This window comes from Helicobacter canis (assembly GCF_900451095.1).
Lineage (GTDB): Bacteria > Campylobacterota > Campylobacteria > Campylobacterales > Helicobacteraceae > Helicobacter_B > Helicobacter_B zhangjianzhongii.
The window spans coordinates 1-57,671 of sequence record NZ_UGHV01000003.1 but is presented as its reverse complement, the minus strand read 5'-3'; the positions used below and the strand labels follow the sequence as shown (position 1 = coordinate 57,671).

The window sequence follows — 57,671 nt, the reverse complement described above, 5'->3', positions numbered from 1 at the left end:
GCTTTGGGGGGGCGGCGATTGTGTCGTATTTTTTAGGAAGTGATCGTGCTGCTAGGGCTAGGCTTGTGTTTAGCTCGATTTTTTACTTTGTGGCGATTAGCTCGCTTGCCATTGGGGTGCTGGGATTTATCTTTGTCGATGAGATTTTGGGCTTCCTTACGCGTGGCAAGGATATTTCTAGCGAGATTTACGCGCTGGCTAGGATCTATCTGCAAATCACTTTCCTTGGTATGCCCTTTTTGATCTTGCACCCACTAAGCGATATTTTTGTCGTCAATGATAAACGCCCTGTGCTTGGTATGCTTGCGATGATTTTAGGATCAGCAAGCAATATCGCGCTGAACTATGTGTTTTTGTTTGTGCTTGATATGGGGATTGAGGGCAGTGCGCTTGCGACTATTCTGGCACATTTTATAGGATTTAGCGTGCTGGTGAGTCATTTTGTGCGCAAAAGGGGGGCATTATTTTTTATCCCTAGATTTTCGTTTGCTGCGATTATTTCTTCGGCGAAAAGTGGCTTGCCAGAGAGTATATCCGAGCTTTCTGCGGCTATTATGATGGTGCTCTATAATGGCGCGCTTTTAAGCATAGCTGGAGATGTGGGGCTTGCGGTATATAGTGTGGTGCTGTATTGTGGGATCGTGTTTTTTACCATTTTGCTCTCTGTCTCGCAAGCTTTGCAGCCTATCGCTAGCTTTAATTACGGGGCTGGGAATTTTGCTAGGCTGCGCTACGCGCTGTTTTTCTCTCTTTTTGTGGTGGTGGTTATAGGGCTTTTGCTGTATGGGGTGTTTTATGCTTTCGCGCCGTATTTTGTGGGGTTTTTTGTGGATTCTAGCGATGAGGTGGCGGCTTTAAGCGTGAAAGCTATGGATATTTACTATATCGGCTATGTGCTGCTAGGGGTCAATATGGCGTGCGCGATTTTCTTGCAGTCTATCCAGCGCACGATTAGCTCTATCATCATCACCATTTGCTATACATTTTTGTTTATCGCGCTGCTTTTGCCGCCTTTTAGTAAGAGCTATGGGCTAGATGGGGCGTTTGCTAGCTATCCTGTGGCGCAGGGCTGTGCGCTACTTGTAGCCGTGCTTGTTATGGGCTATGAGCTAGGCTATGGTATTTTATCTGGGAATGCCCCAAGTGGCAGGACATTGTGGAAAAGGAGAAAACATCGTGTTTAAGTGGAAAAGATCGCATAAGACACAAGGCGGTGATGAAAAGGCAGCTACACTAGAATCCACTTTTGAAAAAGTGGATTCTAGTGGGGAGTATGGGGTAAGTGAGCGTATCGAGCTAAAAGAAGAGCCCGTATATCCACGCACACAAGGCACAATCGAGCTAAAAGAAGAGAAAAAAGACTCACTAGAATCCACAAGCACCAATCGCCCTCAAGGAGGTTTTGAGCAAGAAATTTCTAGAGAGATCATTGAGCAAAAAGTCGCTGAAAAAGAAGTCTTTGAGCTAAAGCCAGAGCCTAGCCCTCAAGTGATAATGCCCACCACAAGCCCTGCTGCAAAGCTGGATTCTGGTGATCACGAGAAATATGTCTTGTTGTTTGATTTAGATGGGACTTTGCTTGATTCTATCGATGGGATTTATCATAGCTTTACGCACGCTTGTGGTGCGGCATTTTCCCCCACAATAGATGAGGTGCGATCTTTGATAGGACTGCCGCTTGTGGAGATGTTTATCAAAGTAGGGTTTGAGCCTAAAGAAGCGCAAGATAGGGCGATAGCATACAAAAATCATTATAGGAAAATCTACCTACAAGAAACGAAGCTGTTACCAAATGTAATAGAATCTCTCATTATGGCAAAGAGTTTTGCGCATCTTGGGGTGGTTACGACAAAAACGGCGTTGTATTCTAAGCATATTTTGCAGCATTTTGATATTTTGCGATTTTTTCAAGTGGTGATTGGCAGCGAAGATGTGCAGCACCCAAAGCCTAGCGCAGAGCCGATTTTAAAAGCTCTTTGCTCTTTGCCCATTGTGCCAAAGGAGCAGGTGTTTATGATTGGCGATACGATTTATGATCTAGAGGCGGCTAAAAATGCGCAGATCAATGGCGTGTGGGTGCGTAGTGGCTATGGTGTAGGGCTAGAATCTAGGGCTATGATGAGCTGTGATGGTGTGTATGAGGCTGTGTGTGCTATCCGCACGCAGGCTATGCAGTATGCGGATAATTGGCATACGCTAGAGTGATGGGGAGCAACAGGGTTATTTGCGTATGTGGAAAAGTGTAGCATAATTGCTTGATAAGTTATTGTGGTGGCGGATTGCAGGGCTTTGCAAGAAGAGAAGAGATAATGCTTGTAACAAGGAAGTATCGTTACTATTCTATACATTTTTGCCTAGCATTTTGTTATTTATCGATCTAGATTCTTAAATTTATAGTTGTTTTAATAATTAAGGTAGTAATATTTAGGGTGTTTTTGCAGTCTCTAGCACCTAAGTGTGTAAAAGATTGAAACATTATCTTGAGTCAAGGAGAATCTATGCTAGAAATACGATGGCATTCACGAGCGGGTCAAGGCGCGGTAACAGGTGCTAAAGGACTTGCTGATGTGATCGCAACAACAGGGAAAGAAGTGCAGGCATTCGCGCTCTATGGCTCGGCTAAACGCGGCGCGGCGATGAGTGCGTATGATAGGATTGATGATGAGCCTATTTTGAACCACGAGAAGTTTATGGAGCCAGATTATGTGCTAGTGATTGATCCGGGGATCGTGTTTATCACGGATATTTGTGCCAATGACAAGCCCGATACCAAATACATCATCACCACGCATTTATCAAAAGAGGAGCTAATCGCCAAAAAGCCTGATTTGCAAGGCAAGACGATTTATACACTTGATTGTATTCAAATCGCGCTTGATACTATCGGCAAGCCGATCCCCAATGCCCCTATGCTTGGTGCGTTTGTAAAAATATCTGGGATCTTAGAGCTTGAGTATTTCAAAAAGGCTTTTACCAAAGTGCTTGGCAAGAAGCTTCCACAAGCGGTGATTGATGCCAATATGGAAGCTATACAGCGCGCGTATGATAGTGTGCAATAACCATAAGGAGTGAATATGAAAGACTGGACAGAATTAGAGATTGGCTCCGTATTGTTCCCCTTTGAAAAAGACGGGGTAGAGACTTTGCGCCAGCATAATAATGAGCGAAGCTATACTAAAGAAAGCTCCTATGGCACGAGTGTGGCGCATTGGCGGATCGATAAGCCTGTGCATAATAGCGAGATTTGTATCAATTGCTTTAACTGCTGGATGTATTGCCCTGATGCGGCGATTTTGGTGCGTGATGAGAAGCTAAAGGGTGTGGATTATATGCACTGCAAGGGCTGCGGTGTGTGCGTAGATGTCTGCCCGACCAATCCCAAATCCCTGCTAATGTTTAACAACCACGAATCCAATGAAGTAGCCCTTAGCAAGTGGCCCGCCAAAGAAGAAAAGAAAAAGAGAGAGGAGTAAGCTATGCCAAAAGTTATGGAACTCGATCAAGTAGTTGTCTGGGATGGCAATATGGCGGCGTGCCAAGCGATGCGCCAAGCGCAAATTGATGTGGTAGCCGCCTATCCCATCACGCCTTCAACGCCCATTGTGCAAAACTATGGGACATTTGTGAGCAATGGCTATATCGATGGCGAGTTTTTGCTCGTAGAATCCGAACACGCGGCGATGAGTGCTTGTGTGGGTGCGGCAGCGGCTGGTGGGCGAGTCGCTACTGCGACAAGCTCGCAAGGATTTGCGCTTATGGTAGAAGTGCTTTATCAAGCTTCTGGTATGCGCTTGCCAATTGTGCTAAATCTTGTCAATCGCGCACTTGCCTCACCGCTTAATATCCACGGCGATCATTCAGATATGTATCTAGGGCGTGATGCGGGCTGGATCAATCTCTGTGCTATGAATCCCCAAGATGCCTATGACCTTAATCTCCTAGCCTTTAAAATCGCTGAAGATATGCGCGTGCGCATTCCTGTGATTGTCAATCAAGATGGCTTTCTCTGCTCCCACACAGCCCAAAATGTCCGCCCATTAAGCGATGATCAAGCCTATGCCTTTATCGGCGAGTATAAGGAGAAAAACTCTCTTTTTAACTTCGAGCATCCAGCCACCTATGGCGCGCAAGCAGAAGAAGAGTGGCATTATGAGCATAAAGCGCAGCTGCATAATGCGCTTATGCACTCGCAAGCTGTCATAGAAGAAGCATTTAGCGCGTTTAAAGCACTTACAAATAGAGAGCATAAGATCGTAGAAACCTATGATATGGACGATGCAGAAGTGGCTATTTTCGCGCTTGGCACCACAGCAGAATCCGCTCGCGTAGCAGCAAAAACCGCACGGAAAAATGGCATTAAAGCAGGGGTGGTGAGTGTCAAAGTATTCCGCCCATTCCCTTACGCGCTTGTAGGAGAGGCACTAAAACGCACTAAAGCTGTTGGCATTATGGATAAGAGCTTGCCTGCTGGTGCTATGGGAGCGTTGTTTAATGAAGTTGGAGCGGCGTTGTATCAAGTGCCAGATTCTGCGCGTCCTGTGCTTAGTAACTATATCTATGGTTTGGGCGAGCGCGACATTACACAAGTGGATTTGGTGGAGATTTTCAAAGAGCTTGATAGTAATGCAAAAGCTGGCAAGCTCACGCACGCTACACAGCAGTTCATCGGCTTGCGCGGTCCTAAGCTTAGTTTCTACTAGAATCTAGAAATCTATATAAGGAGACATTATGGTAAGAGAAGTAAAAAACTTAAAGCAATTTTCTAAAGCGGCAGAGAAGTTTGAAGGCTCGCATATTTTATGTCCGGGCTGTGCGCACGGGATCATCATTAGAGAGGTGCTAAATGCCGTAGAAGGTCCCATTGTCATAGGCAATTCTACGGGCTGTCTTGAGGTCTCTACGGCGGTGTATCCACATACTTCTTGGGATGTGCCTTGGATACATATTGGCTTTGAAAATGGCTCGACTGCGGCAGCTGGAGCAGAGACGATGTATCGCGCATTGGCAAAAAAGGGGCGATACAAAGGCGAGAAGCCGAAGTTTGTCGCCTTTGGCGGTGATGGCAGCACTTATGATATTGGATTCCAGTTTATTAGCGGCTGCTTTGAGAGAGGGCACGATATGACTTATATCTGCCTTGATAATGAAGTCTATGCCAACACCGGCGGGCAGCGATCAAGCTCCACGCCCATTGGCTCTAGCACTTCGACCACGCCTGCTGGGAGTGCAAGCTATGGCAAAAAGGAGCGCAAGAAGGATATGCTTTTTGTGATGGCAGCACACGGCAGCCCCTATGTCGCCCAAGTAGCCCCAAACAAATGGAAAGATATGAACAAAAAAATCAAGCAAGCAATCGACACAGAAGGACCGACTTTCATCAATGCGATGAGTGCTTGCACGACAGAGTGGCGGTTTGAGTCTAATAAGACAATTGATGTCTCCGATCTTGCGGTGGATTCTCTAGCGTTCCCACTTTTTGAGATCATCAATGGTAAAGAGGTGCATATCACCTATCGCCCTAAAAACATTATCCCTGTGAGAGATTATCTAGGCGCACAAGGGCGATTTAAGCATCTCTTCAAGCCAGAAAATGCGCATATCATCGAAAAATTCCAAAAAGAAGTCGATGAGCGATGGGAGCATTTGCAAAGAATGGAAGAAGCAAATAAAATTGTTGTAGGATAACGCTTCACCTAGACTTAGATTCTAGGTGAAAAATTGTAAGAAAGGATTTATGATGAATGCTATAACTCGAGTAATGTATGGACTAGGATTTGTGTGGGCTATGGCTTTGCTAGGTGGCTGTGGCGATGGTCAATCAAGTGCAAATGCCCTAGAATCTATCAAGCAAAAAGGCAGTGTTACTATTGGTGTCTTTGGTGATAAGCCGCCCTTTGGCTATGTTGATGAAAAGGGGCAAAACGCTGGCTTTGATGTCTATATCGCCAAGCAAATTGCCAAAGATCTGCTTGGCAGTGAGGATAAAGTGCGCTTCGTGCTTGTAGAAGCGGCAAATCGCATTGAGTTTTTAAAGTCTAATAAAGTGGATATTATGATGGCAAATTTCACGCAAACGCAAGAGAGAGCGCAGCAAGTGGATTTCGCACGCCCATATATGAAAGTAGCACTAGGAGTGGTGAGCAAAGATGGCGTGATCACTGATGTATCCCAGCTCAAAGACAAAACACTCATTGTCAATAAAGGCACAACAGCAGATTTTTACTTCAGCAAAAACCACCCAGAAATCAAGCTGCTAAAGTTTGAGCAAAATACCGAGACTTTCGCGGCATTGCAAGATGGCAGAGGTGATGCCTTGGCACACGATAATACTTTGCTTTTTGCGTGGGCGAAGGATAATCCAAGCTTTGCCGTTGGGATTAAAGAGCTTGGGGAGACTGATGTCATAGCTCCAGCGGTCAAAAAGGGCAATACCGAGCTGCTAGAGTGGCTTAATGAAGAAATGGCGCAATTACAAAAAGATAAATTCCTGCTCCAAGCCTATCAAGAGACACTTGCGCCAATCTATGGAGATCTTATAGAAGCGCGTGATGTAACATTTGAGTAAGATAGCTTAAACGCCTGCTTTGAAGCGGGTGTTTATCCAGTATAATGCGCACTTATTTTTTGGATTTTAAGAACTTTGAGTAGGGCTGGTGTATGAGAGTTAGTATTGTTGGTAGTGGGTATGTGGGCTTAGTGGCTGGGGCGTGCTTCGCGCAGATGGGCAATGATGTGATCTGCCTTGATATTGATAAAGACAAGATTGCAAAGCTACAAAAAGGCGTTGTGCCAATTTATGAGCCGGGCTTAGGTGAGATGATTGTAGAAAATCAAGCCAAAGGCACTTTAATCTTCACAGATTCTAAGCAAGAGGCTTTTGCACAAGCAGAGGTGATATTTATCGCTGTTGGCACGCCTATGGGTGATGATGGGAGTGCGGATTTACGCTTCGTGCGTTTAGTGGCGCAAGATATTGGCGAGCATATCAATGACTATGCGGTGATCGTGGATAAATCCACCGTGCCTGTGGGGACTGCTAGAGAGGTGAAAAAGATCATTGCCAAAGCTCTAGGATCTAGGGGAAAAGCCATAGCCTTTGATGTCGTGAGCAATCCAGAGTTTTTAAAAGAGGGTGTGGCGATCAAGGATTTTATGAGTCCGGATCGTGTGGTGATAGGGAGTGATTCACCTAGGGCATTAGAGATTATGCGCTCTTTATACGCGCCATTTTTGGTCAAATCTGATCGGCTTATCGCTATGGGGATAGAATCTGCTGAGATGACAAAATACGCAGCAAATGCAATGCTTGCGACAAAGATTAGCTTCATCAATGAGATGAGTCAAATCTGTGAGCGCGTGGGGGCAAATATCAATGATGTGCGCCAAGGCATAGGTAGCGACTCACGCATAGGTTATAGCTTCATTTACCCGGGCTGTGGCTATGGCGGGAGCTGCTTCCCAAAAGATGTAAGGGCTTTGGAGAAAACTGCCCTAGATAGTGGCTACACGCCTAAAATCCTTCAAGCAATCGATCAAGTAAATCACGCGCAAAAACGCTTGCTTGTGCAAAAGATTTGCGCAAGATTTGGGCAAGATCTAGCAGGCAAGATTGTCGCTGTGTGGGGGCTTGCCTTTAAGCCAGAGACAGATGATATGCGAGAAGCAAGTGCGATTGTGCTGATACAAGAGCTAGTGAGCAAAGGAGCTAGGATCCAGGCTTATGACCCCAAAGCCACCGAGCAAGCACGCTTCTATCTGCAAGAACATCTGGATTCTATCACTTTTGCTACAAGTAAATATGACGCGCTAAAAAATGCCGATATGCTCGTGCTTGTTACAGAGTGGCGCGAGTTTAGAAGCCCGGATTTTGATGAGATGAAAAAGCTCTTAAAATGTCCCATAATCTTTGATGGGCGCAATATCTATCACACACTCAATCTACACGCCAAGGGCTTTGAATACCACCAAATTGGCGTAAGAGATGTAAGCGGTGCCAGCGTAGCACAAGACTAGATTCTAGCTAGATGCTATGGGTTGTGCGCTATCGCGGATCTTGATAGGTTGTAGTAGCACACGAGAATCTAGATTTATAGATTGCCACAGATTGCTTGGGTGTGATAGTGGGCTAAAGTAGGCAAGCTAGAGTAGGGAGATTGCAGATAGATTGAGAGCAAGGAGAGAGTATGGAAGCCACAAGCACGCAAAATATAACGACTATCAAGCCACTATTAAGCCTTGAAGACAAGCTTCTAGCACGCCTAGAATCACTGCGCCAAAGCAAGGTAAAAAGTGCCACTCTAAGCGATGAGACTTCGCGTGCGTGGATTGCTAAAAATCTCGCACTCATTGGCGTGCCTAGCAAGCTGCTTGATTGCTGTGTGGAGATTTTGGAGTATATGGGCGATATGCGGCTTGTGTGGTTGCATTTGCAAGAATGCACCGGGTGTAGTGAGAGCTTGCTGCGCACAGAAGAGCCCGGGTTTGATACGCTTATCTTTGATATATTTAAGCTGCATTATCACGACTTGATTCTAGCTGCAAGTGGGCATAACTCGCAAAAAGTCCTAGAATCCATTTCGCAAACGCCTTATATCTTGCTTGTAGAAGGCAGTGTGAGTATGGGCGCACAAGAGCAATATATCACCCTTGCTGGCAAAAGTGGCTATGAAGAAGCCGCACATCTAATCGCCCACGCCCAAGCAGTCCTTGCGGTGGGGACTTGCTCAAGCTATGGCGGGATACAGAGTGCCCACCCTAATCCTACCAACAGCTTTGCTCTTTATGAGGTGTTCCCGCAAGAGATTATGCATATACCCGGCTGTCCCCCAAGTGATAAAAACATCATTGGGAATTTGCTCTATGTATATTTGCTAGGTGAGCTGCCGCCGCTTGATGAGCTAAAGCGACCATTATGGGCGTATGCTAAAAGTGTGCATGATCTATGCGAGCGCAGGGGGGCGTTTCTTGCTGGGGATTTTGTGCAGAGCTTTGATGATCCATCTATGGCACAGGGCTATTGCTTGTATAAAGTAGGCTGCAAGGGTCCCTACTCGTTTAATAACTGCCCAAAGGTGAAATTCAACGCCAAGACAAGCTGGCCCGTGCAAGCAGGACACGGCTGCATAGGCTGCAGTGAGCCAAACTTCTGGGATAATTTTGGGCTAATTGAAAAGCCCATAAGCAATGAGAGTATTAAGGGCTTTGTGCCAAAATTTCCGCCACGCTTAGAGCCTCGTATCACAGAAGTAGCCTATCGCGATGAGAGTGCGCTACTTGAAGAAGTGCGGATAAATGGTGGCGTGCTGCTTGATTTGGATTCTAGTGTGGTGTCTTATGCTGTGCAAAAAGTGGATTCTAGTGTAAGCCTAGAATCCACAGAGTCGCTAGAGCCTGTGCTGATGCGCTATGAGCTAGCCGCTATGGAGGCAAACCCAGCCTTAATGCTCTCCACCCTAGAGTCTAAGGGCAAGCAAGGATCGCGCTTAGCGCAAAACTACAAAACCTATCTAGAATCTAGCTTTGCGCGTGTGCGCACTCTACCTACTACAAGCCATAGCACTAATGATTTACTCGCGTGGCTTGGGGGGTGCTATGGGCTATTAGAGGGGTTAGAGTCTTTAGAAGATCTAGCGCAAGCTGGGGCAGAGCTTTTGGCTAAGGCAGAGCAGTTTGCCTACCCGCACATAAGTCCGCTTGGATTTAAATGCAAAGAATCTAGCGAGATGATCACACTAGATTCTAGCAAGGCTTTAAACAATATGCTTGCCTATCGCATAGGTGGGCTAGATAGCTATGGTGTGTGCTTTAGCATAGCAAGCGATCTAGGCAGTGCGTTTGCGGATTTGCTACTAAAGTGGCAGATACAAGGGAGCATATATGTGTGCGGGAAAATGACTACTTCTAAGCCCTTTATGCGCGCATTAGCAAAGCCACTGCACACAAAGCATACGATCATCATCGCACAAATCCAAGACGCGTAAGGAAGCTGGCGCGGTGGATCGGGCTTAGTCCATAGTGGCGCAGTGCTTCATAATGCGCCTTTGTCCCATAGCCGCAGTGCTTTGCTAGCCCATATTGTGGGAATCGCTTATCTAGCTCTAGGCTTTCTCTATCTTTGGCGCATTTAGCGATAATCGATGCGCAAGAAATAGCTGCTACAAGCATATCGCCTTGGACTAGCGTCTCTAGTCGCGCGCCATTAGGGGGCTTGGCGTTAAAGCTTGTGTTGCCATCAAAAATGAAGCGATCACACAGCGGGGCAAAATGCTCCATAATCTCTTGTAGCGCATCTCTTAGCAACGCACTTAAGCCTTGTGTATCAATTTGCGCGGCGGATTTTTGCACAATATGCGTGGCAAAATTATCGCGCAAAGTGGATTCTAGGGCAAAGCGTTTGGAGCGCGAGAGCTTTTTACTATCTTTTATGCCAAGGGCAAAGAGATCTTCATTGTCATCACACACAAAGCCCGCGACAAACAGCGACCCAGCCACACAGCCTCTCCCTGCTTCATCAATCCCACAAATTAGTGCCATAAGACTCCTTTATGCTTGGATTAGCTCTTTTGCACGGGCAAAGAGCGCGTGCTTGGTGTTTGGCAGATGAGAGCAAATCACTTCATCTAGCAGTGTGTCTAAAAGCCTGCCGATCTCTCTGCCGTGTAGCGCGATACCTAAGCACGCTGCGATTGTGGCTAAGTCCTTGCCATTTATCGCAAGGGAGGTGCGATTGTAGCAGAGATTTTGTGCTTGGATTGTTGCAATATGCGTGTATAGGGGCGCGGCATAGGGCTTGCCGTGCAGTGTGGCTAGAAATGTAGCAATGAGCGCAAGAGACTCTAGCCCGAGTGTTTTAGCTAGGATTCTAGTGGATTCTAGGCTTTGGGAGCTAGGGAGATTGGCGTGGGATAGGAGCAGCTCGGTGAGCTTAATAATGCGTGATTTATAGCGCAGGGCTTTTAGGCAGCTTGTGGCTTGCTCTAGGCTAGAATCTAGCGCGTAAAACCACAGGCTTAAACGCAGAGCAAGACCAGAATCCACTTTTTCACTAGCGGCTATTTTTCTGTCATTGCGAGCTGCTGCGGCAGTGGTGCAGCAATCCACTTTTTCCCTAGAATCCACTTTTTTACTTTGCGGCTGCTTTTGATTTGCGGTGGGGCTTTCAAAAATGGATTCTAGGTTTTGTGTCTTTGTTTGTATGGATTGCCACGAAAATCCTTGCGGATTTTCTCGCAATGACGATAAAAGGGCGTTGCCCCTAGAATCCACTTTTTCTAAAGAAGCTACGCTTTGAATGTCGGTAGTTTTTTCACACGAGGCACGCTCGTCTTCTTCAAGGATTCTAGGAGTTCTAAAGAAACCTGCTGCGGCTTCGCCTTGCACCGCTATCGCTTGTTTTGCGGTGGGGCTGTGGTAGCTTTGCTGAAAAGTGGATTCTAGGTTCTGCACTTGTTTTGTAAAGCCGCTTTGGGATTCTAGGTTTTGCGATGAGAAAGTAGGGTTGTGCAGTGGCGAGCAAGGAGATAAGACTTGAGCGTCTATCGACGCAGCGAGCCACAAACTCCCTGCTTTATCGCGCAAAGCCGAATCCCCACCAAACAAAGCCGAATCCCTGCTGCTGTTTAAAGCTTCTAGCGTAGCAAGAGCGGCGATCATCCGCTCACTTGGGCGTAAATCCAGCGTGACTAAAGGCTTAGAAAACTCCACAAACACTTCTGCCCACACCGCGCCATAGCCGATAAGGGCTTTGGCGATGTGCGGGGCATATAAGATCTTGCTCCACTCTTCTTGCTTCCGCTCCGCGCTTATGGCGGCAAGCTTTTTGGCATTAGCAAGCAAGGCGGCGCGTGTGCTAGATTCTAGGGCAAAATCTAGCGTGGCTTGGAAGCGCAACGCCCGCAATATCCGCAGCGCATCTTCACTAAATCGTGCATTCGCATCGCCTACTGCCCTTAATGTGCGCGTGGCAAGATCATCTAGCCCATTTGTATAATCACAAATCCCATCGCGGATATAGGGCAAATAGCGATGATAGAGCGCGTAAGCACTAGAATCCACTTTTTGCTCATTGGAGCTGTGCTTGTGGCGCAAATGGGGATTATAGGCTAGGGCATTGCAGGTAAAATCGCGGCGCATAAGATCTTGTAGCAAATTATCTGTATAGATAACGCTGTGTGGGCGGCGATTGTCGCTATAAGTGGATTCTAGGCGAAAGGTCGTGATCTCTATGGTGGGGGGATTTGGCGTGGGGCTTGTGTGGGCGGGCTTTGTGGTAGGCTGTGCAAGGGGCTTTGTGGTGCTATGGGGCAGGAGTATGATCGTCCCAAATCGCTCGCCTAGTGTGATGATCGTGTGCGTTTTAGCAAAGATTGCTTGCATTTGCTGTGGCGTGGCATTGGTGGCGATGTCCCAATCTTTAGGCGTGAGACCTAGCAGGCTATCGCGCACGCAGCCGCCTATGACAAAGGCTTGGAAGCTATGTGTGTGCAGAGTATCGATGATGTCTAGCACATTTGCAGGGATTGCGATAGGGGGTGTAGCGATGCGCATAGAAGCCTTTATAATTTATAATAGCAATGTAGAGTTTAAGGAGATTTATTATACAATGAAAGTTTTATAAACTTTAAAGTAGCAAGGATAAAGTATGAGGACAGAACAAATCGCAGCAAAAGCTTTGGAGCGAGTCAATAATGATCGCTATGTGCTTGCAAATATGATTTTTAAGCGTGTGAAGCAGCTTAATAATGGCGCACCAAATCTCGTTGGAGCAAATATCAAGCTTGAAAAGCTGGCAGATGTCGCTATGCGTGAAATCGCTGAAGGGAAGCTTGTTTTAGAGCGGATTGATAATTTAGACTAGTGATAGCGCGATGGGTGTGTAGGAGTGGCATTTGGAAATTTTCACACAAGTCCAAGAGCTAAAGACTTTTTCCCAAGCAAAGGCACTGCTCTCTAGTCTGTGTGAGATCACACAGGGTATCCAAAGCGCGATTGTCTGTGCGCAAAAGAGCCACGAAGGGCAGTTTCGCCAAACAGGCGAGCCTTATATTGTGCATCCGCTGTGTGTGGCGTGCTTGGTGGCATTCTATGGTGGCGATGAGGCGATGGTATGCGCCGCGCTTTTGCACGATGTGGTAGAAGATACGGATATTGATCTTGATAGCGTGAGAGTGGATTTTGGTGAGTCTGTCGCCCAGCTTGTAGATGGGCTTACCAAAATCGATGAAATCCAAGCCGAAGAGCTTGATGATAAGATCGCAAATCAACGCCTAGCCGTAGCGGCACTTACTTTTAGAAAAATGCTTATTGCCGCAGTCAATGACCCACGCGTGCTTGTGATAAAAATCTGTGATCGCTTGCATAATATGCTAACACTTGGGGCATTGAGCGTGGAAAAGCAGCAGCGCAAGGCAAAGGAAACGCTTGTCGTCTATGCGCCAATCGCCCACCGCTTAGGGATCTCTAGTATTAAAAATGAGCTAGAAGATAAAAGCTTTTTATATATCTTTCCCCAAGAGTATGCCAAAATCCAAGATTTTTTGAAAAACAACAATCAGCCCTTGTTTTTGCAGCTCAATGAGTTTGAAAACAAAATCCAGCAGCTACTTTTGCAGCACGGCTTTGACCAAGGGCAGTTTGTGCTAGAGAGCAGGATCAAGCGACCATATTCTATCTATCTAAAAATGCAGCGCAAGGGCGTTGGGATCGATGAGATTCTGGACTTGCTAGCAGTTAGGATTCTCGTAAAGACTACGATTGATTGCTATAAGATTCTAGGGCTGGTGCATTTGGCGTTTAAGCCTATCATCTCGCGCTTTAAGGACTATATCGCCCTACCTAAAGAAAATGCCTACCAAACGATCCATACGACTATCTTTGATAAATCGCGTGTCTTTGAGGTGCAAATCCGCACCTTTGATATGCATAAAAACGCAGAATTTGGTGTAGCAGCGCACTGGAAATATAAAAGCGATGGTGTGATCGCCCCAAGCCTTGAGTGGCTACAAAATCTCCAATACCAAAACAACGATATTGAAGAGTTTTACGAGCTTGCCAAAAATGACTTATATCGAGAAGATATTGTTGTCTTCTCCCCTAGCGGCGATACCTTTAGCCTCCCGGCTGGAGCGGTGGTGCTGGATTTTGCCTATCTAATCCATAGTGAGCTTGGCGATCAGGCTAAGAGTGCGTATATCAACAATCAGCAAGTATCACTGCTACAAACGCTAAAATCTGGTGATATTGTCAAAATCGTTAGCGATCCTAGTGAAATGCCCAAATACACTTGGATCGATATGGTCAAAACCTCTAAAGCCAAAAACCACCTAAAAACCCAAGCGCAAAACCGCCTAAAAGAGATAGAGAAAAAGGCTGGGGTGAATATTTTAGCCACGATTTTTAGCAAAGATCCTGCTGTGTTTGCACGCTATTTGTCTATGCGCAATTTGGATTCTAATCTTGCAAGATGTGTGTATGATGAAGAGTATTTGCAGGAGCAATACACTGCGATCACGCAGAGCTTTGGGAATTGGTTTGCAAAAATGCGCTTCAATGTCCTAGCTCCAAAGCGTATCCAGCTAGAAAACTTTATCTTTGTGAGCAATCGCACGATCAATGGCGTGGCGTTTGACTACTGCTGTCGCCCAAAATATGGCGATGCGATGATGGCAGTGCTTAGTAATCAAAAGGCTATTATCCACCACAAGCTTTGTGATAAGCTAGGGCAGGCAATCAGCAATGGCGAGCCGATGGTCTTTGCTAAATGGGTGCAGGTGAGTAAAAAGGCATATAAAGTCATCGTATCTTTGGAGGATAGGGCAGGTGCATTGGTGGCGTTTTTATCCGTGCTGGCAAAAGAGCATTGCAATGTGATAGGGATCAGTTATTGTGGCTATGATAGGCAGGCTCCATCGCTTTATTGTGAGATTGTCTTTGATGTGGCAGATAAGAGCCATAAACGCATAAAAGAGCTATTATCAAGCAAGTTTGCTATTATAGATTTTGCGAATTTTAACGATGCGTATCAAAATTGAAAGGGAAAGTGATGTTGTCGCCACAAGAGATTAAAGCTAATACCCAGCAAGCTATGCAAGAAGTCGCGCGTGGGGCTAGTGAGTTTATCGGGCAGGAGTATATCGCAAGTCTTGTGGAGCGGTTTTATACCACAGGAGAGCGGTTTATTGTAAAGGCTGGGTTTGATCCTACTGCGCCGGACTTGCATTTGGGACATACGGTGCTTTTATCAAAGCTTGCGACTTTTCAACGCTATGGCGGTGATGTGAAGTTTCTTATCGGGGATTTTACAGCGACTATTGGCGATCCAAGTGGCAAAACACAAACGCGCAAGCAACTCTCTCGCCAAGAAGTAGAGCAAAATGCTACAACCTACAAGGAGCAGGTGTTTAAGGTGCTAGATCCTAAATATACAGAAGTGTGCTTTAACTCTGCGTGGATTAGCGAGCTTGGGACTGCTGGGCTAGTGCAGCTTACAGCGCAGTTTTCTGTGGCAAGAATGCTTGAGCGCGATGATTTTACTAAGCGATATAGAGAGAATCTCCCTATTAGTATTATTGAGTTTATCTACCCGCTTTTGCAGGGCTATGATTCTGTCGCGCTTAATTGTGATATTGAGCTAGGGGGCAATGACCAGAAGTTTAATTTGCTCGTGGGGCGTAGCTTGCAACGAGCCTATGGACTTGCTAAAGAGCAGTCTGTTTTAACAGTGCCTTTGTTAGAAGGGCTAGATGGTGTGCAGAAAATGAGCAAGTCTCTGGGGAATTACATTGGTGTTACAGAAAATCCTAATACAATGTATGCTAAGATAATGAGCGTTTCTGATGTGCTTATGTGGAAATATTATGAGCTTTTGAGTAGTAAATCGCTAGATGAGTTGCAATCTTTGCGCGAGGGCGTAGAGCTAGGAAGCTTGCACCCAAAGGCTGTGAAGCAGGCATTGGCTTTTGAGATTACTGCTAGATTCTATGATGAGAGTATCGCAGAATCTGCACAGATAGAGTTTGAAAAGGTCTTTGCTCAAAGGGAGATGCCAAGTGAGATTGCGACAAAAGAGTTTGACTCTGGTGTGTGGATCTGCAAGGTGCTACAAGATGGTGGGCTTTGCTCTTCTACCTCTCAAGCTAGGCGAGATATACAAGCAGGCGCACTTAAGATTGATCAGCAAAAGATCGTTGATGAAAATCTCAAGCTTACAAGCGGAGAATACATCATTCAAATCGGTAAGCGTAGGTTTTTAAAAGCTATTATACGATAAGGAACAAAGATGAGAAAACCTTTGCAACCATTAAAAATAGGCAAACACACGATAAAAATCCCCATTTTTCAAGGTGGTATGGGTGTGGGGATAAGCTGGGATGAGCTAGCTGGCAATGTCGCCAAAGAAGGTGCGCTTGGCATTATCTCTGCTGTTGGCACGGGATATTATAAGAAAATGCACTTTGTCGAAAAGCTTGTGCATAATAAGCCCTTTGAGACGATAAATTTCTACTCCAAAACCGCTTTGAATGAGATCTTTGCCAATGCGCGTAAGATTTGTGGTAGCAATCCACTTGGTGCAAATATCTTGCACGCGATCAATGACTATGGGCGCGTGGTGCGCGATGCGTGCGAGGCTGGGGCAAATATCATTGTAACAGGAGCTGGGCTGCCTACAAATATGCCAGAATTTACCAAAAATTTCCCCGATGTAGCTCTCGTGCCTATTGTCTCTTCTGTCAAGGCATTAAAGATTATTTGCAAGCGTTGGGAGGAGCGGTATAAGCGTGTCCCAGATGCAGTCGTGGTGGAGGGACCTCTAAGTGGAGGGCATCAGGGCTTTAAGTATGAAGACTGCTTTAAGCCGGAGTTTCAGCTAGAATCCATTGTCCCACAAATCGTCCAAGAAGCGAAAAATTGGGGCAATATCCCTGTCATAGCAGCAGGTGGCGTGTGGGATAGAGATGATATTGATAAGTTTCTCTCACTTGGGGCAAGCGGCGTGCAGATGGGGACACGCTTTTTAGGCACGAAGGAGTGCGATGCTAAGGCGTATCAAGAGATTATGCCCCATATCCAAGAAGCAGATATTGAGCTTGTGAAATCCCCTGTGGGCTATCCTGCTAGGGCGTTGCGCATAGGCGTGTTAAAGCGACTAGAAGAGGGCAATGCCCCAAAGGTGCAGTGTGTGAGTAATTGTGTCGCGCCTTGCCATAGAGGTGTAGAGGCAAAAAAAGTGGGCTATTGTATCGCCGATAGCTTGGGTAAGGGGCATTTGGGTGATAAGGCAGAAGGGCTGTATTTTAGCGGCGCGAATGGATATAGAATCCAAAAAATCATCAGTGTAAAAGAGCTTATAGAAGAACTCACGCAGGGGTAGTAGTGGGTGTGGCGAGTTTTTGTCTTTGTGTTAGGCATTTGTATCGCCAAGGCTCAAGCACTCCATATCACAAACTCTATCCCATTTGGCGCAAGTAGCCTAAAGGTCATATTTTCTTCAAGCGTTGAGGATCTTGCTTTAACGCCTGTTGCAATCTCTAGCAATGCTGTGTATATTGATATAAAAGCCGTGCTAGATAATGGCAAAAAGGTGTATTTCTTCCCCCGTAATGCCCAAGTAACCATCGCACAAAACACCCCGCAAATCACGCGTTTTGTCATCACTAATGGCAATGGCTTAGTCTATCAAATCAAACTTATGCAAAACAATCTCTATCTATCCTTTGTTGATAAAATTCCAGAATCCCCCAAGCCCCAGCCTAAGCCAAATCCACCCAAGCAAGAATCTAAGCAAGAATCACCCAAAGCCCCCCCTGCACCCCAAAAGCCAGTAGAATCCACCCCGCCAAAGCCAGCTTCATCAAACCCCACCCCGCCAAAATCTACTCCGCCAGCACCTTCGCCAAAGCCCACAACAAGCCCCGTGGTAAAGCCTAAAAAAGGCTACAAAGTCGTGATTGATCCCGGGCACGGGGGTAAGGATTGCGGCACGCTTGGGGTTACAAAAGTATGCGAGAAGCATATCGTGCTAAAGGTTGCTACACATTTGAACAAGGAGCTAAAAAAGCGCGGCTATATCACCTATATGACACGCGATAAAGATGTTTATCTTAATCTCAAAGAGCGCACCGATTTTGCGAATGCCAAAAATGCGGATTTGTTTGTCTCAATCCACGCTAACTCTGTCCCCAAAACAACCAAAAAATCCCCCAAAGGCGTGGAGACCTACTTCCTATCAACGGCTAGAAGCGATCGCGCCCGCGATGTCGCCGAGCAAGAAAACAAAGATGATATTGATGTGATGAATTATTTTTCTAAGCAGACTTTCTTAAACTCGCTTAACTCTCATCGCCTGCTTGCCTCAAATAAGCTTGCTATCGACATACAATATGGGATTTTAAAAAAGCTGCGCCAGAATTATCAAGGCATCACAGATGGCGGTGTGAGAGAGGGTCCATTTTGGGTGTTGGCTGGGGCGTTAATGCCATCGGTGTTGATAGAAATAGGGTATAATTCTAGCCCGATTGAAGCCCCACGACTAAATAATGATGCCTATCAAAAAGATCTAGCCAAGGGGATTGCTGATGGGATAGATGGATTTGTCGCAAAAAATTTTTAAGCTATGCTAGGATTGTGAATGAAGGGTGTTGAGAGTAAAATTATCTTTTCTTCGGTGTTTTTCTTTTTTGTCGTGTTTGTATTGCTTTCGTTGATTGTATCAAGCCTTAGCTCGACATTTTCGCAGCTTTTTTTGGTGTTTTCTTATCCACATAGGGCGTATGACTTTACAAGTGATTTACTGCTTGTGTGCTTTGTGGCGATGTGCGTGGTGTTTATCGTGTATTCTATCCGTCGCAAAAAGCACAATACAACAGAAAAGGTCGCGGCATCTATCATCGGCTTGGTGGCTTTGCTTGTGCTGGTATTTCGTATTGCTCAAAGCATTATGCAAAATCAGCCCGATGAGATCGCTTATGCCTTTAGCGATACGCTTGGCGGGGTGGTTTTGTGGAAGATTGCTGATATTAGCGTGTATGTGTTTGTGTATGTGTGCTTTATCTTGCTCCCGCTTGCTCTGCCTGCGTGCAAGATCCGCTTAAATATCTTTAACAAATGGGGCGAGTGGCTTAGTGCCTATATGCCAAGTATCAATACGACATTATTTGTGCTTTTTGCCTATGCGATACAGCCCTATTATGGCAAGTCTAATCCACTTTTATATATTGATTTATGGCTATTTTACTTTGGGTTTTTGTGTGTGGTGGTAGTGCTATATCGTAATAAAGAGCTATTTGGATTCTATGAGTATGCCAATTTGCTCTGGCTTGTGGTGGGGGTGGTGGTGTTTTGTTTATGCTCTAAAATCATCGCACAAGCTGATTATACCAACACGCGCACGATGTTTCTTCTCATCGGGCTTATGGCGTGGTGTGGCGAGTGGATGTATGCCTCACTGCACGGAAATATCAAGCCTAGCAGCTTAAAAAGCTTATTAAAAAAGGGGCGATAATGAAGCTAGAATCCACTTTTGCGCATTTAAGAGAGCAAGAAAGGGTGAAGATCGTCTTTGTGTGCTTGGGGAATATCTGCCGCTCGCCGCTAGCAGAGGGCATTGCCAATGCCTTGTATAAGCCCCACGCTAACGCCCCAAAGCTAGAGTTTTCATCAGCTGGGACTTCTGGCTTTCATAATGGCGATCCCATCGACCCTCGCTCCATTGCTATTGCGCGAGAAAATGGCATTGATATAGCGCATTACACAAGCAAGCAAGTAAGCCTCTATGCCCATAGCGATGTGGATTTGCTAGTGGCTATGGATAGGAGCAATTATGCTACGCTTATAGCTATGGGATTTGAGAGTGATAAAATCGCCTTGCTGGGGGATTTTGGACTAGATGGCGCAGAAGTGCCAGACCCCTACTATGGTGGGGCAGATGGCTTTGCGAAAGTATTTGCAATGCTGCAAAGTGGTATAAGTAATTTGCTAGCTAGCTTGTCTTATTCAAGGAGTGGTGTATGGAAGAGATTGTAGTGTATGGGATCAAGGCTTGTGGCAGTGTGCAAAAGGCACGCAAATATTTGGATTCTAGGGGGATTGCGTATGAGTTTATTGATGTAAAGACCACGCCGCTAGAATCCACTTTTTTAGCGTGGCTTGCGGAGCAAGTAGGGACAGAAGTGCTGCTAAACACCAAAGGCACGACTTATAAAAAGCTTGGGCTAAAGGCGCAGGATTTATCGCAAGAGCAAAAGCTCCACGCAATGCTAGAGTATCCGCTGCTTATCAAACGCCCTGTGATTGTCTATACACATTCAGGCAAGAAGCAAGTGCTTGTGGGCTTTGATGAAAGTCGCTTGGCAGAGGTATTTGGCTAATGGCTAGAATCCACTTTTTGATCCTATGTGTGCTTGCTAGCCTTATGCTAGGCTGTGCCAAAAAGCAGGTAACCACCATAGCAAAAGATGTGAGTGCATATCCGCAAGATGCACGATTTTATGTTTTGCCTAGCAATGATAGCGTATCAAAGCACCCTAGCAATGCAAAAGCGATAAAAGAAGCCTATCTACAAGCGCATTTCTCCCCCTGGTCTGCCAAGCCAAACCCTGATGTCAAAAGCGTGTTTTGGGTGCAAGGCTCTTTACGCAGTAAGCCCGGATTTGGCGAGAATCGCCTGCCTAATACCAAGGAATTTACGCAAAGCATTTTAGAATCTATGGATATTGCGCGCTATCCTAGTGTTGCGCAAAAGGCGATTATCACGCAAGCTACCAATGTCCGTGTCGTGCCTAGTGAAAAAATGCGCTTTGATACAGAAGATGACTTCCCCTTTGATCAATGGCAGAATTCGTGGATTTTTGCTGGCACGCCTGTGCTGATTACACACTATGATACGACCAAGCGTTGGGCGCATATAGAGAGCGGCTTTGTGGCTGGGTGGATTCTAGTAAATAGTGTGGGGCTAATTGATGAGAAGCAAATCGCGCGGCTAAAAAAGTCTTCTTATATCCTGCCAGAGCGCGATAATATCCCCCTCTATCATAAGGGCAAGTTTCTTGCCAATGCGCGAGTAGGGCAGATCCTCCCCGTGGTAAAAAGCCTAAAAGAGCGCGATATAGTGCTAGTGCCAATGCGCGATATGCAGGGCAAGGCGCAATTAGTAGAATCTAGTATCGCCGCAAGAGATATAGCAAGCTTCCCTAGGGACTTTAGCCAAGCTCGCAGCGCAGATCTTATCAACACAATGCTAGGAGACAAATATGGCTGGGGCGGCTACCTAGCAAGCAGAGATTGCTCGGCGTTTATCCGCGATATTTTTGCTAATTATGGGCTATATCTTCCTAGAAATTCTCTTGCCCAAGCGCAGGTAAAAAAGAGTATGCAAGATCTCTCGCATTTATCTCGCAAGCAAAAGGAGCGTTACATCATAGAGCACGGCGTGCCTTTTGGCAGTGTGCTTTATCTAAAGGGGCATATTATGCTCTATATTGGCGAGTATGAAGGGCGGGCTATGGTAGCACACAGCGCGTGGAGTGTGAAGACCTCTACACTCTTTAGGAGGTATAAAAATATGCTAGGAGGCGTGGTGATCACAAGTCTTTATGCTGGCAAGGAGCATAATGGTGCATTTTCTAAAAAACTTTTGATTGATAGGGTTACAGGTATTACTAATTTTTATGACTTATTGGAGAATCCACAATGATGATTATTAGATATTGCGTGTTTGCGCTGTTTATGGGGCTTAGTGGCATTGGAGCAGAGCCTAGCACAGAGCAAAAGCCGCTTGTGCTAGTGAGTGTGCCGCCGCAAGCGTATTTTGTGCGTGCGATTGCAGGCGATAGCGTGGAGGTAAGAAGTGTGGTGCCAGCTGATGTATCGCCTGAGACTTATGAGCCTAAGCCCAGCCAAGCGCGAGCATTTATGCAAGCAGCAGTATTTTTTGGCGTGGGTATGAGCTATGAGGCTAGTTTGCAAGCGCGTCTAGCAAGCACTAATCGCGCCTTGCTTTATGTCGATCTTGCGCATATAGTTTTAGATCACGATAGGCACGATGAGCACACACATACAAAAGTGGATTCTAGCACTCACGCCCACGATCCGCATATTTGGCTTTCACTAAAGCTCGCCAAGCCTAAGGCGCAAGCTATGTATGAGCGTCTTTGTGCCATTAACCCTGCTTATAAAGATAGCTATGCAAAGAATCTCGCCGCGTTATTCGCTAGAATCGATAGAATCCAGCGTGATCTAGGGGCAATTTTAAAAGAGCAAAAGGGTAGGGCATTTTTGGTGATACATCCGGCATTTGGGTATTTGGCACAAGAATTTGGGCTTGAAGAAATTGCCCTAGAAGAAGATGGCAAGGAGATTAAGCTAAAGGCATTAAACCGCTTGCCAAAAATTGTAGAGCAAAAGCGTATCCGCACACTCTTTATCCAGCCGCAGTTTGACAAAGAGCGCGCAGAATCCATCGCTAAAACACTTGGCTTAAATGTGGAGATTCTAGACTCCCTAAATGAGAATTGGGAAGAGAGCCTCTATGCCTTTGCGCACAAGATTAAGGAGCAGTAATGCGCGAGATTCTGCGCTGTGAGGATCTGCATTTTGCCTATGATGGTATGCAACACAATGCTTTAGAAAATGTGAGCTTTAGCGTGTATGAAAATGATTTTTTAGCAGTGATTGGTCCAAATGGAGGGGGCAAAAGCACGCTTGTCAAGCTGCTTATCGGGCTGCTTATGCCCTGCTCTGGGGAGATTATCTACCCAAATCCAAGCATATACCACGCAAAAAGTCTTATCGGCTATGTGCCACAAGACACAAGTATCAATGTAGATTTTCCCATTAGCGTGCTTGATGTGGTGCTAATGGGCTTTATGGAGCCTAGAATCTTTGGCTTCCGTGCGACAAAGGCGCAAAAGCACAAAGCCCTAGAAGCACTAGAGAAGCTAGAGATAGCGCATTTAGCGCGTAATGCTATCGCAGAGCTAAGCGGAGGGCAAAGGCAGAGAGTGCTGATCGCTAGGGCATTATGCGGAGAGCCAAGGCTACTTGTCTTAGATGAGCCTACTTCAAGTATCGATACAAAAATGCAAATACAAATTTACAAAAGTTTAAAAAAAATTAACAATTTTCATACTATAATCCTTATCAGTCATCACATATCGGTCTTGTTAGGTTACGCCAATCGTGCGCTATTTGTGGATAAAAAGGTCATTGAACACACGATTCCTAGAATGCAAAGTGCCCTAGATACACAAGGTGATATTTGGGGGCATATTTGCGAAGTCGATTTATTTGACAAACTTTGTGCCAAGTCTAAGGAGAAGTGAGAATGGAAAATAATTTTGATGTTGTGATTATTGGAGCTGGTGTGTCTGGGTGTGCGTTGTTTTGGACGCTAAGTGAATACACAGATATAAAGAGTGTCGCTGTGGTGGATAAATGCCCAGATATTGCTATGGTGAGTTCTAATGTGCGTGCCAATTCCCAAACGATCCACGATGGCTCAATTGAGACAAACTACACCGCCCAAAAGGCAAAGAAAGTCAAGCTTGCTGCGCAAAAGGTTACCAACTACGCGCTAAAGCACGATTTACAAAATAAAGTCATCTTTAAAACACAAAAAATGGCAATAGGTGTAGGCGATGCAGAATGTGAGTTTATGCACAAACGACATCAAGAGTTTTTGTCTGTGTTTCCTGATTTGCAGTGGTTTGATAAGCAGATGATTAAAGAGATCGAGCCAAGCGTTATCCTAGGAAGTGATGGCAAGAGTGATCGCCCTGAAAATGTCGTAGGATCTGGATATAGAGAAGCGTGGTGTGCTATGGACTTTGAAGGACTAAGTAAAGATTTCGCCACACGCGCACAAGAGAAGAATCCAAACAATAAGGTGTTTTTGAATTTTTGGGTTAAAGATATTAAGCGCAATGATGAAGGGTATTATCTTATCTCCAAAAGCGGCGAGGTGATCACTGCGAAGTTTGTGCTTGTCAATGCTGGGTCATACTCACTTGTTTTAGCGCAGTCTATGGGCTATGGCACTGATCTTGGGTGCTTACCTATTGCTGGGAGCTTTTACTTTGTGCCTGATTTGCTAAAGGGCAAAGTCTATATGGTCCAAAATCCAAAGCTACCATTTGCTGCAGTGCATGGGGACCCTGATATTAGCATATCGGGCAAGACACGGATTGGACCAACGGCTATTGCTATGCCTAAACTTGAGCGATCAAAGCATTGGTATAGCGGTATTAGCTTTGAGCTAGGGAAAGTTGATTTTCATAGAGAAGTATTTGGGGTGTTGTTTAATCTACTCAAAGATGCAGAGATCCGCTCTTATGTGTTTAAGAATATCGTGTTTGAGTTGCCGTATTTTGGCAAGAGATTGTTCCTAAAAGATGCGCAGAAGCTGATCCCATCGCTAAAGCTTGATGATATAGAATATGCTGAAGGTTATGGTGAGGTGCGTCCTCAAGTGGTGGATAGGACACAAAAACAGCTAGAGCTTGGAGAGAAAAAGATCATCACCAATAAAGGCATCACATTTAATATGACACCATCGCCCGGTGCGACAAGCTGCTTGCAAAATGCCTTTGTCGATACACAAGAAATCGTCAGTTACTTGCAGGCAAATTTTGATAAAGAACGCTTTTTGCGCGATTTATCTCCAGAAGAGCTAGACTCATAGATTCTAGGTAGTATTTAGGGCGTGGGTGTGCTTGAGATTCTAGGTAGTGGCGGATTTTTTCAAAATATTATTATCACATCTGTGCTGCTAAGTATATGTGCTGGGCTGATTGGCTCGCTTATTGTGGCAAATAAAAGTGTGTTTCTTGCCGGAGGGGTGGCACACGCGGCATTTGGTGGGGTAGGTGTGGCGGTGTTTTTGGGCTGCAGTGTGCTACTAGGCGCGCTAGGTGCGGCATTGATTATGGCTTTGATTTTGCTCTATGCGACTTTGTGGCACAAGGGTAGGCTTGATACTTTTATCGCTATTGCGTGGGCATTTGGTATGGCTCTTGGTGTGGTGCTTATAGAACTAGCTCCGGGCTATAAGATCAATATGGAGAGTTATTTGTTTGGCTCGCTTGCATTTAGCACTAAAGAAGATATATATATGCTCTTTGGATTTGATGTGGTGCTTATCGCATTTGTGGTTGTGTTTTATAGGGAGATTCTAGCGGTTTTGTATGATATGGAGTTTAGCCGATTAAAGCGAGTGCCTACTAAGCTTTTTGTTAGCGTGATTTTTGTGCTAACGGCATTTGGCGTGGTGCTTGGTATGCGTGCAGGGGGGCTTATCTTGGTGATTTCTATGCTCTCTATCCCAGCATATATAGCTATGATGTTTGCTAGAAATCTTGCTATGCAGTTTTGTTTATCTCTTGGTGTGTGTTTGCTGTGTATGTGTGGGGGGATTTGGTTTTCATTTGTGTATGATGTGGCACTTGGGGCGTGTATAGTGCTTGTATCAGTGGGAGTGTTTGTCTGTGCGCTTGGTCTGCGCTATATAATGGGTATATATCAAAACAAAGGAGCTATATGAGCGAAGAGACAAATAAGGATCTGGCATTAAGCGTGGCAAAAAAGTCGATGAAAATAGTGATTTTCATAGGAATGTTTGCTGTGGTGTTGCTTATGATCAATATTTATGTGATGATGACACAAATCACTGCAAGTGCGCAGCTAAGTCGCAAGCTACATACCATAGAGCGTTCTTTGGGGCTTGATGTGGATTCTAGTGTAGCGCAGGGGTCTCACAAAGAGCGTGAGAAATAAGGGGCTAATATGGCAATGCAAACGATCGTGCATACGGATAGAGATTTTAGAGAGCTTTTGCATAAGCATAGCCTAAAATCTACGCCGCAAAGACTAGCGATTTTGCGGCTAATCCAAAAAAATGGGCATATAGGTGTAAAAGAGATTTATGCGCATATTAGGAAGTTGCACCCAAGTATTTCTCTAGCGACTGTGTATGAAAATATCGCCACGCTTAGTGAAGCGGATATTTTGCGAGAGATTAAGCCCCCAAATCAAAAGCAAAAATACGAGCTAGCAAGCGATAAGCATATTCATGTGAGCTGTGAGAAGTGTGGCAAGTTGCAAGATGTGTATGTCGATGCAAAAGATTTGCTAGATAAATGTATGGATAAGAGTGGGTATAGGCTTTTTGATGTATCAGCTGTTTGTATTGGTGTGTGCGATACTTGTGCTACGGAAGCGGATCAATGACAATTACTGATGTGTCCTTGGTGTTTGGGAATCTCTATGTAGCGGTATTTATCGTTGGATTTATAGGGGCGATCACGCCCGGACCAGATATTTTACTCATCTTGCGTAATACCATTAGCTTTGGAGCTAAACCCGCCTTTATCGCTCTTGGTGGGATTATTTGCGGGTGGTTGGTGTATCTTGGGTGCGTGTATTTTGGATTTGCGCATATAATGAGCACTCCCATAGCACAGGGCTTGCTTAGTGTGTTTGGTGCGCTCTATCTAGGCTATATTAGCTATAAGATTTTGCGCGCTCCGGCTATGTCTAATAGCGAGTTCGCACAGATTTTAGGAGCAAATACACAGGCAAAGCCAGCGGGGTTTTTTCAGGCTCTAGGGGTCAATCTCTCTAATCCCAAGGCGATTTTGTTTTTTGTCGTGGTGGTGGCTCCCTTTGCAGGGAGTGGGTTTGAGCTAGGGCTTTTTGTGCTGTTTTGTTCGCTTGTGTGTGGGTTTGTGGGGGTGATTTTAGTCGGGCTATATGTGCGCAAATGGCTTAATGCTCGCGTGTTTTTGTGGATTGATCGCATAAGTGCGGTGCTGTTTATTATCTTTGCTTGCGCGCTTTTTTATAGAGGGGTGGATATTTTCTTGCAATTATAGCTCTAGGAAATTTTGCAAGATTTGCAAGCCTGTATTATGGCTTTTTTCTGGGTGGGGCTGGATACCTAGGATATTGTCTTTTGCGATTATGGCGGGGAATCTATCGCCATAATCACACACACCAAGCGCGACACTCTCATCGCGCAAGCACGCGTGGTAAGAATGCACGAAATATAAAAATGCCCCATTATCAATACCGCGCAAAAGTGTGTGTGCAGTGCCGCTTTGTGTGAAAAAGCACTGATTCCAGCCGATGTGTGGAAGCCTAGGCGCATTGGCAAAGCGCACAATCTCGCCTGCTATAAGCCCAAGCCCTTGATGCTCTCCAAACTCATAGCTTGTATCAAAAAGTAGCTGCATACCCAAGCATACACCTAGGATATAGCGACCGCGTTTTGCATATTGTGTGATTGCTTCATCAAAGCCTTTTTGCCTAATGACCGCACACACATCGCCAAATGCCCCGACTCCGGGCAAAATCAGCTTGTCATATAGGTGTAGCTCATCGGGATTTTTGACACATACAGCTTCTTGATGCAAGCTTGCAAAGGCATTGCGCAAGCTGCCTAGATTCCCCGCGCCATAGTCGATGATCCCAAGCTTCATCGCGCTAAAACTTCCTGACATCGCGCACACAATCCCCCTTCGCGTGCTGCCATATATCGCCAGCAACGCTCGCAGCGATAGCCCGCGCTTGTAGAAAGCCTAAAAGTCTTGCCATTTAGCGTAAAGCTACTTATCTGCTCTTTTGGGGCATATTCACTTAGGATAAGCCATTGTGCCACTTCTGTAAAGTCCCCAAAATCCCCTTCTATACATAGCTCAAGCCCGGATTTAATGCGCTTATCCTTTTTTAGCGTGTCAAGTAGCTCGCTGCATTTATCGCGTAGCTGGATAGCAAAGTCAAAGTCAGCTTCTGGCTCCACATCATAGAGTGCGATTATGCGCAAATCAAACACATCGCGTGATCCTTGTCGCACAATCTCTGGGGCGTGCTGCAAGACTTCATTGATCGTGTAGGTAAGGATTGGCGCAAGCAAGGCACATAGATTGCTAGCGATTGCTGCCATTACGCTTTGCTTCGCCCTGCGCCCCTTGTCATCGGCACTATCGCAGTATAGGCTGTCTTTACACAAATCAAGGTAGATCCCGCTTAGATCATTGGTGATAAAGTGCATAAGTGTTTGCAAGCCGCTTGCAAAGTTATAATTAGCAAACTCCTCTTGCACGCGCAAAAAGTGGATTCTAGCAAGCTTTATGATAAAGCGATCAATTTGGCTTAGGTCCTTAGGGTCGCTTAGGGTTTGCAAGTCATTGCAGTTTGCTAGCAAGAATCGCAGCGTATTGCGGAGCTTTTTATACTGCTCGCCTACTTGTTGCAAGATATTTTTAGAGATTTTTTGATCGTTTTGGTAGTCGCTTAGTGCGACCCACAGGCGCAAGATCTCGCTACCAGAGCTTTTTAGCACCTCTTGTGGGAGGATTACATTGCCTTTAGATTTACTCATTTTTTCACCGCGCTCATCCATTGTAAAGCCGTGCGTCAGCACTGATTTATATGGTGCTATGCCTTGAAGTGCGCAGCTTAGCAGCAAAGAGCTTTGAAACCACCCTCTATGCTGATCGCTACCTTCTAAATACATATCTGCTGGGAAATTACCTGCATCGTAGAATCCACTTTTTAGCACGCCAAACCAAGTGCTGCCGCTATCAAACCACACATCAAGGATATGTTGGCATTTTTCTAGCTCACTTGCTCTGTGCTTGTGGGATTCTGGGAGCAGCTTGGCATTATCTAGCTCCCACCATACATCACAGCCCTTTTTGCTAAATATCTCGCCAATATGCGCTAGCACACTAGAATCCAATATCGCTTTGCCGCTAGATTTTTCGACAAAAAATGCAATAGGCACGCCCCACGCCCGCTGCCTAGAGATACACCAATCAGGGCGGTTTTCTATCATTGTGCGGATTCTGTTGCGTCCGGATTCTGGGTAGAATTTCGTTTTTTCAATGGCTTCTAGGGCGACTTGTCGCAGAGTTTTGCCATTATGATAGGGCTTGTCCATAAGGATAAACCACTGCTTTGTCGCGCGGTAGATCACAGGCTCGTGTGTGCGCCAGCAGTGTGGGTAGGAGTGGATAAACTTCGCGCTTTTTAGCAAATGCTCCCCAAGCAATGGCAGGATTTTTTCATTGGCGTCAAATACACGCATACCGATGAACTGCCCCACATCTTCTGCCCTAAAGAGCCCCTTTTCGCGCAAGCTCTCATCATAGCAGCCTCTATCATCAACAGGCATAAGCACTTCTAGCTCATATTTCAAGCAAGCAAAGTAGTCTTCCTCCCCGTGTCCGGGCGCACTATGCACAAGCCCACTTCCACCGCTCATTAGCACATGCTCACCTACAATGAGTAGCGACTCTCTGCCATTTAGCGGATTTATGGCGCGATAGTTTTCAAAGCTGCTGCCTTGCAGCTCCGCTAGAATCTTGCCCTTGCTTATGCCCTCTTGCACAATGGATTCTAGCAAGGCTTTGGCGATGATATAGCCTTCTTGTGTGATGATATAGCTCTCATTTGGGTGCAAGCAGATGGCTTGATTTGCCGGAAGTGTCCAAGGTGTAGTTGTCCAAATCACTGCTTGGATAGGTTTATGCGTGGCAAGAGTGTCAAGCTTTAGGGCTTGTAGGCTCTCTTTGGTGAGTGGGAATCCCACAAAGATTGAATGATCTTCTTTGTCTTTATACTCTACCTCTGCTTCTGCGAGAGCAGATCTAGCCGCCCAGCTCCAAAAAATTGGCTTTGATCGCTCAGCTAGCAAGCCTTTTTGCGCGACTTGTGCTAGCACTTGATAAATGCTAGCTTCAAAGCCAAAATCCATTGTTTTATATGGATTAGCAAAGTCCCCAAGCACGCCTAAGTCTTTAAACTCTTGCATTTGGATTGAGAGAAACTTTTGCGCGTGCTTCCTGCATAGTGCGCGGAAAGCACTTGTAGAGAGAGAAGATTTGCTCTGCTCTTTTTCTACTTGCTGCTCTATGGGCAGTCCGTGGCAGTCCCAGCCCGGCGTGTATCGCACGCTTTGTCCCTTGAAGTAATGTAACTTTATGATGATGTCTTTTAGGATCTTATTGAGTGCGTGTCCTATGTGTAAATGCCCATTGGCATAGGGCGGACCATCGTGCAGGGTGAAAGAGTCTTTGCTATTTTGGCGATTAGCACACATTGTGTTGTAGGCATATTGATTGGCGTTCCAAGTTTGGTAGGTTTGTGGCTCGTTTTGTGGGAGATTACCGCGCATTGGGAAAGTGGTGCTTGGGAGCAATAATGTGTCTTTATAATCCATACCCTATGTCCTTTGATGTGTTTGGTGTGGGAATTTAGCCGCGCATTGTAACAAAACTTAGCTTAAAGGCATAAGCCCTAGTCTCGCGCATTGCACAAGCATAAGCAGAAATGCACCCTCGCACCAGAATCCACGCACACAGATATGGCTTCGCTAAAGCTTGTGCCTGTGGTGATGATGTCATCGACTATGATGAGATCCTTTGCCTTAGCAGTGTAGGAGAGCCCTCGCTTGTTGGCTTGGCGGTAGGCAAGAGATTTGCCGGCATAAGAGACTTGATTATCTGCTTTAAGCTGCCCATAGAGAGCTTTCATCGCTGTGCGCTTGGCAAAGGAGCGCATAATCACGCCTGTATGGGAGTAATAGCTCCTTACAAAATCATCGATCCCTATGAGCGTGAGTGTGTGCAGGGCTTGTGTATCGCTGAAAGTGTGCGCGAAATAGTGCGCGGCTTTGTCGCTTAGGCACGCTAGGATTCTAGAGCCTATAGTGTAGTATTTGGCATTAAGCAAGTAGCTCACATCATCATAGCCATAAAAGCAATAGACCTTAATGCCCATCACCTCTCGCACGCTAGGGCGTAAAGGGATAGAATCTAAACAGCCTTGGCATAGCACGCTTAGGCAAAATCTCCCGCAAGTTAGGCATTTCATCAAAAGTGGATTCTAGCGCGATCCCATAGCGTGCGTGATATGCGCACAAAGCTCTTGCGTGATTGTGGCTATGTCGTTTGCAGCATTGATGTGTATGGTGTGCTTAGCGGTGTTGCAAGCAGCGCGGATAATGCGATCTTGAATATCTAGGAGATACTCTATACCGCGTGTTTCTATGGCATCTTTAGTCTTTGTGCTTAGGCGATCTTGCAAAGTAGCTTTATCAATCACAAACACAAAGCACAGATCCGGCACGATCCCTTGTGTGCTAAGGAGATTGATCGCTTGAGATTCTGGCAGGTCTTTGGCATAGGCGATCCCAGAGATGAGTGAGCGATCGGCTATGATTAAGCGATCAAGATTTGGCTTAATGACTTTGGCGATATGCTCGGCGCGATCCGCTAGGAATAAGAAAAATTCCGCTTCTTTGCTAATGGGGCTGTGGCTAATGGAATCACCGCTTGTATGATGTGCGTGTAAAATGATGTCCCTAAGTGTCGCACCAAGTGCGCTGCCACCGGGCTCTTTGGTGAAAATCGCTTGCGGGAAATGCTCGCGCAGGGCTGCTATTTGCGTGCTTTTGCCGCAAGTGTCTATGCCTTCTAGTGCTACATACATTGTGTGCGCTCCAAAATGTAGTGAAATACGGATTCTGGGATTAGGTGGGAGATTTTGCCATTATGCTCTAGGATATTGCGCACGATAGAGGAGCTGATGAAAGCGTGCTGCAAGGTCGGCATAAGATAAATGGTATCAAGCTGTGGGTTTAGCGAGGTGTTGGTATAGCCCATTTGCAATTCGTATTCAAAATCACTCACCACACGCAAGCCACGGATTAGGAATCTAGCATTGTGCGCTTTGGCAAGATCAGCAAGCAGCCCACCAAAGGATATGCACGCAACATTGCTAAAATCTTTTGTAGCAAGCTGTGCCATCTCAAGCCGCTCTTGGACACTAAAGCGTGGATTTTTACTCGCAGAGTGTGCGATGGCTACAAGCACAGAGTCAAAAAGCTCGCTACTGCGCTTGATGATGTCTAGGTGTCCATTTGTAAGGGGATCAAAAGTGCCCGGATATATGCCAATTGGGTGCTTCATCGCTTGTCTTTTTTGGAGCTTTTTGTGCCGCTTTTTTGGGGGGCGGATTGTTTGGCAGGGTGCTTATCTCCTTGCTCGCCCCAGCGGGTGTAGAGAGTATTTGGGATATGCAAAATATCTAGCCATTTGCCATAGAGAAAACGCTCCATTTCTTGGAGATTTTTAGGATAAGAGTAGTAGGCGATGATGGGTGGGGCGATGATTACTTGTAGCATTGCTAGCTTGTGGAGATGCTCGCAGGCAATGGCATTGAGCGGCATTTCCCTAGGGGCTAGCAAGAGAGTTTTGCGCTCTTTTATCATCACGCTTGCTGTGCGTGTAAGCAGCGTATCGCTAATGCCGCAAGCAATTTTAGCAAGTGCGTCCATACTTGTAGGGATAATCGCCATAATCTTTGCGCCAAAGCTCCCAGAAGCCACCGGCGCACCGATGTCATCATCACTCCAAATCCGCACATCTTCGCGCACAGCTTGCAAAGTGGATTCTAGCTGCTTGGCATTAAGCCCTAGCTCGTATTTGGCGCATTCTATCACGCCCCTTGAGATGATGATATGCACGCTAAAATCCTTTGGCAAATGCGCCAAAAAGCCTTGAGCTAGCTGCACGCCACTCGCCCCACTAATGCCTAAAATAAATTTCTTTCCCACTAGAATCCTTTTTTAGCTTTAGCCTGTGTTGCGCAAGCCCTGTGCGATGCCGATGATTGTGGAGTGGATTTGCTCCATTAGGCGTGCGCGCTTGGCTTCATAGGGGGTGCTTAGATATTGCTTGATAAGCTCAATTTGCAAGAGATTTAGCGTCATCACAGAATCATTGCGCAAGAAAATGGACTTTTGCAAAGTAGGCTCATTATCAAGCAAATTGCTCTCTTGGCGGATAGCAAGGAGCATTTGGGCGGTTTTGTCGTATTCTTGTGTGATTTGACTCCAAATCGCTTGGGCTATGGCAGGGTCTTGCACGAAGTCATTATACTGCTTGGCGATACATAGATCCACTTTCAAAAAGGCTTGCGAGATATTGCTAATAGTCGCGGCGAAAAATTCGGATTCTGCGTAGCATTCTTGTAGGGCTACTAGATCCACGGCACTAAGCGCACTGCCTAGTCCATACCACGCGGGGATTATGGAGCGATTTTGCGTCCAAGCAAACACCCAAGGGATCGCGCGTAAATCCTCCACTCTTGTGGTGTCTTTGCGCTTGCTGGGGCGAGAGCCTAGGTTTAGCTGCTGGATAAAAGCTAGCGGCGTGGCGGCTTTGAAGTAGTCGATAAAGCCTTGTGTCTCATACACGAGCTTGCGATAGGTTTTGTAGGAAATATGTGAGAGCTGCTCCATAAGCTGTTTGTGCTGGGCATTGATAGAGCATTTTGCAGCGATTGTGGGCGTTGTAGCGAGATTTTCTTGTGCGCAAAACACATCATAGCTTGTCTTTTTCAGCAGGGCTGCCATTGTGGTAGAGAGAAAAAACTGCGCTGAAGAGCTATTTAGGTATTTAGAGCTAATGACCTCGCCTTGCTCTGTTGTCTTTAAAAACCCTTGCACGCTTCTAGGTGGAGAGGCTAGCAGGGCGGATTCTAGTGTGCCTCCGCCGCGACTCACACTCCCGCCTCTGCCGTGGAATAGCACAAATCCTACGCCAAGCTCGCTCTCTAGTGCCTTTAGCTCTTGGATCGCGCCATAGAGACTATAATTGCTCGCAAAGATCCCGCCATCTTTACTAGAATCCGAATATCCCACCATAATTTCTTGCTGCATACCAAGATCGCGCAAATAGTGCGAGTAGTGTGGGTTTGCCACAAGTGTGCGCATAATCCCACCCGCCCGGTTTAGATCATCAATCGTCTCAAAAAGCGGCGTGATAGCAATGCGTGCGCGTAGCTTGTCTTCTTGTGTGCTATCCATACTAGAATCCACTTTTGTAGAATCCGCCTTTGCCCCTATCATCTCTTGCGACGCTCTTTTGCTTGGCTTCCAAAGCCCGGTCTGCTTGGCAAACCACAGCACACAAAGCAAATCGCTCGCATCAGTGGTCATTGATAGGATAAAGGTTTTTAGGATATTTTCGTTAATGTATTTTTTCCCCCAAGCTATGCGCATAAAAATTTCAATAACATTTTGCGTGCTTTCACTTAGCTGCTCTTGAATCGTGCCTAGCTCCATTTTAGGGCGTGCTAGCGCGGCATTTAGCACCTCTATCTTGCGCTCTTCTTTATAGCGCATAAAGTCATTATCACATAGTCCAAGCAAGCACAGAATCTCACTAAGTGCTTGGGCGAAAATATCCTTATGCTCTCTAAAATCTAAGCGCATAAGGTGAAATCCACCCAAAAGCACAAAGCGTCTAAATTGGCGCAAATATTTACTAGAGATGTTATCAAGGCTTTCTATGAGCATATCTGCATCATTGATCAGCTCTTGTGGGCAGGAGTAGGTGTGCATAATCGCGCTAGGAGCATTGACATAGACAAGGCGATTTTGGAGCTTTTTTATCATTACATAGAGTTTGGCTCGGATCGGCTCGCTAGCGCAGCCTTGCGCGGTTTTTTCATCAAGGATTGCAATGTCTTTTTGAATGGATTTGCTAAGTCTTGGGGAGAGCTGCACGCAGTCATTATGGATAGATAGCTCACGCACAAGTCGCTCTAGCTTTTTGATATAGAATTTGATGATGAGTTTATGCTGGATTTTCATCACTTCAATCATCAAATCATTTGTAACAAATGGATTCCCATCTCTATCGCCGCCTATCCAGCTTCCTAGGCGTATGGGGGAGTGCTTGAGCGGGTGATCTAGCATAGTTTCGATGTATTCAAGCACCTTTTGGCTTGAAGGTAAGATAGAGTTCTCTACGATGAAAAGTAAATTATCTAGCTCAAAAAGCACTTCGATTTTTTGCGTGCGCACGAGATTGGTCTGCCAAAGTAGGTGGAGTCGGTATAGGATATGGTCTTTTGCCTTTGTGTCCCCTAGCTCAAAGATCTTGCGTAAATCTTGCGTGATCTCAGAATGCGCTTCTAAAAATGTCCTACGCCTAGATTCTGTGGGGTGGGCGGTAAAGACGGGGTAGAAGCAGATGGATTCTAGGATTGTATCAAGATCTTGCCTATCAAATCCCTTGTGCAAGAGATCATCATAGGCATCTTGCATACGATCTAGAGGCTTTTCTCGATTGATATTAAATCGCTCTTCTACAATGTTGATTAGGATATTGTAGAGTGATAGGGCTTTGATGATTTCTAGTGTTTTACCAGCGCGATTGATGATGTGCAGCTCTTCGCGGATAGCTTGGAAGTTGGATTGATCTTTGGTGGTGTTGGTGCTAGCTTGGAGCTTAGAGTGTAATGATAGAAAAAAGTCGCACACTTCTTTATCAACTTGCTCTAGCATTTCTATCATAATTTCACGGATAAATTGGATTTCTTTATCAAGTGATTGCTTATCTAGGGTTTTAGCATAGCTCATATCTCCTCCTTTGTAGCGTTTAGGATAGCAAGATTAAGAGCCTCTAAGCTGCTCTAATCGCTCGCGCTTTGTGCCTATATCTGTGATTTGTATGCCGAAGTTTCCATCGACAATCACCACTTCACCTTTGGCTATGACTTTATCATCAATAAGCACCTCTAAAGGATCATTTGCTAGCTGATTAAGCTCTACAACGCTGCCTATATCCATAGAGATGACATCTTTTAAAAGCATCTTTTTTTGCCCTATGCGGACTTTAACGGTTAGTTTAACATCAAGCAGCATACCGATATTGCGGATTTCATCGGGGTGGAGCATTGAGCGTGATTGACCATCGCCCATAGTATCTGCTTGACCCTCGCTCGCATCTGCCTTGAAGAGCTGCAAAAATGACGGAGACACAAGGAAAAATGTATTAGAGTTGATAGAATTAAGCGAGAAAGAAAACTCATAGGCTTCTGTAAAACCGCCAAGTGAGTTAGCGTTTTGTATGATTTCTATTTTTTGTGGGGCGAAGCTGATTTTAGGAAGATCTTTTTGCGATCCCATAGCCGTAGATACCGCGCCTAGAATGTTGGAGTTGATTTCTTTTAGCGCGTCTAGATCATCATTAGTCGCTTCTGGCTGGCTCTGTCCATCGCCCCCTAGCATAAGGTCTGATAAGGCGGTGGTAAGATCGATTGGATTGATTATGGCTATGGTGCCGATAGTATCACCTGTGAAGCTGATGGTTGTTATCGCGCAAGGAAAATTCTTCACCAAATCAGCCACAGCCCCGCTCTTGACATTTGCGATAGTAGGTGTGCTGCCTGTGAGCCCTTCTATGGTTTGTGTCGCTTCTTGGGCAAGAAGTTTGATGAATTGTTCCATTTATAATCCTTTAGCGTGCGTTACAAAAGTGGATTCTAGCATTTCTACTCTATCATTCTTCTTCATCATCGTCTTCTTCATCATCGATTTTGTTTTTACGCTGGGTTTCTAGCATTTCTAGAATCTCTTTGACCTTGTCTTTTTCTGTCAGGATTTCTTCTTGGATCTTTATGCTCTTGCGGAAGCGTTGCAAGCCAATAGTGGCAAGGTATTTATCTCTGCCATCAATGCTTACAATCACATCATTGCTCGCAGTTTCATTAAGCCGTATGACATCGCCACTTTGGAGATCTAGCACTTCTTTTAGGCTTAGATTTGTCCCACCGATAAATGCTTCGACATTGACATCAGCCCCACCGATTAGAGCTTGCAGCTCTTTGTTGCGAGACTTTTTACTGCTAGTTTCACCTAGCATTAAGTCCCTGCTGCCAAGGCGTGGTAGCACGGTTTCAAGCGAGATAACAGGATAGCAAATATTGATCATACCGCTACTATGCCCGATGATAAGCTCCATAACCACCATAATGACAATTTCATTTTGCGCCACGATTTGCACGACATTGGGGCTTGACTCTTTGGCATCAATGCTGGGGAACATATCTGTTACAGAGCTCCACGCGTCCTTTAGCGTCTGCATAATCTGGCGCAAAATCGTATCAAGCAAATTGATCTCAATATCGCTAAACTCTCGTGAATTATCATAGGGATCGCCCTTACCACCTAGAAGCCTATCAATCATAGGGAAGACAATGCTAGGATTTATCTCTAAAACCCCTGTGCCATCAAGAGGCTTCATAGAAAAGACATTGAAGCTCGTGGGGCTTGGCAGACTCATTAGAAACTCACCATAAGTCATTTGATCGACACTATGGAGCTGGATTTCTACAATGGAGCGCATAATCGCTGAGATTTGGCTAGAGAGTGCGCGAGCCATTTTGTCGTGGATCGAGCGGAAAGCACGCAACTGCTCCTTGCTAACGCGATTTGGTCGCTTGAAGTCATAGAGCGTTACGGACTTTTGCGGGAGGATATCTTGCTTTTGGAGTGCCTCATCGCTCTCGCCATCATCGACAGCTTCAAGTAGCGCATCAATTTCTTCTTGACTTAGTATATCAGCCATTATCTTTCTCCCAAGCTATTGCGGATTTTTTTAATCACTTCTTTGGTGATTTGTGAGATTCTGGATTCTGTGATGTTTAGGATCTCTTTGATTTCGCTCAAATTTAGCTCCTCTAAGAAGTAAAGCTGGATAATGAGCTGCTCGCGCTTTGAAAAGCTTTTTAGGACATTGTGGATTTTTTCTATCAATTCTTCTTTTTCTAGTTTGTCGATGATATTGGTAGGCTCCATTAGGTTGTATTGCTCATCGATTGGCACTAGCATATAAATATCTGAAGCGATTTTTGCTTCTTTGATCTTTTCCACGCTCTCGCCAAGCACACTAGAGAGATACTCATCGCTTGGCTCTTCTTCGTGCTCATTGAAGTATTTACTCACCTCTATATCAATTGCCTTAATAAGCTTGCGATTGGCGCGTGAGATGACATCAAGCGAGCGCAAGTAATCAAGCATAGCCCCATACACGCGCGATTTAGCATAGCCCCAAAAGGAGTCATTCAAGCCTTCATCATATCGCCTAGCAAGCTTGATAAGCTCCTCTGTGCCAATAGAGATAAGCTCGCTTACTTCAAGATGAGATGGTAGCCGCTCTTTCATACGATATGCCATAGCCTTGACAGCCGGGAGATATTGTATCGCTAGCTGATCTTGAGAGAATTGCTTCTCATTTGCATAGCCGTTGCTTCTCACTTTTGCGCCTTTTTCTTGGAGACTTCTTTGTCTTCTGTGAAGTCAAAGTTACTGATAAACTGCCTAATGGCACGCGCCTGCCGCTCTGTTTGATCAAACTCACTATCAAAATACTCTAGCTGTCGCTCGATAAGCTCTTTATTAGCAAGCATAGAACGCTTAGGCTCTATGATATAGATATATATCGCTGCCATTGTGAGTGAGATCAAATACATAGAGATCGTTACGACAATAGTCATAAAGAGCATATGCTCTGGCTCTTCAAATTTCATAATCCCAATGGCAAGCCCTATGAAAAAGCCCGAGACAACAGAGAGATTGATAAAATTTGATACACGCATAGTAGTCCTTTACAAATATCCTAGCAAACGCTTAAAAAAGCTTCCAATGCTTTTCTTAGGTGTGTTAAGCATATTATGTTCCACTTTGTTGATGAGATTTTGCGCGACCTCTTGCATTGTGAGTGAGAAGATATTGTGTGGCTCGCTCTGGCAGATGAGCTTTCTGTGTAAAATCGCCTTTTTTACCGCGGCATTATGCTCAAAGCCTCCAAGAAGTGTGAGCGAGAGATTGGGGATATTTGCCTTAGCGACATTAGCGATTGTGGTGAAAACTTGATTGATTTGATTGCTTGAAGAAGCCATATTTACAAGCATCATACATTCATTAGTAAATTTTGAACTCACCTTTAGCATAGCATAGGCATCGGCTTTGGCACTTGGCTCTGGGGTAGTGATGACAATGATATGATCGCTTGCTTGCAAAAATGCCTGCGTCAGCGTGCTAATCCCAGCTCCCGTATCGACTATCACATAATCAAAGAGATCCCAAATCGCCGCCTCACTAGCAAAATCTGCTAGCATACTTGAAGCAGAATATTTAAGGATCTCCTCCCCACTATCGCCCGGGATTAGATATAGCCCTTTGCTAATCTCATAGACCACTTCTTTAAAATCCGCCTGCCCTTTAAGCGCGTGCAAGATATTTTTCTCTGTTTTTACGCCAAAGATTAGATCAAGATTTGCTAGCCCAATGTCTGCATCAAAGACCCCGACTTTGTATCCTAGCTTATTAAGCGAGTAGGCGAGATTTGCCGAGATATTGGACTTGCCTACACCGCCCTTGCCTGAAGTTATGGCGATGAATTTTGCGGTGCTTTTTTTGCTATTTTGCATCATAGATTCTAGGTTGGCGGCTTGATTTCTCTGCATATTAGCTCCTTATTGGGCTTTGTTAGGGTAGAAAAACCCACCAATAAGACAATCGGCTAAATACATATTATCTGCTATTACAACATCGCTTGGCACCTCCTGCCCTATGGTTAGGTAGCTTATGGGCTTTTTGGTCTCATACACAAGGGAAAAGATATTGCCAAGCCCACGCGCTTCATCAAGCTTGCTAAAGATGAAAGTATCTATCCCAAGCTCGCCAAAGGCAGTGTAAGCGTCCTTTAGATCTTCGTATTTGGTGCTAGCAGATAGCACAAGTGTTACATCAATTTTATAGTCATCATTGCGGATAAATCGCTTTAGCTCATTGATTTTCTCTCTATCGTGCTGGGAGTGTCCAGCAGTATCGATCAAGATATAATCACAATAGCTTAGGGCTTCGATTTTGTTGATAAAATCATCACTCTCACTCACAGAATCTATGCTAATGCGCATTTTTCTCGCATACCACGCGAGCTGCTCCATAGCCCCGATACGATAGTCATCAAGCGTGATAATGCCTACCTTTTTCTTCTCTGGGAGGATCTGGGAATAGCGTGCTGCAAGCTTTGCTAGGGTAGTCGTTTTGCCAACCCCTGTGGGACCTACTAGCATAATGATCTTTTTGCCCACGCTATTTTCCTTGCGGCAGTAGATCATCTTGCGCAGCACTTCGCGGAAGTAGCGGCGTATGGTTTGGCTCTGCTCGCGCATTTTTAGCGGCATAAACTCTAGGCTTAGTCGCATAATCTCTTCTAAATGCGCCTTATTCATACCGCTATTTTTAGCGATACGATAGATTTCGGCAAATTCTTTGGGGATTTCTATGCCCATATTTTTGGGGGATTTCTCGTCCCACAGGGTGTTTTGTATGAGCTTGACTTTGTCATTAAGCTTTTTTAGCTCATTTTGAATATCTTTGATACTGCTTGTATCATCAATGGGCGTGAAAGTGGTTTTGGCAGGGGGGGTGCTTGCCTCTTTTGTCTCTAAAGTGGATTCTAGCTCTGGGGTTTGCTGTGTGGATTCTGGTGCTGGGGCTTTGGATTCTAGGCTTTGTGTTTGGGCTTTTTGGGGGGTTGTGTTTGCATAGCCTTTGGGGATTTTGGGGGTGGATTCTAGCTCGGCTAGCTCGATAGGCTCGCTTGCTTGGCTCTTTGCCTTTTGGGCTTCTTGGGCTTTTGCTAGAAGCGCGGAGGCATCTGGCATAGAGGTAGGCAGCCCTGCTAGCTTGCTGATCTCGCGCACAGTGTTTGATAGCTCGATGGTTACATCATCATCAAAGATATGGCTAAGGCTGCGCTGCTTTTTTTTCGCGGCGATTTCTTTCTCTGCTATGGCTTCAAGGCGTTTTTGGATACTATTGTTTGGCAGGGGCTTGGCAGTCTCTTCCGGGGTGTCTTTAGGCTGTGGCGCGATAGCATCTTCTACCCCTACCACTAGCTCATAGAGCGCGCTTTGATTTAAGCTCTTTTTGCGCACTTCTTGGGTCTTTAAAATCATCGCATCATCGCCTAGCTCATCGCGCGCCTTTTTGAGAGCTTCTGCTGGTGTCTCTCCTGTGAAAGTAAAGGTCTGCACAGCTTACTCCTTGTAGATTGGTGGATTTGGATTCTAGCATTGCCATAGCACAAAGCCTAGTGGAAGCAGCACAGAATCCCGCGTGTGAAATTGCTTATGTGGGATTGTAAGATACGCTCGCTTTATTATCACTTTATCATAGAAAATTATATCAATATCAAGCGTTCTAGGCGCGTTTTTAAACGCTCTTTTTCTCCCCCTGCCATATCGCCGCTCTAGGTAAAACACAAGCCCAAAAAGCTCGACTATGCTTAGGCTTGTGCGTAGCGTGATAATGGCATTGTAGAAATGGGGCTGATTGGCGTAGCCAAAGGGCGGATTACGCAAAATCGGGCTTGTAGCAAGCAAGCTGCAATGCCTATTGCGCGTGAGAGAATCTAGCAAATGGGCAAATCGCTGGCAGATCGCCTGCTTTGTGCCGAGATTTGCGCCTATGCCTAGGGTGATGATGTGGCGGTGCGTGGCAGGGATCTTGCGGTGTTTGTGTGGCGAGATTCTAGGGCTTTTGGTGGGGGGGAGGTGGATTGCTGGCGTGGTGTTGTGAAGGGCGTGTTTTGTGAGCTTGTGCGCTGCGTGGGCGTGGCTTTTGCGTGGGGTAGGGCTGTGGGCAGTGCAGGGAGCTTTGCTAGCGGCGATTGTGTGGCTTGCTTGATAGCGCAAGGTGGCAGAGTGCTTGAGATAGCGTGAGCTTGTGCGTGGGGTGTGCGCAGGGAAGCTAGGAGCTAGGATCCAGCCCACACTAGAATCCGCGTTTATATCATCATTGCGAGCCTTTCCCTGCAAGGCGTGGCAAAGCGTAGCTTCTTTAGAAAACAAGGGATACCGCTCGGCGATGTGCGCTTGTTTCTTTAGAATCCATAGTCAAAATCCTAGAATCCACTTTTGCTCCTTTTATCCCTAGAATCCACTTTTTATATTAACGCCTTTTTCTTGTCATTGCGAGACTTCTGCTAGGAAGTCGTGGCAAAGCGTAGCTTCTTTAGTAATCCATAGTAAAAAAGTGGATTCTAGTGTGGATCGCCACGCGGTGCAAGCACCGCTCGCGATGACAGAAAGGGCGTTATCCCTAGAATCCATTTTTGAAAGCACCACCGCAACTCCTAGAATCCTAGAAGAAGATAATCGTGTCTCGTGTGAAAAATCCGCCCCCTTGTCATTGCGAGAGAGCAAAGCGACCGAAGCAATCCATTGCTTTTTTTGTCATTGCGAGCCTTGCCCTGCAAGGCGTGGTAATCCATAGTTAAAATCCTAGAGTCCACTTTTTGCTTTTGTTCATATTTTCTAGGATTCTAGGAATTGCAGTGGGGCTGTGGTTGTTTTGCACGATTTTTGGGGCAGAGCTAGACTAGAGGTCTGCGGTTGCCCAAAAAATCGTGCAATCAATCGCATTGCCTACCCAAAGCCGAATCCCCCCAGCACAAAGCCAACGCGTAGCACCGCCTACCATACCGGGAGCAAAAATCCCACCCCCACATTAAACGCCCCGATACTCGCCCAGCTTTTATCATCTTTGCCATTCAACAAATGCCGATAGCTTGTCTCTAGCGATACATATTTAAAGCTTAGCATAAGCCCTATCTCCCAAAATGGGAAGAGATTATCAAGCTTTTGGTTGATGACATAGCCCCCGACACTTTTCATACTAGAGCCTACATCTTTGAGCGCGCCTCCACCCACAAAGCCAACTAATGCCAAGCTATTATCACTACTTGAGATCGCATAGCCCACACGCGCCCCACCACCAAAAAGCTTATGATCAAACTTTAGCCCTGTAATATCCACGCCCTCCCAGCTGCAATACCCATAGCTATTGCCCGTGCAGGTAAATTGATAGGGCGAGTCATAAGTTTTAGCCTGAAAGCCGCCATAGAGCACATCGGCACTGAGATATATGCCATTTTTCTGCCGATACCATAGCCCAGCTTTAAGCATATACACTGATGAAATATCTTTGGAGTATTCCCCATCAGTATAGTGGATAAATCCCTTGCCACTACTGCCGCCGCTGCTAGTAGTTGGCTTAGAGCTATAAGGCGTAGGAGCCATATTCGCACTCCCCCCGCCAAAGCCAATGTCCGCGCCCACACTTAGCCCAAATCGCCCGTCTCTCGCCTGCGCTTTTGCCTTTTTCTCTTGCTTTTTTTGCTCTTTTAGTGTGCGCTTGATATAGGCGGCGTTTTCACAGGCTTGGCGATTGCCTAAATCACACGCTTGCTTAAAAAGCTCTTGCGCACTCTCATAATCGCTAGAATCTAGCGCGGCTTGCGCCTCTCTCTCACACGCGATCGCATCGCCGCCCTCACAAGTCCCAGCCCCTAGCTTGCTAAATCGCGCGACTTGGGATTTATCAATGGCTTTGGCGATGTTTTCTTCATCGTCCCATACTACTCGCCCGCTTTTTAGGTCTGTTAGCACGAAAAGGAAGTCATAATCCACTCGCACCTTATCGCCTACACTTTTTCTACGCTCGATGATCTTGCCACTAAGGGAAAAGTTTGGGGCTAGGAGTGTGCCATCTTCTTGGGTGGTGTATTGGTTGAAGCGTTTGTCTTTGGTAAGCTTCCTAGAATCTGTGATTAAGCTATCGGTGCTAGAGCCGCTGCCGGCTATGGCGTTTGTAAGGGTAAATTTCTTGCCCTTGCGCAATGTGCGTGTGATCTTGCGGCTTAAAAACTCTACATCAATATCTTCTTGCGTTAAGTTGCGCAAATCAGCTATGGCTAGGATCTTCTGCCCTTGTAGCTCACGCACGAAGCTAGATTCTAGGAGCTTGGTTGAGACTTTTTCTACTACGGATTCTATATCGTGGCGATCGATACCTATGGAGCTAAAGTCTTTAGAGTCTGTGATGTATTGTGGGGACTTTTTAGCGTGGGCTAGGGCTAGCACAAGTAGCACACCTACACAGATCCTAAATGTGTGCTTTAGCATAAAAGCTCTTTTGCGACTCTAGTGATATTTTCTGCACTAAGCCCAAAATGTGTGAAAAGCTGCTCGCCCTTAGCCGACTTGCCAAAGCTTTTTAGCCCTAGCACAAAATCTGCGAAGCGATACAGCTCATCACCCCTAGCGGCTTCTACGGCTAGCACTTTGCCAGCAAAAAGCTCTTTGTGGTAGCTAGGATCCTGCTCGCACAAAAGCTCAAAGCAGGGCATACTCACCACGCGCGTAGGCACACCGCTAGATTCTAGTAGCTCTTGGGCTTGTAGGCAGAGTGATACTTCACTGCCGCTTGCAAGTAGGGTGATTTGCGCTTGATCGCTTAGGCTAGAATCCTGCTTGATATACGCTCCCCTTTGGGCTTGAGCTTTTGCCACAGGGGAGAGCACAGGGAGATTTTGGCGTGAAAGCACAAAGGCACTAGGCGCGTTAGATTCTAGGGCTACTTGCCAGCAAGCGATGTTTTCTTGCGCATCGGCTGGGCGGAAGAGAAGGAGATTGGGCATAGCGCGGAAGTGGCTTAGCTGCTCGATTGGCTGATGTGTCGCGCCATCTTCACCCACGCCGATAGAATCGTGCGTGAAGATATAAAACACCTTTGCCCTCATAATGCTAGCGATCCGCACGCTCGCACTCATATAATCGCTAAAGACAAAAAATGTCGCGCAAAATGGCAGGAAAAGCCCGTAGTTGGCAAAGGCATTGCAAATCGCGCCCATAGAATGCTCTCTAATGCCAAAGTGGAGATTATTGCCACTAGGGAAATCGCTAGAATCCAGCAAGGCAGTGTTGTTGCTAGGGGCGAGATCCGCGCTGCCGCCGATGAAGTTTGGCAGGGCTTTGGCGATGGCATTTAGGATCTTGCCATTGCTTACGCGCGTGGCTAGGGAGTCGCCTTGCGTGAAAGTGGGGTAGGAGATAGAATCCACTTTTTGCTCTAATGGCGCGGTGAGTGTCGCTAGCATAGCCTTTGCCTGTGGGCTTAGAGCCTGCTCCCACAAGGCTTCTAGGCTCGCACCCTTTTCCATACAAGCGCGGAAGACAAAGCCCACTTCATCACTGATAGCAAAGCTTTGCTCACTTATGCCCGCTTGCTTCTTGGCTTTGGCGATAAGCTCTGTGCCTAGCGGTGCGCCGTGGGTTTTATGGCTGCCTTCTAGCTCTAGCGCGCCTTTGCCTATGGTGGTCTGCGCGATGATAAGGCTTGGCTTAGGAGAGGCTTTGGCGGATTCTAGGGCAGAATCTATGGCTAAAAGATTATGCCCATCGCACTCAAACACGCTAAAGCCCTGTGCCTCAAATCTCGCGCGGATATTTTCGCTAAAGGCGATTTGCGTGCTGCCCTCTATGGTTATGCCGTTGCTATCATAGATGATGATAAGTCTCTCTAGCTGGTGTAAGCCAGCAAGCGAGCAAGCCTCATAGCTAATGCCCTCTTGCAAATCCCCATCGCCACACAGGCAATATACATAATGATCCAAAATAGGCTTAGATATGGGCTTGCTAGAATCCACATCGCTAGAATCCATTTTTTCACACGCCCTATTTTCACGCACTCCATTTTCACGCACCGCACTAGAATCCACTTTTTCTAGCATAGCATTAGCACGCTTTTGTGCCATAGCAAATCCCACGGCGTTGGCGATCCCTTGCCCTAGTGGTCCTGTGGTGATCTCTACTCCGGGCGTGTGGGCAAACTCTGGGTGTCCGGGCGTGAGAGAATCAAGCTGGCGGAAAGAGCGTAAATCCTGCATACTCACTTCAAAGCCCCATAAATGCAGCAGGCTATACACAAGCGCACTTGCGTGCCCACCGCTAAAGACTAGGCGATCGCGATTGAGATAGCGCGGATTTTTGGGGTTTAGGCGTAGGTGGTGGGATAGCACGACTGCTACTTCAGCAAGCCCCATAGGCGCGCCGGGGTGTCCGCTATTAGCCTGCTGGACAATATCAGCACAGAGATAGCGCAGCTCATTTGCGGCTTGGGTGAGTAGGGGGAGATTATCCTTGGTGATAGCAGACATATAAGATCCTTGCAGTGAAATAGCCTCTAGAATACAGCTAGAATCTAGCTGTAAGCAACTATATGGATTCTAGGGTGGCTTTGGGTAGGCACGCATTGTGCCGAAAAATCCTTATGATATTTCTTAAAATTCTATTGCTTAATGGGGGTGCGTTGGCGTATCGGCGTGCGTGTAGTGCGCATACGCCTAGTGTGAGTCTAGGGAGAATCGCGCTATATTGATTCTGTATAGTAAAGAATAGTTAGCCTTTTATGCTAATAAAAGTTTATACTACTAGACTAATATTTGCCATTTTTTAGCAATCTTTTTAGATAAATGCTAATTTCATTTACTTTTGTGGGTTAGAATTTCGCCCGTTGTAGTAACAAGGCATAAGGTTTCAAGGATTGTGCTATGCAGAAGAAAGAATTCTTGCTTAATCATTTAATCAAGCAATATGTCAAATGCCACGAGCCTATTGGATCAGAATCGCTAAAGAGCTGCTTGCAGGGGAAGATCTCTTCTGCGACTATTCGCAACTACTTTAAGATTCTAGGACAAGAGGGCGTGATCGTACAGACGCATATTAGCTCTGGGCGTGTGCCTACGCGCGCTGCTTTGCGGAATTATTGGCGAGAAGTGCTGCAGCCCACACGCCTTGAACCTGTGATTGATACTACACGACTCCACTCCCTATGTGATGAGTTTGGGCTCACTTGTGCCTTGCGTGTCGCAACGCCTCAAAAGCTCTTGCGCGTGCTGGAGGTGGAGGCGGGTGAAAATGGCGCGATTGTGCTGGTGTTTGAGCGCGATTGTGTCGCTATACCCTTTGTGGCTTCTATGGCGCGATTTTGTCAAGAGCTTGTGGGTGTTGGTATCAATGATATACAAAGGATCGCCCAAGATGTATGCGCCAATAGCCTAGCCCAAGCGTTAAAAGCACTGCAAAGTGTGGAGAAAACGCGCTTTTTTGGTCTAGGGTTTTTGGGCGAGGTATTTGCCAATGCACCTCAAAGTGCGCTTGAGATGATTAGCGGGGATTTGTTTATCAAGCTTGATAGCTGTGTGTATTTCCCAGATTCTAGCGATTATCTTATCATCGCGCATTCTGCGTGGGTGCAGGGGCAAGAGGCAAAAATGCTTTGCATTGGGCGACTTGACCAAGACTATGAGAGCTTTTATGAAGCCCTAGAGTCGCAAGCTTCATAGGGATAATTTACTTTATAAGGAGTGTGTATGCAAGATGAATCAAAAGATGAGCTACTACAAGAGTCGCACGCTGGAATGCACGATAGCCAAGAGCAAGATCCTAGCCAAGATCCTAGCGAAGCTACTCAAGAGATAGCAGAAGACTCACTAGGATCTAATGTGGATTCTAGTGTGGAGCAAGAATCTAGCGCGCCGATTATGCAGCAAGCTTACAAAGAGCTTGAAGAAAAGTATATGCGAGCGTATGCGGATTTTGAAAATGTCAAGAAACGCCTAGAGCGCGAGAAAAATCAAGCCCTAGAATATGCGTATGAAAAAATCGCCAAAGACTTGCTGCCTATCTTAGACGCGCTAGATAATGCCAAAGCCGCCGCCAAAGATCATAGCGCGATTTTAGAGGGCATTGTGCTTGTGCAGGAGAACTTCCTAAAAATCCTTAGTCGCCACGGCGTAGAGGCGATTGATACAAGCGGGGAGTTTGACCCGAACTTGCACGAGTGTATTATGCAAGTGGCAAAGCCAGAGGCACAAGATGGGCAAATCGCCCAAGTAATGCAGCAAGGCTATGTGTATAAACAACGCACCCTGCGCCCAGCGATGGTAGCAGTGGTGAAAAACAACTAATCTCAACATAAAGGACACAAAATGGCAAAAGTAATTGGAATCGACCTAGGGACGACAAACTCTGCAATGGCAGTATATGAAGGCAATGAGGCAAAAATCATCGCCAACAAAGAGGGCAAAAATACAACGCCTTCTATCGTGGCATTTACCGATAAAGGCGAGATTCTCGTAGGCGAGCCGGCAAAAAGACAGGCAATCACCAATCCTCAAAAGACAATCTACTCTATCAAGCGTATTATGGGACTAATGCTTAATGAAGATAAGGCAAAGCAAGCCCAAGAGCGACTGCCCTATAAAATCGTGGATAGAAATGGTGCTTGCGCGGTAGAAATCGCGGATAAAACCTATACGCCTCAAGAAATCTCGGCAAAGATTTTGATGAAAATCAAAGAAGATGCCGAGAGCTACTTGGGTGAAGGCGTTACAGAAGCAGTCATCACTGTGCCAGCTTACTTCAACGACTCTCAACGAAAAGCCACCAAAGAAGCTGGCACCATCGCTGGGCTTAATGTGCTACGGATCATCAATGAGCCTACTTCTGCCGCGCTTGCTTATGGGCTAGATAAAAAAGAAGCTGAAAAAATTATGGTCTATGACCTAGGCGGGGGGACATTTGATGTAACCGTGCTAGAAACAGGCGATAATGTCGTAGAAGTGCTTGCCACAGGGGGCGATGCGTTCCTAGGAGGCGATGACTTTGATAATCGCATTATCGATTGGGCAGCGAGTGAGTTCAAAGATGAAAGTGGCATTGATATTAAGCAGGATATTATGGCGTTGCAACGGCTCAAAGACGCCGCAGAAAATGCTAAAAAGGAGCTTAGTAGCGCGCAGGAGACAGAAATTAACCTGCCTTTTATCACCGCAGATAGCAGCGGACCAAAGCACTTTGTCAAAAAGCTCACGCGAGCGAAGTTTGAGAGCTTGATTGATGATCTAGTGGAAGAGACGATCAAAAAAATCGGCGCAGTGATTGAAGATGCGGGACTTAGCAAGAGCGATATTAGCGAAGTGGTGATGGTAGGCGGAAGCACCAGAATCCCAAAAGTGCAAGAGAGGGTCAAAGACTTCATCGGTAAAGATTTGAACAAATCCGTAAATCCCGATGAGGTCGTAGCAGTGGGCGCGGCGATCCAAGGCGGTGTTTTGAAAGGCGATGTCAAAGATGTGCTGCTGCTTGATGTTACGCCTTTGAGCCTCGGGATTGAGACACTTGGCGGCGTGATGACACGCGTGATTGATCGCGGCACCACGATCCCTGCCAAAAAGGCGCAGACTTTCTCCACAGCTGAAGATAATCAGCCAGCCGTTACAATCCGCGTGCTACAAGGCGAGAGAGAGCTAGCTAGGGATAATAAACTGCTAGGGAATTTTGATTTGCAGGGTATCCCGCCAGCCCCACGCGGTGTGCCGCAGATTGAAGTAACCTTTGACATTGATGCCAATGGGATTCTAACGGTATCGGCAAAAGATAAGGTAAGTGGCAAATCCCAAGAGATCAAAATCACCGGCTCTAGCGGGCTTTCAGATTCTGAAATTGAAAAAATGGTCAAAGACGCCGAGCTGCATAAAGAAGAAGACGCCAAGCGCAAAGGCGCGATAGAAGCGCGCAATATGGCAGATTCTATGGTGTATCAAACAGAAAAGACCCTAGGCGAGATGAAAGATAAGCTAGAATCTAGCGAAGTAGAGAAAATCAACACCGCCCTAGAAGAGCTAAAGGCAGTGCTCAAAGATGAAAACGCCACAAAAGAGCAAATCGATGAGAAGCTAAAAGCATTGACAGAAGTGAGCCACAAGCTCACAGAAGCGATGTATGCCAAAGAAAATCCGCAAGGAGCGCAGGCACAAGGAGAGCAGAAGAAAAAAGGCAAAGATGATGATGTGATTGACGCGGAAGTGGAGTAAGATTGATGACCCACTGCCCCAAGCGCGTAGATACGCGCTTACTAGGCTTGTGAGTGTCTTTGGCTAGATCGCTCACAATGCTAGATACTACATTATCCCCAAAGCAAGAGATTTAAGAGATTTAAATAAGCTAAAGCAATGCTACTACCTTGCAATCTCTAGCACACTAGATCTAGCTCCACCCTAGCTCCATAAACCCACTAGAATCCACTTTTACTCTATTGTTTTACTCATTGCAAACACCACAAAGCTAGGCGCGGTAGCGATTGTGGAAATTTATAGGGCAACTCCAGAGCCTAGAATCCACTTTTGACAAAACGCAAATGGATCGCCACGCCGTATTGGCACACGACTCACGATGACAGAAAAAAGCTTGCTTACTAGAATCCACTTTTACTATGGATTACTAAAGAAGCTACGCTTTGCCGCGCGGACAAGTCCGCTCGCAATGACGATAAAAAAGCTTGAAAATTAAAAAGTGGTAGGTGACAGGATTACAAAACGAGGATTCTAATGGCACCGCCCCCATAGTCATCGCGAGCAAGCGCGGTAGCGATTGCGTGGCGATCCATAATTTTGCGCTAGCAAAATAACCTTTACTAGAATCCACTTTTGGAAAATGTAAAAAATGGATTCTAGGATTAAGTAAGAATTGTAAAACGCCAAAAGTGTAAAAAGTGGATTCTAGGGACAAAGGGAGCAAAAGTGGATTCTAGTGCCTAGATTTCAAAGCGACTTTCATCAGCATAGCTTTGGTCAAGCAGGTTGTTAAAATGCAGAATCTTGCAGCTATTTTCTACCACAGCCATAAGCTTGACAAGCGCGGAGAGATCGCGTCCATAGCCATAGATCCCGCAGCCTTTGAGTAGGACAAAGTTTGCGGGATTGGTCTTAAAGTAGCGCACGATGTCCGTATCTGCTCGCTCATAGAGTGTCTCATACTCTTTAGAATCCAAAATTTTGCTTTTGCTCCCAAGAATCCTATGCCCTAGATAATCAATGGGCTTTATTGTGTCGTGATTGAGTGAGTATGAAGTCGCATAGGGTGCGTGGGAGTATAGCACAAAGCGTGCTTCTAGAAAATTGCGATAAATATTTGCGTGGATAAAGCTATCTAGGCTTGCTTCTTGCCAGCGATAGTCTTCTTTGTCGTGAAGTGTGATAAAGGAGTCATTGGTCATTTTATCTAGCAAGGCATCTTTGCGATTGATAAGAAAGCTATTGGCACTAAGTCGCGCGGAAATCGAGCCATAAAACACACCAAGCAAGCCACTTTGGCATAGAGAATGCGCCACATTAGCAAGGTGGCTAATCACAGGGGAGTTGATGTTTTTTGTATGGATATTCATAAGTGTCCTTTAGTAGTTTGGCAAGACTTTTTGGCGTCTTTTTGCCGCGGTATTGGGGAATGCCTCATCAAAAATCATATCTTGATTGGTATGGGGAAAAGAGTAGATGACTCTGCCATTTTTGTCATAAAGTGCGCCTTGGATCATTGTGTCTTCTATATAGTGGTGCTCAAACTGCAAGCTACCATCTGGGAAAAAGCCCTTTTGTATCGTGCGCTCTTCACTCTCTAGCACGACAACCTCACTCTCTAGTGCGCCATCTCTGTAGCTTTGCGTGATGGTTTTGGCGGGAGACTCTTGGCTTTTTGTCAATAGCTGTCCTTGTGGAGTGTAGTGCCAAGTCGTTTTTACAGGAGAGCTGGCATTGTAAAGGACTTTAGATTCTAGGAGCGCATCTTGTGTGTAGTAGGAGATACTTGCTTGTGTGGCAGTGATTATGCTATCACTTGCTAATACGCCATTTTTATAGAAGATTTGCACGCGCTTTTGATGAGGGTCTTTTGTGATTTGCAAGGCTACTTGCTGGCTATTTGCATAGTGCCATAGCTCTTGTGTGTCGGTGTGCTGGGATTGAGTGATGGTGCTGGATTTGTCTTTAGGTGCTATGGAGTAGTAAATCACTCCATTGGCTTCATAATTTTCATAAGGAGAGATAAGCACGCCAAATTCATAATGGGATTTATACATAGGGGTTTCTTCTGGGTAGTTATATACAATTTCTTCGCCGTGTAAAAGCCCATTGTGATAATGCCGAGAGATTTTGATAATGGCATTTTCGCCATAGGTTTGGGTTTGCCCTTGTAAGACATCGTTGCGATAGTATTGTTTAAAGACAATATTGCCATTGGCATAGCCTATGGACTCGCCTTGCTTCTTGCCATAGTGGTAATGCGTGAGAGAGTTGGTGTTTTTGTAAGTGGCACTATCTGTGAGATCCAGAGCAGTCTCTAGCGTGCCGTGTAAAATGCCATTGTAATAGGTCTTAGAGCTAATGGGCGTGTCTTGGTAGTATAGGATTGTTTTGCCGTGCTTTTTGCCATTTTTATAGCTGCTTTCAAGCCGTTTATCTGGCGGGATATGGGTGATGACTATGCCATCTATTTGCCCATCTTTGTAGGGGATTTCGCGTGCGACTTGCCCGTTTTGATAAGCGGTGCTAATCCCATCTAAAACCTCTCCTTTAAAGCTCAATCGTGCGCGTAAATCACCTGTGGGTCCGTAGAGCTCCACAAAGGTAAAGCCAGAATCAAGTGATTTTTTAGCCGTGATATTTTGATGACTATCTTTGATTGTTGGGGTGTTTAAAATGTCTTTTGCTTTGATATTGAGTGGCAGTGGAGTAGAATCCACTTCTGTTAAATCTGCCTGATCTGCTATGGGCTGGGAGAAGTCTGTGGAGGTGGATTCTAGGGCTTGTGTGGCTTGTGTGGATTGTGTGGATTGTGTGGATTGTGTGGATTGTGTGGATTGTGGCGCGCGCGGATTTGGTGTGCTGGGCTTTTGTGTGGTTGTGGTGCTTTGGGTGTGCTGACTAGCTTGTGTAGTGTGTATTGGCTGGCTTTTGACTTTTGGCTTGGCTGTGGGGAGAATTGGCTTTTGACTTTTGACTTGGCTGTGGGAGCGAATTTGGCTGGGGGTTTTAGGTGCCTTGATGGTGGGGGCAGGGATAGTGGAGCGAGAGGCTTGATTTTGTTTAGCTGGCTTGGTCTGCACGCAAGCTTGCAAAAGCCAGCCCATAATCACCACAAAGCCAAGTGCAATAATCAGCGTGGATATGGGATAGGGATTGCTAGGTGTGTTTTTGTGGCTCATTGCATACTCCAGTCTAAAAGCGTGATATGAAAGTGTCTGTGGCTACATTATAACAAATTTATTTATCGACTAGGCGCACGCTTGGGTGGTCTTTGCATAAGATATAAGGATCTTGTGGCTTATGATATATGGGTAGTTATCTTTATTTTGGGGTGGCGTTTATGTCTATAATTATATTTGCTTTGGTGGTGCCAAGTAAATATTGCGGACAAAAGCTTTATTTTACTATATTTTTACTTACTCTCTCTCCCCCCATCTCTCCCACATATTTTTCCACTCGCTTCAGTTATATTTAAGTAATGAATTTGTAATATTCTGCTTCCCAAAATTCATAGCATTTAGCTTTCTTATCTCAGCCTTTATCATATGATTATCGTATGGTTTAGATCGTGATATTGTTTAGGTCTTTGTTTTTGGATCTGGGTGTTCTTTTGCTTGGTTTTTATCTTACCTTAGATAAGAATTGGCAGTGATCTTTGACATCTAAGCAAGAAGATTTAAGGAATCTGCAAAGGCATTTTTGCTTTTTTTAGATTTAGACTTAAATCTCTTTTGACTAAACATTGTTTATGTTATACAACTTCGACTATGTCTTGTTTCTAGACTATTTATTATGTTTAGAAGCTAGAGTAAGTCTTTGTGATTTATAAAGAGATTGGGACAAATTTTTCCATATCTGCTAGCGTTTGGGTGGCTATTAAGCGATCTAATGCAGTGCGGATATTTTTATGGAGAGTTTGCTATTATTGATTTGATAGATACAAACTTCCATAATTTTTATGGAGAGTTTGCAGTCATCATTTATTGTTGGCTCAAACTCCCCATTTTTATGGAGAGTTTGCTACTATTGATTTGATAGATACAAACTTCCATAATTCTTATGGAGAGTTTGATCCTGGCTCAGAGTGAACGCTGGCGGCGTGCCTAATACATGCAAGTCGAACGATGAAGCTTCTAGCTTGCTAGAAGTGGATTAGTGGCGCACGGGTGAGTAATGCATAGGTTATGTGCCCTTTAGTCTGGGATAGCCACTGGAAACGGTGATTAATACTGGATACTCCCTACGGGGGAAAGTAGCACTCAATAAAGAATTCTCTTGTAATCTAACTAGAATCCACTTTTGCCATAGAGGTCTGTAATGGATTGAAATCTATGAGAAAGTGTAAATTCTAAGATTTTGAGAGTATTTTTGTAGTTTTCAAGCACAATGCGAAGGAGTTGCCTTAAGCGGTAATGACTGAAGCATTGTTTGTAGAATCCGCAAAAATACTCCAAAAGCTGAATTTAAGATGAATTTTTTATTGAGTGCTCTCGCTAAAGGATCAGCCTATGTCCTATCAGCTTGTTGGTGAGGTAATGGCTCACCAAGGCTATGACGGGTATCCGGCCTGAGAGGGTGATCGGACACACTGGAACTGAGACACGGTCCAGACTCCTACGGGAGGCAGCAGTAGGGAATATTGCTCAATGGGGGAAACCCTGAAGCAGCAACGCCGCGTGGAGGATGAAGGTTTTAGGATTGTAAACTCCTTTTGTAAGAGAAGATTATGACGGTATCTTACGAATAAGCACCGGCTAACTCCGTGCCAGCAGCCGCGGTAATACGGAGGGTGCAAGCGTTACTCGGAATCACTGGGCGTAAAGAGCGCGTAGGCGGGAAAGTAAGTCAGATGTGAAATCCTGTAGCTTAACTACAGAACTGCATTTGAAACTACTTTTCTAGAGTATGGGAGAGGTAGGTGGAATTCTTGGTGTAGGGGTAAAATCCGTAGAGATCAAGAGGAATACTCATTGCGAAGGCGACCTGCTGGAACATTACTGACGCTGATGCGCGAAAGCGTGGGGAGCAAACAGGATTAGATACCCTGGTAGTCCACGCCCTAAACGATGAATGCTAGTTGTTGCCCTGCTTGTCAGGGCAGTAATGCAGCTAACGCATTAAGCATTCCGCCTGGGGAGTACGGTCGCAAGATTAAAACTCAAAGGAATAGACGGGGACCCGCACAAGCGGTGGAGCATGTGGTTTAATTCGAAGATACGCGAAGAACCTTACCTAGGCTTGACATTGATAGAATCCGCTAGAGATAGTGGAGTGTCTAGCTTGCTAGACCTTGAAAACAGGTGCTGCACGGCTGTCGTCAGCTCGTGTCGTGAGATGTTGGGTTAAGTCCCGCAACGAGCGCAACCCTCGTCCTTAGTTGCTAGCAGTTCGGCTGAGCACTCTAAGGAGACTGCCTTCGTAAGGAGGAGGAAGGTGAGGACGACGTCAAGTCATCATGGCCCTTACGCCTAGGGCTACACACGTGCTACAATGGGGCATACAATGAGACGCAATACCGCGAGGTGGAGCAAATCTCTAAAATGTCTCTCAGTTCGGATTGTAGTCTGCAACTCGACTACATAAAGCTGGAATCGCTAGTAATCGTGAATCAGCAATGTCACGGTGAATACGTTCCCGGGTCTTGTACTCACCGCCCGTCACACCATGGGAGTTGTATTCGCCTTAAGTCGGGATACTAAATTGGTTACCGCCCACGGCGGATGCAGCGACTGGGGTGAAGTCGTAACAAGGTAACCGTAGGTGAACCTGCGGTTGGATCACCTCCTTTCTAGAGATATGATAGGTAGATTTGTTTCTATCCTATCCACGCTTTTGCAGTAGTATGTAAAGATTCTTGCTTAGTTGTCAGAGATTATGCCACTAAGGTTTATGGGCTTATAGCTCAGGTGGTTAGAGCGCACCCCTGATAAGGGTGAGGTCAGAGGTTCAAGTCCTCTTAAGCCCACCATTGTGGGGAATTAGCTCAGCTGGGAGAGCGCCTGCTTTGCACGCAGGAGGTCAGCGGTTCGATCCCGCTATTCTCCACCACCAAGATAGACTAACTTTGCATTTTTAGTATAAAGTTTAATAAGAGTTCTAGCTTAGGATTCTTATTAGACTTTTGTCTAAATGTTATTTAACAATTCATTGTCAATAGCCTAGATAGTAAATACTACGATACATTCGTCTTAGAGAATGATGGCAACATACATTCAATAAGGCAGTGTCTTTAGAATACATATGCACTACCAAAAGCTGAAACTAAGAGCAAAGGCTTAGTTTCTATACATAAGCTTTTAAGGGCAAATGGTGGATGCCTTGGAAGAGAGAGGCGATGAAGGACGCGCTAGACTGCGATAAGCTACGGGGAGCTGTCAAGAGGCTTTGATCCGTAGATTTCCGAATGGGGCAACCCAATGCGTAGCGATGCGCATTACCTATATGGAGCGAACCTAGCGAAGTGAAACATCTCAGTAGCTAGAGGAAAAGAAATCAACAGAGATTCTCCTAGTAGCGGCGAGCGAACGGGGAACAGGGCAAACCAGTAGCTTGCTACTGGGGTTTAGGACTGCAATATCCACTACAACAATCTAGCAGAAGTATTTGGAAAAATACATCATAGAGGGTGATAGTCCCGTATGCGAAAGGTTGTTGTTAGGTAGCAGGATCCAGAGTAGGTCAGGACACGAGAAATCCGGACTGAAGATGGGGAGACCACTCTCCAACCCTAAATACTACTCTCTTACCGATAGCGAACAAGTACCGTGAGGGAAAGGTGAAAAGAACCGCAGTGAGCGGAGTGAAATAGAACCTGAAACCATTTGCCTACAATCATTCAGAGCCCTATTGTGGGTCTCATTAAGGAATTAAAGGGAATACCAAGAAATTCTAGCATTGTGAGCAAGATTTGTGGGTTGTGCAGAAAAAATCGCGGAGACTAGACTTAAGGTCTGTCGCACAAGATTTTTTCAAACTCCCGCAAATCTTGCCACAAGGCGAATTTAGCCTAATTTCTTAGTGAGGCTCACAAGGGTGATGGACTGCCTTTTGCATAATGATCCTGCGAGTTGTGGTATCTGGCAAGGTTAAGCAAACGCGTAGCCGTAGCGAAAGCGAGTCTGAAAGGGCGATTTAGTCAGATGCTGCAGACCCGAAGCCAAGTGATCTATCCATGGCCAAGTTGAAGTAAGTGTAACAACTTATGGAGGACTGAACTCGTACCCATTGAAACGGGTTGGGATGAGCTGTGGATAGGGGTGAAAGGCCAAACAAACTTGGTGATAGCTGGTTCTCTTCGAAATATATTTAGGTATAGCCTCAAGTAATAGCAATAGGGGTAGAGCTCTGATTGGCTAGGGCTGCTCACCGCGGTACCAACCCCTGTCAAACTTCGAATACCTATTGCCGTATCTTGGGAGTCAGGCGGTGGGTGATAAAATCAATCGTCTAAAGGGGAACAACCCAGACTACCAACTAAGGTCCCAAAGTTCTATTCTAAGTGGAAAATGATGTGGAGTTACTCAGACAACCAGGAGGTTGGCTTAGAAGCAGCCATCCTTTAAAGAAAGCGTAACAGCTCACTGGTCTAGTGATTCTGCGCAGAAAATATAACGGGGCTAAGATAGACACCGAAGTTGTAGATTGCACTTTGTGCAGTGGTAGAAGAGCGTTCGTATCAGCGTGAAGGTATACCGGTAAGGAGTGCTGGGCGATGCGAAGTGAGCATGCAGGAATGAGTAGCGATAAAAGTGGTGAGAATCCACTTCGCCGAAAGTCTAAGGTTTCCTACGCGATGCTCGTCATCGTAGGGTTAGTCGGGTCCTAAGACAAGTCAGAAATGGGTAGTCGATGGAAAATAGGTTAATATTCCTATACCAATATAAGTGGCGATGGAAGGACGCATAGGGTTAGGTGAGCCAACGGATGGAAGTGTTGGTCGAAGAGCGTAGATTGGGGGATAGGCAAATCCGCCCCTGTATTCGAAACTTGACAGGCTCTTTGAAGTCTTCGGATGGAAGAGAGAATCACTGATACCGTCGTGCCAAGAAAAGTTTCTAAGTTTAGCTTATATTGCCCGTACCGCAAACCGACACAGGTAGATGAGATGAGTATTCT

Annotated in this window: 52 protein-coding genes, 2 tRNA genes and 2 rRNA genes (1 of these 56 running past the window's edge); 34 read left to right on the top strand and 22 right to left on the bottom strand. The window is 45.7% G+C overall.

Annotated elements, in window-relative coordinates:
• The 9 genes from DX060_RS10065 to DX060_RS10025 all read left to right on the top strand — a co-directional run.
• Window positions 1-1,184, top strand: the 3' portion of a protein-coding gene (locus DX060_RS10065; protein ID WP_115012424.1) for an MATE family efflux transporter. It extends 217 nt beyond the left edge of the window; 1,184 of the gene's 1,401 nt are visible here — the last part of the coding sequence; its start codon lies beyond the left edge, outside the window; its stop codon occupies window positions 1,182-1,184.
• Window positions 1,177-2,205, top strand: a complete 1,029-nt coding sequence (locus DX060_RS10060) for an HAD family hydrolase (RefSeq protein ID WP_181814309.1) — start codon at window positions 1,177-1,179, stop codon at window positions 2,203-2,205. Before DX060_RS10065 ends, DX060_RS10060 begins: the two co-directional genes overlap by 8 nt.
• A 293-nt stretch (window positions 2,206-2,498) precedes the next feature.
• Complete coding sequence (locus DX060_RS10055) at window positions 2,499-3,059, top strand: pyruvate flavodoxin oxidoreductase subunit gamma (RefSeq protein WP_115012422.1); 561 nt, start codon at window positions 2,499-2,501, stop codon at window positions 3,057-3,059.
• A 15-nt stretch (window positions 3,060-3,074) separates the two neighbouring features.
• Window positions 3,075-3,473, top strand: a complete 399-nt coding sequence (locus DX060_RS10050) for a 4Fe-4S dicluster-binding protein (RefSeq protein WP_115012421.1) — start codon at window positions 3,075-3,077, stop codon at window positions 3,471-3,473.
• Between the two features lie 3 nt (window positions 3,474-3,476).
• Entirely contained in the window at window positions 3,477-4,700 is a 1,224-nt protein-coding gene (locus DX060_RS10045) for a 2-oxoacid:ferredoxin oxidoreductase subunit alpha (RefSeq protein ID WP_115012420.1), read from the top strand.
• Between the two features lie 28 nt (window positions 4,701-4,728).
• On the top strand, window positions 4,729-5,685 hold the full coding sequence (locus DX060_RS10040) for a thiamine pyrophosphate-dependent enzyme (protein WP_023930047.1): 957 nt from the start codon (window positions 4,729-4,731) through the stop codon (window positions 5,683-5,685).
• A gap of 52 nt (window positions 5,686-5,737) precedes the next feature.
• Window positions 5,738-6,565 (top strand): cysteine ABC transporter substrate-binding protein, encoded by an 828-nt coding sequence (locus DX060_RS10035; protein ID WP_115012419.1) that lies wholly within the window; start codon window positions 5,738-5,740, stop codon window positions 6,563-6,565.
• A 92-nt stretch (window positions 6,566-6,657) separates the two neighbouring features.
• A complete protein-coding gene (locus DX060_RS10030) occupies window positions 6,658-8,013 on the top strand; it encodes a UDP-glucose dehydrogenase family protein (RefSeq protein ID WP_115012418.1) in 1,356 nt (451 codons plus the stop codon).
• Window positions 8,014-8,183: 170 nt separating this feature from the next.
• Complete coding sequence (locus DX060_RS10025; protein ID WP_115012417.1) at window positions 8,184-9,980, top strand: hydrogenase small subunit; 1,797 nt, start codon at window positions 8,184-8,186, stop codon at window positions 9,978-9,980.
• Here the strand turns inward: DX060_RS10025 and DX060_RS10020 are convergent.
• A complete protein-coding gene (locus DX060_RS10020) occupies window positions 9,955-10,533 on the bottom strand; it encodes a ribonuclease HII (RefSeq protein WP_115012416.1) in 579 nt (192 codons plus the stop codon). The genes DX060_RS10025 and DX060_RS10020 overlap by 26 nt on opposite strands.
• A gap of 9 nt (window positions 10,534-10,542) precedes the next feature.
• Entirely contained in the window at window positions 10,543-12,546 is a 2,004-nt protein-coding gene (locus tag DX060_RS11590; protein WP_181814308.1) for a CCA tRNA nucleotidyltransferase, read from the bottom strand.
• Between the two features lie 94 nt (window positions 12,547-12,640).
• Here DX060_RS11590 and DX060_RS10005 point away from each other — a divergent pair, with 94 nt between their 5' ends.
• The 16 genes from DX060_RS10005 to DX060_RS09930 are packed head-to-tail and all read left to right on the top strand — an operon-like array spanning window position 12,641 to window position 26,861.
• Window positions 12,641-12,856: a DNA-directed RNA polymerase subunit omega gene (locus tag DX060_RS10005; protein WP_115012415.1), complete on the top strand. Its 216-nt coding sequence runs from the start codon at window positions 12,641-12,643 to the stop codon at window positions 12,854-12,856.
• 31 nt (window positions 12,857-12,887) lie between these two features.
• Window positions 12,888-15,029 (top strand): RelA/SpoT family protein, encoded by a 2,142-nt coding sequence (locus tag DX060_RS10000; protein ID WP_115012414.1) that lies wholly within the window; start codon window positions 12,888-12,890, stop codon window positions 15,027-15,029.
• An 11-nt stretch (window positions 15,030-15,040) separates the two neighbouring features.
• Entirely contained in the window at window positions 15,041-16,267 is a 1,227-nt protein-coding gene (gene tyrS / locus DX060_RS09995; protein WP_115012413.1) for a tyrosine--tRNA ligase, read from the top strand.
• Window positions 16,268-16,276: 9 nt separating this feature from the next.
• Window positions 16,277-17,368: a nitronate monooxygenase gene (locus DX060_RS09990; RefSeq protein ID WP_115012412.1), complete on the top strand. Its 1,092-nt coding sequence runs from the start codon at window positions 16,277-16,279 to the stop codon at window positions 17,366-17,368.
• A gap of 6 nt (window positions 17,369-17,374) precedes the next feature.
• On the top strand, window positions 17,375-18,607 hold the full coding sequence (locus DX060_RS09985; protein WP_115012411.1) for an N-acetylmuramoyl-L-alanine amidase family protein: 1,233 nt from the start codon (window positions 17,375-17,377) through the stop codon (window positions 18,605-18,607).
• An 18-nt stretch (window positions 18,608-18,625) separates the two neighbouring features.
• Entirely contained in the window at window positions 18,626-19,498 is an 873-nt protein-coding gene (locus DX060_RS09980; RefSeq protein ID WP_115012410.1) for a hypothetical protein, read from the top strand.
• The gene (locus DX060_RS09975) at window positions 19,498-20,019 is read left to right on the top strand and encodes a low molecular weight protein-tyrosine-phosphatase (RefSeq protein WP_115012409.1); all 522 of its coding nucleotides are present in this window, start codon (window positions 19,498-19,500) and stop codon (window positions 20,017-20,019) included. Before DX060_RS09980 ends, DX060_RS09975 begins: the two co-directional genes overlap by 1 nt.
• Window positions 20,004-20,363, top strand: a complete 360-nt coding sequence (locus DX060_RS09970; protein WP_115012408.1) for an arsenate reductase family protein — start codon at window positions 20,004-20,006, stop codon at window positions 20,361-20,363. The genes DX060_RS09975 and DX060_RS09970 overlap by 16 nt, the downstream gene beginning before the upstream one ends.
• On the top strand, window positions 20,363-21,688 hold the full coding sequence (locus DX060_RS09965) for an SH3 domain-containing C40 family peptidase (protein WP_115012407.1): 1,326 nt from the start codon (window positions 20,363-20,365) through the stop codon (window positions 21,686-21,688). The genes DX060_RS09970 and DX060_RS09965 overlap by 1 nt, the downstream gene beginning before the upstream one ends.
• On the top strand, window positions 21,685-22,554 hold the full coding sequence (locus tag DX060_RS09960; RefSeq protein ID WP_115012406.1) for a metal ABC transporter solute-binding protein, Zn/Mn family: 870 nt from the start codon (window positions 21,685-21,687) through the stop codon (window positions 22,552-22,554). The genes DX060_RS09965 and DX060_RS09960 overlap by 4 nt, the downstream gene beginning before the upstream one ends.
• Window positions 22,554-23,315, top strand: coding sequence for a metal ABC transporter ATP-binding protein (locus DX060_RS09955; RefSeq protein ID WP_115012405.1), 762 nt, complete (start codon window positions 22,554-22,556; stop codon window positions 23,313-23,315). The genes DX060_RS09960 and DX060_RS09955 overlap by 1 nt, the downstream gene beginning before the upstream one ends.
• Before the next feature lie 2 nt (window positions 23,316-23,317).
• Entirely contained in the window at window positions 23,318-24,673 is a 1,356-nt protein-coding gene (locus DX060_RS09950) for an FAD-dependent oxidoreductase (RefSeq protein ID WP_115012404.1), read from the top strand.
• Window positions 24,674-24,700: 27 nt separating this feature from the next.
• On the top strand, window positions 24,701-25,531 hold the full coding sequence (locus tag DX060_RS09945) for a metal ABC transporter permease (RefSeq protein ID WP_181814307.1): 831 nt from the start codon (window positions 24,701-24,703) through the stop codon (window positions 25,529-25,531).
• On the top strand, window positions 25,528-25,764 hold the full coding sequence (locus tag DX060_RS09940; protein ID WP_115012402.1) for a DUF5408 family protein: 237 nt from the start codon (window positions 25,528-25,530) through the stop codon (window positions 25,762-25,764). The genes DX060_RS09945 and DX060_RS09940 overlap by 4 nt, the downstream gene beginning before the upstream one ends.
• Before the next feature lie 9 nt (window positions 25,765-25,773).
• Complete coding sequence (locus DX060_RS09935; protein WP_258552334.1) at window positions 25,774-26,217, top strand: Fur family transcriptional regulator; 444 nt, start codon at window positions 25,774-25,776, stop codon at window positions 26,215-26,217.
• A complete protein-coding gene (locus DX060_RS09930) occupies window positions 26,214-26,861 on the top strand; it encodes a LysE family translocator (protein WP_115012401.1) in 648 nt (215 codons plus the stop codon). The genes DX060_RS09935 and DX060_RS09930 overlap by 4 nt, the downstream gene beginning before the upstream one ends.
• Here the strand turns inward: DX060_RS09930 and hisH are convergent.
• The 18 genes from hisH to DX060_RS09850 form a co-directional block, all read right to left on the bottom strand.
• Window positions 26,856-27,488 carry an imidazole glycerol phosphate synthase subunit HisH gene (gene hisH / locus DX060_RS09925; RefSeq protein WP_258552337.1) on the bottom strand — a complete coding sequence of 211 codons (633 nt, stop codon included), beginning with the start codon at window positions 27,486-27,488 and terminating at the stop codon, window positions 26,856-26,858. The genes DX060_RS09930 and hisH overlap by 6 nt on opposite strands.
• Window positions 27,464-30,211, bottom strand: coding sequence for an isoleucine--tRNA ligase (gene ileS / locus DX060_RS09920; RefSeq protein WP_115012399.1), 2,748 nt, complete (start codon window positions 30,209-30,211; stop codon window positions 27,464-27,466). Before ileS ends, hisH begins: the two co-directional genes overlap by 25 nt.
• Before the next feature lie 77 nt (window positions 30,212-30,288).
• Window positions 30,289-30,867, bottom strand: a complete 579-nt coding sequence (locus DX060_RS09915) for a hypothetical protein (protein ID WP_181814306.1) — start codon at window positions 30,865-30,867, stop codon at window positions 30,289-30,291.
• Window positions 30,868-30,876: 9 nt separating this feature from the next.
• Entirely contained in the window at window positions 30,877-31,482 is a 606-nt protein-coding gene (gene tmk, locus DX060_RS09910) for a dTMP kinase (protein WP_115012397.1), read from the bottom strand.
• Window positions 31,473-31,961: a pantetheine-phosphate adenylyltransferase gene (gene coaD / locus DX060_RS09905; RefSeq protein ID WP_115012396.1), complete on the bottom strand. Its 489-nt coding sequence runs from the start codon at window positions 31,959-31,961 to the stop codon at window positions 31,473-31,475. The genes tmk and coaD overlap by 10 nt, the downstream gene beginning before the upstream one ends.
• Complete coding sequence (locus DX060_RS09900) at window positions 31,958-32,608, bottom strand: UbiX family flavin prenyltransferase (RefSeq protein WP_115012395.1); 651 nt, start codon at window positions 32,606-32,608, stop codon at window positions 31,958-31,960. Before DX060_RS09900 ends, coaD begins: the two co-directional genes overlap by 4 nt.
• A gap of 18 nt (window positions 32,609-32,626) precedes the next feature.
• The gene (locus tag DX060_RS09895) at window positions 32,627-35,422 is read right to left on the bottom strand and encodes a phosphoenolpyruvate carboxylase (protein ID WP_115012394.1); all 2,796 of its coding nucleotides are present in this window, start codon (window positions 35,420-35,422) and stop codon (window positions 32,627-32,629) included.
• 33 nt (window positions 35,423-35,455) lie between these two features.
• Window positions 35,456-36,292: a flagellar motor switch protein FliY gene (gene fliY, locus DX060_RS09890; protein WP_115012393.1), complete on the bottom strand. Its 837-nt coding sequence runs from the start codon at window positions 36,290-36,292 to the stop codon at window positions 35,456-35,458.
• Between the two features lie 52 nt (window positions 36,293-36,344).
• Window positions 36,345-37,412 carry a flagellar motor switch protein FliM gene (gene fliM, locus DX060_RS09885; protein WP_115012392.1) on the bottom strand — a complete coding sequence of 356 codons (1,068 nt, stop codon included), beginning with the start codon at window positions 37,410-37,412 and terminating at the stop codon, window positions 36,345-36,347.
• Window positions 37,412-38,101 carry an RNA polymerase sigma factor FliA gene (locus tag DX060_RS09880; protein ID WP_115012391.1) on the bottom strand — a complete coding sequence of 230 codons (690 nt, stop codon included), beginning with the start codon at window positions 38,099-38,101 and terminating at the stop codon, window positions 37,412-37,414. Before DX060_RS09880 ends, fliM begins: the two co-directional genes overlap by 1 nt.
• Window positions 38,098-38,442 carry a hypothetical protein gene (locus DX060_RS09875; RefSeq protein ID WP_115012390.1) on the bottom strand — a complete coding sequence of 115 codons (345 nt, stop codon included), beginning with the start codon at window positions 38,440-38,442 and terminating at the stop codon, window positions 38,098-38,100. Before DX060_RS09875 ends, DX060_RS09880 begins: the two co-directional genes overlap by 4 nt.
• A gap of 9 nt (window positions 38,443-38,451) precedes the next feature.
• Window positions 38,452-39,312 carry a P-loop NTPase gene (locus DX060_RS09870; RefSeq protein WP_115012389.1) on the bottom strand — a complete coding sequence of 287 codons (861 nt, stop codon included), beginning with the start codon at window positions 39,310-39,312 and terminating at the stop codon, window positions 38,452-38,454.
• Between the two features lie 9 nt (window positions 39,313-39,321).
• Window positions 39,322-40,890: a flagellar biosynthesis GTPase FlhF gene (gene flhF / locus DX060_RS09865; RefSeq protein ID WP_115012388.1), complete on the bottom strand. Its 1,569-nt coding sequence runs from the start codon at window positions 40,888-40,890 to the stop codon at window positions 39,322-39,324.
• Window positions 40,891-40,923: 33 nt separating this feature from the next.
• A complete protein-coding gene (folK, locus tag DX060_RS12230; RefSeq protein ID WP_258552333.1) occupies window positions 40,924-41,706 on the bottom strand; it encodes a 2-amino-4-hydroxy-6-hydroxymethyldihydropteridine diphosphokinase in 783 nt (260 codons plus the stop codon).
• 117 nt (window positions 41,707-41,823) lie between these two features.
• Window positions 41,824-41,982, bottom strand: a complete 159-nt coding sequence (locus DX060_RS11585; RefSeq protein ID WP_181814305.1) for a hypothetical protein — start codon at window positions 41,980-41,982, stop codon at window positions 41,824-41,826.
• Window positions 41,983-41,990: 8 nt separating this feature from the next.
• Window positions 41,991-42,128: a hypothetical protein gene (locus tag DX060_RS11580; protein WP_181814304.1), complete on the bottom strand. Its 138-nt coding sequence runs from the start codon at window positions 42,126-42,128 to the stop codon at window positions 41,991-41,993.
• 202 nt (window positions 42,129-42,330) lie between these two features.
• Window positions 42,331-43,821 carry a penicillin-binding protein activator LpoB gene (locus tag DX060_RS09855; RefSeq protein ID WP_115012387.1) on the bottom strand — a complete coding sequence of 497 codons (1,491 nt, stop codon included), beginning with the start codon at window positions 43,819-43,821 and terminating at the stop codon, window positions 42,331-42,333.
• A complete protein-coding gene (locus DX060_RS09850; protein ID WP_115012386.1) occupies window positions 43,815-45,854 on the bottom strand; it encodes a transketolase family protein in 2,040 nt (679 codons plus the stop codon). Before DX060_RS09850 ends, DX060_RS09855 begins: the two co-directional genes overlap by 7 nt.
• A 62-nt stretch (window positions 45,855-45,916) precedes the next feature.
• On the opposite strand from DX060_RS09850, the gene DX060_RS11575 reads away from it, so the two are divergent.
• The 4 genes from DX060_RS11575 to dnaK all read left to right on the top strand — a co-directional run bounded on the left by DX060_RS11575 (window position 45,917) and on the right by dnaK (window position 49,574).
• Window positions 45,917-46,075: a hypothetical protein gene (locus tag DX060_RS11575; RefSeq protein WP_181814303.1), complete on the top strand. Its 159-nt coding sequence runs from the start codon at window positions 45,917-45,919 to the stop codon at window positions 46,073-46,075.
• Between the two features lie 172 nt (window positions 46,076-46,247).
• Entirely contained in the window at window positions 46,248-47,042 is a 795-nt protein-coding gene (locus DX060_RS09845; protein ID WP_115012385.1) for a hypothetical protein, read from the top strand.
• 27 nt (window positions 47,043-47,069) lie between these two features.
• Window positions 47,070-47,666: a nucleotide exchange factor GrpE gene (gene grpE, locus DX060_RS09840; RefSeq protein ID WP_258552332.1), complete on the top strand. Its 597-nt coding sequence runs from the start codon at window positions 47,070-47,072 to the stop codon at window positions 47,664-47,666.
• A gap of 21 nt (window positions 47,667-47,687) precedes the next feature.
• On the top strand, window positions 47,688-49,574 hold the full coding sequence (dnaK, locus tag DX060_RS09835; protein ID WP_115012384.1) for a molecular chaperone DnaK: 1,887 nt from the start codon (window positions 47,688-47,690) through the stop codon (window positions 49,572-49,574).
• Between the two features lie 719 nt (window positions 49,575-50,293).
• On the opposite strand, the gene DX060_RS09830 is transcribed toward dnaK, so the two are convergent.
• The gene (locus DX060_RS09830; RefSeq protein ID WP_115012383.1) at window positions 50,294-50,923 is read right to left on the bottom strand and encodes a class II aldolase/adducin family protein; all 630 of its coding nucleotides are present in this window, start codon (window positions 50,921-50,923) and stop codon (window positions 50,294-50,296) included.
• A gap of 9 nt (window positions 50,924-50,932) precedes the next feature.
• A complete protein-coding gene (locus DX060_RS11570; RefSeq protein WP_181814302.1) occupies window positions 50,933-52,735 on the bottom strand; it encodes a toxin-antitoxin system YwqK family antitoxin in 1,803 nt (600 codons plus the stop codon).
• A 709-nt stretch (window positions 52,736-53,444) separates the two neighbouring features.
• Here DX060_RS11570 and DX060_RS11565 point away from each other — a divergent pair.
• The 5 genes from DX060_RS11565 to DX060_RS09800 form a co-directional block, all read left to right on the top strand.
• Window positions 53,445-53,591, top strand: a complete 147-nt coding sequence (locus DX060_RS11565) for a hypothetical protein (protein ID WP_181814301.1) — start codon at window positions 53,445-53,447, stop codon at window positions 53,589-53,591.
• Window positions 53,592-53,612: 21 nt separating this feature from the next.
• Window positions 53,613-55,344: ribosomal RNA gene (locus tag DX060_RS09815) — 16S ribosomal RNA — on the top strand.
• A gap of 103 nt (window positions 55,345-55,447) precedes the next feature.
• Window positions 55,448-55,524: transfer RNA gene (locus tag DX060_RS09810), tRNA-Ile, on the top strand.
• Window positions 55,525-55,528: 4 nt separating this feature from the next.
• Window positions 55,529-55,604, top strand: a tRNA-Ala gene (locus DX060_RS09805).
• Window positions 55,605-55,842: 238 nt separating this feature from the next.
• Window positions 55,843-57,671 (top strand): 23S ribosomal RNA (locus DX060_RS09800); the annotation flags it as partial.

What these genes read in the sequence shown, in the direction of transcription:
- DX060_RS10055 (WP_115012422.1), top strand. Translation starts at nt 2,499, where the DNA reads ATGCTAGAAATACGATGGCATTCACGAGCGGGTCAAGGCGCGGTAACA.
- DX060_RS10050 (WP_115012421.1), top strand. Translation starts at nt 3,075, where the DNA reads ATGAAAGACTGGACAGAATTAGAGATTGGCTCCGTATTGTTCCCCTTT.
- DX060_RS10045 (WP_115012420.1), top strand. Translation starts at nt 3,477, where the DNA reads ATGCCAAAAGTTATGGAACTCGATCAAGTAGTTGTCTGGGATGGCAAT.
- DX060_RS10040 (WP_023930047.1), top strand. Translation starts at nt 4,729, where the DNA reads ATGGTAAGAGAAGTAAAAAACTTAAAGCAATTTTCTAAAGCGGCAGAG.
- DX060_RS10035 (WP_115012419.1), top strand. Translation starts at nt 5,738, where the DNA reads ATGAATGCTATAACTCGAGTAATGTATGGACTAGGATTTGTGTGGGCT.
- DX060_RS10030 (WP_115012418.1), top strand. Translation starts at nt 6,658, where the DNA reads ATGAGAGTTAGTATTGTTGGTAGTGGGTATGTGGGCTTAGTGGCTGGG.
- DX060_RS10025 (WP_115012417.1), top strand. Translation starts at nt 8,184, where the DNA reads ATGGAAGCCACAAGCACGCAAAATATAACGACTATCAAGCCACTATTA.
- DX060_RS10020 (WP_115012416.1), bottom strand. Translation starts at nt 10,533, where the DNA reads ATGGCACTAATTTGTGGGATTGATGAAGCAGGGAGAGGCTGTGTGGCT.
- DX060_RS11590 (WP_181814308.1), bottom strand. Translation starts at nt 12,546, where the DNA reads ATGCGCATCGCTACACCCCCTATCGCAATCCCTGCAAATGTGCTAGAC.
- DX060_RS10005 (WP_115012415.1), top strand. Translation starts at nt 12,641, where the DNA reads ATGAGGACAGAACAAATCGCAGCAAAAGCTTTGGAGCGAGTCAATAAT.
- tyrS (WP_115012413.1), top strand. Translation starts at nt 15,041, where the DNA reads ATGTTGTCGCCACAAGAGATTAAAGCTAATACCCAGCAAGCTATGCAA.
- DX060_RS09990 (WP_115012412.1), top strand. Translation starts at nt 16,277, where the DNA reads ATGAGAAAACCTTTGCAACCATTAAAAATAGGCAAACACACGATAAAA.
- DX060_RS09980 (WP_115012410.1), top strand. Translation starts at nt 18,626, where the DNA reads ATGAAGGGTGTTGAGAGTAAAATTATCTTTTCTTCGGTGTTTTTCTTT.
- DX060_RS09975 (WP_115012409.1), top strand. Translation starts at nt 19,498, where the DNA reads ATGAAGCTAGAATCCACTTTTGCGCATTTAAGAGAGCAAGAAAGGGTG.
- DX060_RS09970 (WP_115012408.1), top strand. Translation starts at nt 20,004, where the DNA reads ATGGAAGAGATTGTAGTGTATGGGATCAAGGCTTGTGGCAGTGTGCAA.
- DX060_RS09965 (WP_115012407.1), top strand. Translation starts at nt 20,363, where the DNA reads ATGGCTAGAATCCACTTTTTGATCCTATGTGTGCTTGCTAGCCTTATG.
- DX060_RS09960 (WP_115012406.1), top strand. Translation starts at nt 21,685, where the DNA reads ATGATGATTATTAGATATTGCGTGTTTGCGCTGTTTATGGGGCTTAGT.
- DX060_RS09955 (WP_115012405.1), top strand. Translation starts at nt 22,554, where the DNA reads ATGCGCGAGATTCTGCGCTGTGAGGATCTGCATTTTGCCTATGATGGT.
- DX060_RS09950 (WP_115012404.1), top strand. Translation starts at nt 23,318, where the DNA reads ATGGAAAATAATTTTGATGTTGTGATTATTGGAGCTGGTGTGTCTGGG.
- DX060_RS09940 (WP_115012402.1), top strand. Translation starts at nt 25,528, where the DNA reads ATGAGCGAAGAGACAAATAAGGATCTGGCATTAAGCGTGGCAAAAAAG.
- DX060_RS09935 (WP_258552334.1), top strand. Translation starts at nt 25,774, where the DNA reads ATGGCAATGCAAACGATCGTGCATACGGATAGAGATTTTAGAGAGCTT.
- DX060_RS09930 (WP_115012401.1), top strand. Translation starts at nt 26,214, where the DNA reads ATGACAATTACTGATGTGTCCTTGGTGTTTGGGAATCTCTATGTAGCG.
- hisH (WP_258552337.1), bottom strand. Translation starts at nt 27,488, where the DNA reads ATGTCAGGAAGTTTTAGCGCGATGAAGCTTGGGATCATCGACTATGGC.
- ileS (WP_115012399.1), bottom strand. Translation starts at nt 30,211, where the DNA reads ATGGATTATAAAGACACATTATTGCTCCCAAGCACCACTTTCCCAATG.
- tmk (WP_115012397.1), bottom strand. Translation starts at nt 31,482, where the DNA reads ATGTATGTAGCACTAGAAGGCATAGACACTTGCGGCAAAAGCACGCAA.
- coaD (WP_115012396.1), bottom strand. Translation starts at nt 31,961, where the DNA reads ATGAAGCACCCAATTGGCATATATCCGGGCACTTTTGATCCCCTTACA.
- DX060_RS09895 (WP_115012394.1), bottom strand. Translation starts at nt 35,422, where the DNA reads ATGAGCTATGCTAAAACCCTAGATAAGCAATCACTTGATAAAGAAATC.
- fliY (WP_115012393.1), bottom strand. Translation starts at nt 36,292, where the DNA reads ATGGAACAATTCATCAAACTTCTTGCCCAAGAAGCGACACAAACCATA.
- fliM (WP_115012392.1), bottom strand. Translation starts at nt 37,412, where the DNA reads ATGGCTGATATACTAAGTCAAGAAGAAATTGATGCGCTACTTGAAGCT.
- DX060_RS09875 (WP_115012390.1), bottom strand. Translation starts at nt 38,442, where the DNA reads ATGCGTGTATCAAATTTTATCAATCTCTCTGTTGTCTCGGGCTTTTTC.
- DX060_RS09870 (WP_115012389.1), bottom strand. Translation starts at nt 39,312, where the DNA reads ATGCAGAGAAATCAAGCCGCCAACCTAGAATCTATGATGCAAAATAGC.
- DX060_RS11580 (WP_181814304.1), bottom strand. Translation starts at nt 42,128, where the DNA reads ATGGATTACCACGCCTTGCAGGGCAAGGCTCGCAATGACAAAAAAAGC.
- DX060_RS09855 (WP_115012387.1), bottom strand. Translation starts at nt 43,821, where the DNA reads ATGCTAAAGCACACATTTAGGATCTGTGTAGGTGTGCTACTTGTGCTA.
- DX060_RS09850 (WP_115012386.1), bottom strand. Translation starts at nt 45,854, where the DNA reads ATGTCTGCTATCACCAAGGATAATCTCCCCCTACTCACCCAAGCCGCA.
- DX060_RS11575 (WP_181814303.1), top strand. Translation starts at nt 45,917, where the DNA reads ATGGATTCTAGGGTGGCTTTGGGTAGGCACGCATTGTGCCGAAAAATC.
- DX060_RS09845 (WP_115012385.1), top strand. Translation starts at nt 46,248, where the DNA reads ATGCAGAAGAAAGAATTCTTGCTTAATCATTTAATCAAGCAATATGTC.
- grpE (WP_258552332.1), top strand. Translation starts at nt 47,070, where the DNA reads ATGCAAGATGAATCAAAAGATGAGCTACTACAAGAGTCGCACGCTGGA.
- dnaK (WP_115012384.1), top strand. Translation starts at nt 47,688, where the DNA reads ATGGCAAAAGTAATTGGAATCGACCTAGGGACGACAAACTCTGCAATG.
- DX060_RS09830 (WP_115012383.1), bottom strand. Translation starts at nt 50,923, where the DNA reads ATGAATATCCATACAAAAAACATCAACTCCCCTGTGATTAGCCACCTT.
- DX060_RS11570 (WP_181814302.1), bottom strand. Translation starts at nt 52,735, where the DNA reads ATGAGCCACAAAAACACACCTAGCAATCCCTATCCCATATCCACGCTG.
- DX060_RS11565 (WP_181814301.1), top strand. Translation starts at nt 53,445, where the DNA reads ATGCAGTGCGGATATTTTTATGGAGAGTTTGCTATTATTGATTTGATA.